General features: G+C 55.5%; 52 protein-coding genes (2 of these 52 running past the window's edge). 22 read left to right on the forward strand and 30 right to left on the reverse strand.

Annotation, left to right across the window (positions count from 1 at the left end):
• From ileS to ispH, 4 genes are all read left to right on the forward strand, one after another.
• Positions 1-862, forward strand: the 3' end of a protein-coding gene (gene ileS, locus ACERJC_RS17725) for an isoleucine--tRNA ligase (RefSeq protein WP_373672170.1). It extends 1,955 nt beyond the left edge of the window; only the last 862 of its 2,817 coding nucleotides appear in the window; its start codon lies beyond the left edge, outside the window; the stop codon is at positions 860-862.
• Positions 862-1,359 (forward strand): signal peptidase II, encoded by a 498-nt coding sequence (gene lspA, locus ACERJC_RS17730; protein WP_042323985.1) that lies wholly within the window; start codon positions 862-864, stop codon positions 1,357-1,359. Before ileS ends, lspA begins: the two co-directional genes overlap by 1 nt.
• A gap of 123 nt (positions 1,360-1,482) precedes the next feature.
• Positions 1,483-1,932, forward strand: coding sequence for an FKBP-type peptidyl-prolyl cis-trans isomerase (gene fkpB / locus ACERJC_RS17735; RefSeq protein ID WP_042998001.1), 450 nt, complete (start codon positions 1,483-1,485; stop codon positions 1,930-1,932).
• Between the two features lies 1 nt (position 1,933).
• The gene (ispH, locus tag ACERJC_RS17740; RefSeq protein ID WP_178825938.1) at positions 1,934-2,884 is read left to right on the forward strand and encodes a 4-hydroxy-3-methylbut-2-enyl diphosphate reductase; all 951 of its coding nucleotides are present in this window, start codon (positions 1,934-1,936) and stop codon (positions 2,882-2,884) included.
• Positions 2,885-2,913: 29 nt separating this feature from the next.
• Here ispH and ACERJC_RS17745 read toward each other — a convergent pair whose 3' ends face one another.
• The 9 genes from ACERJC_RS17745 to ACERJC_RS17785 all read right to left on the reverse strand — a co-directional run bounded on the left by ACERJC_RS17745 (position 2,914) and on the right by ACERJC_RS17785 (position 12,396).
• Positions 2,914-3,696, reverse strand: coding sequence for an SDR family NAD(P)-dependent oxidoreductase (locus ACERJC_RS17745; protein WP_286631532.1), 783 nt, complete (start codon positions 3,694-3,696; stop codon positions 2,914-2,916).
• Between the two features lie 9 nt (positions 3,697-3,705).
• Complete coding sequence (locus ACERJC_RS17750; RefSeq protein ID WP_371896446.1) at positions 3,706-4,614, reverse strand: dihydrodipicolinate synthase family protein; 909 nt, start codon at positions 4,612-4,614, stop codon at positions 3,706-3,708.
• A complete protein-coding gene (gene ilvD, locus ACERJC_RS17755; protein ID WP_373672171.1) occupies positions 4,611-6,323 on the reverse strand; it encodes a dihydroxy-acid dehydratase in 1,713 nt (570 codons plus the stop codon). Before ilvD ends, ACERJC_RS17750 begins: the two co-directional genes overlap by 4 nt.
• Positions 6,324-6,343: 20 nt before the next feature.
• A complete protein-coding gene (locus ACERJC_RS17760; RefSeq protein WP_373672172.1) occupies positions 6,344-7,699 on the reverse strand; it encodes an MFS transporter in 1,356 nt (451 codons plus the stop codon).
• A gap of 14 nt (positions 7,700-7,713) precedes the next feature.
• On the reverse strand, positions 7,714-9,129 hold the full coding sequence (locus ACERJC_RS17765; protein ID WP_373672173.1) for a sugar porter family MFS transporter: 1,416 nt from the start codon (positions 9,127-9,129) through the stop codon (positions 7,714-7,716).
• 24 nt (positions 9,130-9,153) lie between these two features.
• Positions 9,154-10,020: an SMP-30/gluconolactonase/LRE family protein gene (locus ACERJC_RS17770; RefSeq protein WP_373672174.1), complete on the reverse strand. Its 867-nt coding sequence runs from the start codon at positions 10,018-10,020 to the stop codon at positions 9,154-9,156.
• Between the two features lie 2 nt (positions 10,021-10,022).
• On the reverse strand, positions 10,023-10,667 hold the full coding sequence (locus ACERJC_RS17775) for a 2-dehydro-3-deoxy-6-phosphogalactonate aldolase (protein WP_373672175.1): 645 nt from the start codon (positions 10,665-10,667) through the stop codon (positions 10,023-10,025).
• On the reverse strand, positions 10,664-11,566 hold the full coding sequence (locus tag ACERJC_RS17780) for a 2-dehydro-3-deoxygalactonokinase (protein WP_373672176.1): 903 nt from the start codon (positions 11,564-11,566) through the stop codon (positions 10,664-10,666). Before ACERJC_RS17780 ends, ACERJC_RS17775 begins: the two co-directional genes overlap by 4 nt.
• Positions 11,567-11,664: 98 nt before the next feature.
• Positions 11,665-12,396 (reverse strand): FadR/GntR family transcriptional regulator, encoded by a 732-nt coding sequence (locus tag ACERJC_RS17785; protein WP_286631524.1) that lies wholly within the window; start codon positions 12,394-12,396, stop codon positions 11,665-11,667.
• Positions 12,397-12,490: 94 nt separating this feature from the next.
• On the opposite strand from ACERJC_RS17785, the gene rihC reads away from it, so the two are divergent.
• From rihC to ACERJC_RS17800, 3 genes are all read left to right on the forward strand, one after another.
• Positions 12,491-13,408, forward strand: coding sequence for a ribonucleoside hydrolase RihC (gene rihC, locus ACERJC_RS17790; RefSeq protein WP_373672177.1), 918 nt, complete (start codon positions 12,491-12,493; stop codon positions 13,406-13,408).
• A gap of 98 nt (positions 13,409-13,506) precedes the next feature.
• The gene (locus ACERJC_RS17795; RefSeq protein WP_371896454.1) at positions 13,507-14,070 is read left to right on the forward strand and encodes a glucose-6-phosphate isomerase family protein; all 564 of its coding nucleotides are present in this window, start codon (positions 13,507-13,509) and stop codon (positions 14,068-14,070) included.
• Positions 14,063-14,845, forward strand: coding sequence for a glucose-6-phosphate isomerase family protein (locus tag ACERJC_RS17800; protein ID WP_373672178.1), 783 nt, complete (start codon positions 14,063-14,065; stop codon positions 14,843-14,845). Before ACERJC_RS17795 ends, ACERJC_RS17800 begins: the two co-directional genes overlap by 8 nt.
• 39 nt (positions 14,846-14,884) lie before the next feature.
• On the opposite strand, the gene ACERJC_RS17805 is transcribed toward ACERJC_RS17800, so the two are convergent.
• Genes ACERJC_RS17805 through ACERJC_RS17825 form a run of 5 tightly spaced genes read right to left on the reverse strand, consistent with a single transcriptional unit; the run spans position 14,885 to position 19,198 of the window.
• Entirely contained in the window at positions 14,885-15,703 is an 819-nt protein-coding gene (locus ACERJC_RS17805) for a PTS system mannose/fructose/sorbose family transporter subunit IID (protein ID WP_042997996.1), read from the reverse strand.
• A complete protein-coding gene (locus tag ACERJC_RS17810; RefSeq protein WP_152405925.1) occupies positions 15,703-16,503 on the reverse strand; it encodes a PTS mannose/fructose/sorbose/N-acetylgalactosamine transporter subunit IIC in 801 nt (266 codons plus the stop codon). The genes ACERJC_RS17805 and ACERJC_RS17810 overlap by 1 nt, the downstream gene beginning before the upstream one ends.
• Before the next feature lie 10 nt (positions 16,504-16,513).
• On the reverse strand, positions 16,514-17,008 hold the full coding sequence (locus tag ACERJC_RS17815; protein WP_373672179.1) for a PTS sugar transporter subunit IIB: 495 nt from the start codon (positions 17,006-17,008) through the stop codon (positions 16,514-16,516).
• Positions 17,009-17,019: 11 nt separating this feature from the next.
• Positions 17,020-17,448 carry a PTS sugar transporter subunit IIA gene (locus ACERJC_RS17820; protein ID WP_152405924.1) on the reverse strand — a complete coding sequence of 143 codons (429 nt, stop codon included), beginning with the start codon at positions 17,446-17,448 and terminating at the stop codon, positions 17,020-17,022.
• A 4-nt stretch (positions 17,449-17,452) separates the two neighbouring features.
• Positions 17,453-19,198 carry a class I mannose-6-phosphate isomerase gene (locus ACERJC_RS17825; protein ID WP_373672180.1) on the reverse strand — a complete coding sequence of 582 codons (1,746 nt, stop codon included), beginning with the start codon at positions 19,196-19,198 and terminating at the stop codon, positions 17,453-17,455.
• A gap of 187 nt (positions 19,199-19,385) precedes the next feature.
• Between ACERJC_RS17825 and ACERJC_RS17830 the strand changes: the two genes are divergently transcribed.
• The 5 genes from ACERJC_RS17830 to caiF all read left to right on the forward strand — a co-directional run bounded on the left by ACERJC_RS17830 (position 19,386) and on the right by caiF (position 26,836).
• Entirely contained in the window at positions 19,386-20,393 is a 1,008-nt protein-coding gene (locus ACERJC_RS17830; RefSeq protein WP_152405922.1) for a LacI family DNA-binding transcriptional regulator, read from the forward strand.
• A gap of 133 nt (positions 20,394-20,526) precedes the next feature.
• Positions 20,527-21,348 carry a 4-hydroxy-tetrahydrodipicolinate reductase gene (gene dapB / locus ACERJC_RS17835; RefSeq protein WP_152405921.1) on the forward strand — a complete coding sequence of 274 codons (822 nt, stop codon included), beginning with the start codon at positions 20,527-20,529 and terminating at the stop codon, positions 21,346-21,348.
• Between the two features lie 457 nt (positions 21,349-21,805).
• Positions 21,806-22,954: a glutamine-hydrolyzing carbamoyl-phosphate synthase small subunit gene (gene carA, locus ACERJC_RS17840; RefSeq protein WP_152405920.1), complete on the forward strand. Its 1,149-nt coding sequence runs from the start codon at positions 21,806-21,808 to the stop codon at positions 22,952-22,954.
• An 18-nt stretch (positions 22,955-22,972) separates the two neighbouring features.
• Positions 22,973-26,197 (forward strand): carbamoyl-phosphate synthase large subunit, encoded by a 3,225-nt coding sequence (carB, locus tag ACERJC_RS17845; protein WP_152405919.1) that lies wholly within the window; start codon positions 22,973-22,975, stop codon positions 26,195-26,197.
• 249 nt (positions 26,198-26,446) lie between these two features.
• Positions 26,447-26,836, forward strand: coding sequence for a carnitine metabolism transcriptional regulator CaiF (gene caiF, locus ACERJC_RS17850; protein WP_152405918.1), 390 nt, complete (start codon positions 26,447-26,449; stop codon positions 26,834-26,836).
• A gap of 39 nt (positions 26,837-26,875) precedes the next feature.
• Here caiF and caiE read toward each other — a convergent pair whose 3' ends face one another.
• From caiE to caiT, 6 genes are all read right to left on the reverse strand, one after another.
• Positions 26,876-27,472: a carnitine operon protein CaiE gene (gene caiE / locus ACERJC_RS17855; protein WP_373672181.1), complete on the reverse strand. Its 597-nt coding sequence runs from the start codon at positions 27,470-27,472 to the stop codon at positions 26,876-26,878.
• A 239-nt stretch (positions 27,473-27,711) separates the two neighbouring features.
• A complete protein-coding gene (gene caiD / locus ACERJC_RS17860) occupies positions 27,712-28,497 on the reverse strand; it encodes a crotonobetainyl-CoA hydratase (RefSeq protein ID WP_286631515.1) in 786 nt (261 codons plus the stop codon).
• 51 nt (positions 28,498-28,548) lie between these two features.
• Positions 28,549-30,102, reverse strand: coding sequence for a crotonobetaine/carnitine-CoA ligase (gene caiC, locus ACERJC_RS17865; RefSeq protein WP_373672182.1), 1,554 nt, complete (start codon positions 30,100-30,102; stop codon positions 28,549-28,551).
• 62 nt (positions 30,103-30,164) lie between these two features.
• Positions 30,165-31,382 carry an L-carnitine CoA-transferase gene (caiB, locus tag ACERJC_RS17870; RefSeq protein ID WP_373672183.1) on the reverse strand — a complete coding sequence of 406 codons (1,218 nt, stop codon included), beginning with the start codon at positions 31,380-31,382 and terminating at the stop codon, positions 30,165-30,167.
• 143 nt (positions 31,383-31,525) lie between these two features.
• Positions 31,526-32,668 (reverse strand): crotonobetainyl-CoA dehydrogenase, encoded by a 1,143-nt coding sequence (caiA, locus tag ACERJC_RS17875; protein ID WP_152405913.1) that lies wholly within the window; start codon positions 32,666-32,668, stop codon positions 31,526-31,528.
• Positions 32,669-32,700: 32 nt separating this feature from the next.
• Entirely contained in the window at positions 32,701-34,218 is a 1,518-nt protein-coding gene (gene caiT / locus ACERJC_RS17880) for an L-carnitine/gamma-butyrobetaine antiporter (RefSeq protein ID WP_152405912.1), read from the reverse strand.
• 478 nt (positions 34,219-34,696) lie between these two features.
• Between caiT and ACERJC_RS17885 the strand changes: the two genes are divergently transcribed.
• From ACERJC_RS17885 to folA, 9 genes are all read left to right on the forward strand, one after another.
• The gene (locus tag ACERJC_RS17885; protein ID WP_286631512.1) at positions 34,697-35,470 is read left to right on the forward strand and encodes an electron transfer flavoprotein FixA; all 774 of its coding nucleotides are present in this window, start codon (positions 34,697-34,699) and stop codon (positions 35,468-35,470) included.
• A gap of 12 nt (positions 35,471-35,482) precedes the next feature.
• A complete protein-coding gene (locus ACERJC_RS17890; RefSeq protein WP_371896463.1) occupies positions 35,483-36,424 on the forward strand; it encodes an electron transfer flavoprotein subunit alpha/FixB family protein in 942 nt (313 codons plus the stop codon).
• A 22-nt stretch (positions 36,425-36,446) separates the two neighbouring features.
• Positions 36,447-37,733: an FAD-dependent oxidoreductase gene (locus ACERJC_RS17895; RefSeq protein WP_373672184.1), complete on the forward strand. Its 1,287-nt coding sequence runs from the start codon at positions 36,447-36,449 to the stop codon at positions 37,731-37,733.
• The gene (gene fixX / locus ACERJC_RS17900) at positions 37,730-38,017 is read left to right on the forward strand and encodes a ferredoxin-like protein FixX (RefSeq protein WP_373672185.1); all 288 of its coding nucleotides are present in this window, start codon (positions 37,730-37,732) and stop codon (positions 38,015-38,017) included. Before ACERJC_RS17895 ends, fixX begins: the two co-directional genes overlap by 4 nt.
• A gap of 121 nt (positions 38,018-38,138) precedes the next feature.
• Positions 38,139-39,470, forward strand: coding sequence for an MFS transporter (locus tag ACERJC_RS17905; protein WP_373672186.1), 1,332 nt, complete (start codon positions 38,139-38,141; stop codon positions 39,468-39,470).
• A gap of 102 nt (positions 39,471-39,572) precedes the next feature.
• Positions 39,573-39,806 carry a YgdI/YgdR family lipoprotein gene (locus tag ACERJC_RS17910; RefSeq protein WP_042323934.1) on the forward strand — a complete coding sequence of 78 codons (234 nt, stop codon included), beginning with the start codon at positions 39,573-39,575 and terminating at the stop codon, positions 39,804-39,806.
• Positions 39,807-39,909: 103 nt separating this feature from the next.
• Positions 39,910-40,440: a glutathione-regulated potassium-efflux system oxidoreductase KefF gene (gene kefF, locus ACERJC_RS17915; protein ID WP_046475363.1), complete on the forward strand. Its 531-nt coding sequence runs from the start codon at positions 39,910-39,912 to the stop codon at positions 40,438-40,440.
• Positions 40,433-42,295, forward strand: coding sequence for a glutathione-regulated potassium-efflux system protein KefC (gene kefC, locus ACERJC_RS17920; protein ID WP_152405905.1), 1,863 nt, complete (start codon positions 40,433-40,435; stop codon positions 42,293-42,295). The genes kefF and kefC overlap by 8 nt, the downstream gene beginning before the upstream one ends.
• 198 nt (positions 42,296-42,493) lie before the next feature.
• Positions 42,494-42,973 (forward strand): type 3 dihydrofolate reductase, encoded by a 480-nt coding sequence (gene folA, locus ACERJC_RS17925; protein WP_042323929.1) that lies wholly within the window; start codon positions 42,494-42,496, stop codon positions 42,971-42,973.
• 93 nt (positions 42,974-43,066) lie between these two features.
• Here folA and apaH read toward each other — a convergent pair whose 3' ends face one another.
• From apaH to lptD, 6 genes are read right to left on the reverse strand one after another with little or no spacing between them, the layout of a single operon-like run.
• Complete coding sequence (gene apaH / locus ACERJC_RS17930) at positions 43,067-43,915, reverse strand: bis(5'-nucleosyl)-tetraphosphatase (symmetrical) ApaH (RefSeq protein ID WP_152405904.1); 849 nt, start codon at positions 43,913-43,915, stop codon at positions 43,067-43,069.
• A 10-nt stretch (positions 43,916-43,925) separates the two neighbouring features.
• Positions 43,926-44,303 (reverse strand): Co2+/Mg2+ efflux facilitator ApaG/CorD, encoded by a 378-nt coding sequence (gene apaG, locus ACERJC_RS17935; RefSeq protein ID WP_046475370.1) that lies wholly within the window; start codon positions 44,301-44,303, stop codon positions 43,926-43,928.
• A gap of 2 nt (positions 44,304-44,305) precedes the next feature.
• Positions 44,306-45,127, reverse strand: a complete 822-nt coding sequence (gene rsmA / locus ACERJC_RS17940) for a 16S rRNA (adenine(1518)-N(6)/adenine(1519)-N(6))-dimethyltransferase RsmA (RefSeq protein ID WP_371896467.1) — start codon at positions 45,125-45,127, stop codon at positions 44,306-44,308.
• Positions 45,124-46,113 carry a 4-hydroxythreonine-4-phosphate dehydrogenase PdxA gene (gene pdxA, locus ACERJC_RS17945; RefSeq protein WP_371896468.1) on the reverse strand — a complete coding sequence of 330 codons (990 nt, stop codon included), beginning with the start codon at positions 46,111-46,113 and terminating at the stop codon, positions 45,124-45,126. The genes rsmA and pdxA overlap by 4 nt, the downstream gene beginning before the upstream one ends.
• Complete coding sequence (surA, locus tag ACERJC_RS17950) at positions 46,113-47,399, reverse strand: peptidylprolyl isomerase SurA (protein WP_152405901.1); 1,287 nt, start codon at positions 47,397-47,399, stop codon at positions 46,113-46,115. Before surA ends, pdxA begins: the two co-directional genes overlap by 1 nt.
• 53 nt (positions 47,400-47,452) lie before the next feature.
• Positions 47,453-49,822 (reverse strand): LPS assembly protein LptD, encoded by a 2,370-nt coding sequence (lptD, locus tag ACERJC_RS17955; RefSeq protein ID WP_373672187.1) that lies wholly within the window; start codon positions 49,820-49,822, stop codon positions 47,453-47,455.
• A 255-nt stretch (positions 49,823-50,077) separates the two neighbouring features.
• Here lptD and djlA point away from each other — a divergent pair, with 255 nt between their 5' ends.
• Positions 50,078-50,893, forward strand: a complete 816-nt coding sequence (gene djlA / locus ACERJC_RS17960; protein ID WP_046475383.1) for a co-chaperone DjlA — start codon at positions 50,078-50,080, stop codon at positions 50,891-50,893.
• A 91-nt stretch (positions 50,894-50,984) separates the two neighbouring features.
• On the opposite strand, the gene rluA is transcribed toward djlA, so the two are convergent.
• The 4 genes from rluA to ACERJC_RS17980 all read right to left on the reverse strand — a co-directional run.
• Positions 50,985-51,644, reverse strand: a complete 660-nt coding sequence (gene rluA / locus ACERJC_RS17965) for a bifunctional tRNA pseudouridine(32) synthase/23S rRNA pseudouridine(746) synthase RluA (RefSeq protein ID WP_178824968.1) — start codon at positions 51,642-51,644, stop codon at positions 50,985-50,987.
• Positions 51,645-51,655: 11 nt separating this feature from the next.
• Entirely contained in the window at positions 51,656-54,562 is a 2,907-nt protein-coding gene (gene rapA / locus ACERJC_RS17970) for an RNA polymerase-associated protein RapA (protein ID WP_178824966.1), read from the reverse strand.
• A 134-nt stretch (positions 54,563-54,696) separates the two neighbouring features.
• Complete coding sequence (polB, locus tag ACERJC_RS17975) at positions 54,697-57,048, reverse strand: DNA polymerase II (protein ID WP_373672188.1); 2,352 nt, start codon at positions 57,046-57,048, stop codon at positions 54,697-54,699.
• Between the two features lie 43 nt (positions 57,049-57,091).
• Positions 57,092-57,671 carry the 3' portion of a YdcF family protein gene (locus ACERJC_RS17980; protein WP_373672238.1) on the reverse strand. 35 nt of this gene lie beyond the right edge of the window, so only the last 580 of its 615 coding nucleotides appear in the window; the start codon falls outside the window, past its right edge; its stop codon occupies positions 57,092-57,094.

Genomic DNA, 57,671 nt, shown 5'->3' on the forward strand with positions numbered 1-57,671 from the left:
TCGTCGTATCCGTAACACCGCGCGCTTCCTGCTGGCGAACCTGAACGGGTTTGATCCGGTTAAAGACATGGTGAAACCGGAAGAGATGGTGGTACTGGACAGATGGGCGGTCGGCTGCGCGAAAGCGGCACAGGAAGATATCCTGAAAGCATACGAATCCTATGATTTCCACGAAGTGGTGCAGCGCCTGATGCGCTTCTGCTCGGTGGAAATGGGGTCGTTCTATCTCGACATCATCAAAGACCGCCAGTACACCGCGAAAGCGGAAAGCCGGGCGCGTCGCAGCTGCCAGAGCGCGCTGTATCATATCGCGGAAGCGCTGGTACGCTGGATGGCACCGATCATGTCCTTCACCGCGGATGAAATCTGGGGCTACCTGCCGGGCTCCCGTGAGAAGTATGTCTTCACCGGCGAGTGGTACGAAGGTCTGTTCGGTCTGGCGGACAGCGAAGCGATGAACGATGACTTCTGGGACGAGCTGCTGAAAGTGCGTGGCGAAGTGAACAAAGTTATCGAACAAGCGCGTGCGGATAAGAAAGTGGGCGGTTCTCTGGAAGCGGCAGTGACCCTGTACGCGGAACCTGAACTGGCTGCTAAACTGACCGCGCTGGGCGATGAATTACGATTTGTCCTGTTGACCTCCGGGGCGAAAGTCGCTGACTATGCCGGGGCTTCTGCTGACGCACAGCAGAGCGAAGTGCTCAAAGGGCTGAAGATCGCCCTGAGCAAAGCCGAAGGTGATAAATGCCCGCGTTGCTGGCATTACACGACGGATGTCGGCAAGGTAGCGGAACACGCAGAAATCTGCGGTCGCTGTGTCAGCAACATCGCCGGTGACGGCGAAAAACGTAAGTTTGCCTGATGAGTAAGCCTCTTTGTTCAACAGGGCTACGCTGGCTGTGGCTGGTAGTAGTCGTGCTGATTATCGATTTGGGCAGCAAGTACCTGATCCTCCAGAATTTTGCTCTGGGGGATACGGTGTCGCTGTTCCCGTCGCTTAATCTGCATTATGCGCGTAACTATGGTGCGGCGTTTAGCTTCCTCGCCGATAGCGGCGGCTGGCAGCGCTGGTTCTTTGCCGGTATTGCGATCGGTATCTGTGTCATTCTGGCGGTGATGATGTACCGCTCCAGAGCGACGCAGAAGCTGAATAACATCGCGTATGCGTTAATCATTGGCGGTGCGCTGGGGAACCTGTTCGACCGCCTGTGGCATGGCTTCGTTGTCGACATGATCGATTTCTACGTCGGGGACTGGCATTTTGCCACCTTCAACCTGGCCGATACGGCGATTTGTGTCGGTGCGGCGTTGATTGTGCTGGAAGGTTTTTTGCCCTCCAGAGAGAAAAAAGCCGCATAAAAATTGCCGGCTGGCGGCGCAAGCGCCTTATCCGGCCTACAACATAGCGCGAACCTTGTGTAGGCCCGATAAGCGCAAGCGCCATCGGGCAAACCGGTGAGTCACAACAAGTGAGCAATCTGCATGTCTAAATCAGTACAGAGTAACAGTGCGGTGCTGGTGCACTTCACCTTAAAACTCGACGATGGCTCCACCGCAGAGTCAACCCGTAATAACGGCAAGCCCGCGCTTTTCCGCCTGGGGGATGGTTCTCTGTCTGAAGGACTGGAGCAACATCTTCTCGGACTGAAAGACGGCGATAAAACCACCTTTTCCCTGGAGCCGGATGCCGCGTTTGGCATCACGACGCCAGACCTGATTCAGTACTTCTCGCGTCGCGAATTTATGGACGCAGGCGAACCTGAAATCGGGGCTATTATGCTTTTTACCGCAATGGACGGCAGTGAGATGCCTGGTGTGATCCGTGAAATCAATGGTGACTCCATCACCGTTGATTTCAACCATCCGCTGGCCGGGCATACCGTTCATTTTGATATTGAAGTGCTGGAAGTCGATCCGGCACTGGAGGCGTAAAATGCAGATCCTGTTGGCCAACCCGCGCGGCTTTTGCGCCGGTGTAGACCGCGCTATCAGCATTGTTGAAAACGCGCTGGCCATTTATGGCGCGCCGATTTATGTTCGTCACGAAGTGGTGCATAACCGTTACGTGGTCGACAGCCTGCGCGAGCGCGGGGCGATTTTCATCGAACAGATCAGCGAAGTGCCGGACGGCGCGATCCTGATCTTCTCCGCTCACGGTGTTTCTCAGGCGGTGCGCAACGAAGCAAAAGGCCGCGATCTCACCGTCTTTGACGCCACCTGTCCGCTGGTGACCAAAGTGCATATGGAAGTGGCGCGCGCCAGTCGTCGCGGTGAAGAGTCGATCCTGATTGGTCACGCCGGGCATCCGGAAGTCGAAGGTACGATGGGACAGTACAGCAACCCGGAAGGGGGCATGTACCTGGTTGAGTCGCCGGAAGATGTTTTTTCGCTTAATGTGAAAAACGAAGGCAAGCTCTCCTTTATGACCCAGACTACGCTCTCCGTGGACGATACGTCAGACGTGATTGACGCGCTGCGTCAACGCTTTCCGAAAATCGTCGGACCGCGTAAAGATGACATTTGTTATGCCACCACAAACCGTCAGGAAGCGGTGCGTGCGCTGGCTGAGCAGGCGGATGTCGTGCTGGTGGTGGGGTCAAAGAATTCGTCTAACTCCAACCGTCTGGCCGAACTGGCGCAGCGGATGGGGAAAGCCGCGTTTTTGATTGACGACGCGACCGATATCCAGGAAGCCTGGGTGAAAGAGGCACAATGCGTGGGCGTCACCGCTGGCGCGTCAGCGCCGGATATTCTGGTGCAAAACGTCATCGCGCGTTTGCAGGAGCTGGGCGGCGGCGATGCTATCCCGCTGGAAGGGCGTGAAGAGAACATTGTTTTCGAAGTGCCGAAAGAGCTGCGGCTCGATATCCAACAAGTGGATTAAAAAATGGGGAGCGAAAGCTCCCCATTTGACTATTCGTCGTCTTCATCCTGCATGATAGCGCTGCGCCCACCGTCCATCACGATGGTCGTGCCTGCAATAAATCCGGCCTTTTCACTGCTTAAAAACAGACACAGTTCACCGACTTCTTCCGGCTTGCCGATGCGTCCAACCGGATGCTTTTTCACCGTTTTCTCACGGGCGATCCGCGCATCCGGATGCGCATCAAACCACGCCTGATTTCCTGCCGTATCAATAAAGCCCGGCGCGATGCCGACGGTGCGGATCGCCGGTCCCCATTCGATGGTCAGACTTTGCACCAGCGACAGCAGCGCGCGCTTGGTGATGTTGTACGGTGCACAGCCTGGCATCGTGGAAAACGCGTGATTGGAGGTGATCACCAGAATCACGCCGCGGCTCTTTTGCAGCGCAGGACGGGCGCATTTCGCCAGATACCAGTGCGAGCGCAGATTCAAATCCAGATTATGCGACCAGTCGCTTTCGTCGCAATCGATGCCTTTAAAGACGTTTTTCCCGGCGTTGGATACCACGATATCAATGCGCCCATACTGTTTCTCTGCATCGTCGACGAACCGTTTGATATCAGCGGTTTGCGTAACGTCGACTGAAAAGTAGTGGTAGCGTCCGTCATATTCTTCCAGCATCTGACGGGCGTTGGCGGCTTTCTCCAGTGACGAAAAAGCGCAGCCAATGACGATGTCGCCATTTTTTAAAAAGGTGCGGGCGATGGCTTCACCGATACCCTGGCTGGTGCCCGTTACCAGCACGACCCGGGGCGTATGTTGTGTGGTCATGTTTATCCCTTACGCTAAGTTAAAATCATGGATCAGCTGTGTAATCGCCTGCCGATCGGCGGCGTCCAGCGTCCAGCCCGGTCGGCGACAGTAGTCGCTGGCAATAATCCCGCGCTGCATCAGCAGCGTTTTTTCCGCCTGAATGATGTACTCGCAATGGCTCATCCAGCGCTGAATAAACGGCAGCAGCCGCTGATGGAGCGCGTGGGCCTGCTTTATTTCACCGTTCTGCCAGTGGCGATAAATCTGCACATACACTTCGGTAAACGAACAGCCCGGCATCACGCCTTTGCCACCGGCTTCCAGCATTTGCAACATATACAATCCCGCGTAGCCGTTCAGAACGCTGGCCTGCGGCGCATGGCGCAGGAATTCTCGGGTGTACTCTACGGGCGGGTTGCACTCGATTTTAAACACCGCATGTGGGTAACGTTCCGCAATGGCGGCGAGTTGTTCCGGCGTAATGGGCAGCCCGGTTTCGCCTGGCGCGTATTGCACCATCACCGGAATATCAACGGCTTCCAGCACCGCAAAAATATGTTCCTGAACGGCCTGTGGGCTGGGTGATAAAAAGAACGGTGGTAGCAGCATCAGCGCATCGGCGCCCAGCGCCTGATAGCGCTTCGCCCGCTTAATGGCGATTTCCGTGCTGTGGTCGGTGACGGAAAACGCGCGATACAGCGGGCTGCCCGCCAGCGTGCTGACCATGAGCTGCGCCAGACGGTCCCGCTCGCCATCATCAAGCTTAGGAAATTCGCTGGCGATACCAAACAGCGTAGCGCCGTTTGCACCACTGGTGGCGAGGTGTTCGAGCAGGCGCACGAAACTGCATTCGTCGATGTCACCCTGTGGCGAAAATGGCATTGCCACGATGGGATTTATGCCGACAATCCCGGCGGCGGTAAAATGCTTCTTCATTCCATGTCCTCCCTGTCCGCAAGCACTGCGCCCTGTGCAGCGGGCAGCGCCCAGCGGCGATAAAGGCGCAAAAAGCCGCGCGGCACTTCTTTATACACCGGCTTCCAGTTCTCACGTCGCTGTGCGAGCGTGGCGTCATCCACGTGCAGAGTGAGCTGTCGTGTCGGAATATCGATGGAGATGCCATCGCCGTCCTCCACCAGACCCAGCGCACCGCCTTCAGTGGCTTCCGGAGAAATATGGCCGACAAATAATCCCCGATTAGAACCGGAAAAGCGGCCATCGGTGATCAGCGCGCAGCTGTCGGAAAGCCCCATGCCTTCGAGGCACTTCATCGGTTTGTACATTTCCGGCATGCCCGGTCCGCCTTTAGGCCCTTCGTAGCGTAATACCAGTACGCTACCTGGCTGAATAGCACCTGACATAATGGCCTCGACCGATTCCTGTTCGCTGTTGAACACCACTGCCGGACCGCGGAAGGTCATCAGATTTTCAGGGACGGCGGCGGGTTTCACTACGCAACCCAGTGGTGAAAGGTTGCCATGCAAAACGGCTACGCCCGCTTCACTGCGCACCGGGATTGCCAGCGAACGAATCACTTCCGGGCGGGAGGTTTTGTGTCCTTCAGCCAACAGTTCAGCTTTGGTTTTTCCAGTGACGGTCAGCGCATCACGATTCATCAGCGTCGCAATTTCATGCTCCACGGCGCGAACGCCACCGGCTTCCCAGAAGTCGATCATGTCGTGTTCAGACGCCGGGTAGAGCGACGCGACCAGCGGCACCTGATGGCTAAGCTTGTCAAAAGCGGAGAGAGGCAGGTGCCCCAATTCCGCTTCGTAGTGAATGGCCTGAAGATGGAGAATGGCGTTGGTGGAGCCGCCGGTCGCCAGCAGATAGACCATCGCGTTATGAATGGATTCTGGCGTAATAATCTGGCGAGCATTAATGCCTTCGCGCACCAGCGTCACGGCCTGCTTCCCGGTTTCAACGGCGCAAATTCGACGCTCCTGTGAAACGGCAGGCAGCGTGCTGCTGCCCGGCAGACTCATGCCCAGCACTTCGGCGATACAGCACATGGTGTTGGCGGTGCCGTACATGGTGCAGGAACCCGGGCCTGGTTCAGCGATATTTTCGATGTGGGCGAATTCCGCTTCGGTTATTTCACCTCGCGTTTTCCAGCCAATGGCTTCAGTGACAATATTGCCGTCCCAGTGTTTACCTTTGTACTCTGCCGGGTACATCGGACCGCCGTTGACCATGATGGCCGGAATATCCAGGCGTGCTGCCGCCATCAGCATGGCCGGAACGATTTTGTCACAGGAGCCAAGCAGCACCATGCCGTCAAAGCGGTGAGCGCGCATCATGCTCTCAATCGACATGGCGATCACTTCACGGGCCGCGAGAATATAGCGCATCCCCAGATGCCCTTCAGCAATGCCATCACAGGGGGCAATGGTGCCGAAAACCATCCCTATGCCGCCCGCTTCATCAATGCCTTTCAGGACGTTTGCCGTCAGTTCGTTGAGGTTGGCGTGTCCGGCGGTCGCATTGGTGTAGCTATTGACCACCGCAATGACCGGGCGGCGCAGCTGCTCGTCCGTGTGGCCCATGGATTTATACAGGGCGCGTTTTAACGCGCCGTCATCACCCTCGAGGATGGGGCTGAAATGCGTGCCGCAGTGGGCACATCCTCCACAATCACTCTTCATAGCACTCTCTTTCATCATGATTAATTGGTGTGTTGGGAAGCGTCGAGTGGCTCGTGGGGAGAAACAGGACGCGGTTGACGGGTTGGGTTAGCCAGCCGTGCAGGCAGCAATAGAATTAGCGGTACGACTAACAGCAGGAACCCGGCGAGAATGTACAACCCGCCATCGGTGCTGCCGGTCGTGTCTTTCAGCCAGCCGAGGACGGTAGGACCGAAGAATCCGGCAAGGTTGCCGACGGAGTTCACCAACGCAATACCCGCGGCGGCGGCCGTGCCCGAAAGCATCGAGCCCGGCAGACTGATATAGGTTGGTATAAGCGCCAGCGTTCCGGACATCGCAAGACAGATCCACGCCATCATCCAGAAGGTCGAGCCGCTGCAATAAGCGCTGAGCGCCAGGCCCACACAGCCGATCAATGCCGGAATCGCGATATGCCAGCGGCGCTCCTGCCTGAGATCGGAGTGGCGGCTGTTCCAGACCATGAACGCCGCGCCAAACACGTACGGCAGAGCCGCGAGCAAACCAATTTGCAGGTCGTCGCTGATGCCAGAGCTTTTGATGATCGACGGCAGCCAGAAGTTGATGCCGTAGTAGCCGATGTTAAAGCTGAAGAAAATCAGCGCCAGCAGCCACACATAGCCGTTGCGGAACATGGCGCTAAGCGTACTGCTGGGCTGGCCAGCATGGGCCTGTTCGCGGTTGTGATTGTCGCGGGCCAAATCGCTGAGAATGATCTGTTTTTCAGCGTCGCTCAGCCATTTGGCGGACTTCACGTCGTTGTCGAGATAGCGCAACACCACGAAGGCCAGCACGAAGGAGGGAATGGCTTCCACCAGGAACAACCATTGCCAGTTGTGAAGGCCGTCTACGCCTTCAAACAGTTTTAAAATAAGGCCGGAAAGCGGGCTGCCAATGATAGTCGACAGCGGCGTGACCAGGATAAACAGCCCCAGCGTGCGGGCCGATCGCCATGACGGGAACCACAGCGTCAAATAGAACACGATCCCCGGGAAGAACCCCGCTTCTGCTACACCGAGCAGAAAACGCAGCACGTAGAATTGCGTGGGCGTGCTGACGAAGATCATGCCGGCTGACAGCACCGCCCAGGTGACCATAATGCGGGCTATCCAGAAGCGCGGGCCAAAGCGCTGCATCAGCAGGTTGCTCGGCAACTCAAACAGAAAGTAGCCGATAAAGAAGATGCCTGCGCCAAGTCCATAAACCGTATCGCTAAAGTTCAGGGCATCCTGCATGTGCAGTTTGGCGAACCCGACGTTGACGCGATCCAGGTAGGCAAAGAAGTAGCAGAGGATCAAGAACGGGATCAGTCTGCGGGTCACTTTGCGGTAAACGCTATCTTCGGAAGTCGTTCTCATTTTTGTGGTCTCGCTTAGTTAACTGCCGGGCGGTTTTCAGGTTGAGAGGCATCGCGCTGCCCGATGTCGCGTAACGCCGCGCCGCTCATCAGGTTGCGTTCGATGTGTTCCAGAGAAATATTTTTGGTTTCAGGGACAAACAGAATCGTAAGGCCGATACAGATAACGTTAAGCACACCGTACAGCCAGAAGGTGTTTGGGCTACCGATGCTGTCGATAAGCGTCAGGAACGTGGCACCGATGATCATGTTGGCGATCCAGTTCGCCATGGTGGAGCAGGTGACGCCGAAGTCGCGTCCGGCAAGCGGTTGGATCTCCGAGCACAGCACCCAGATCAGCGGGCCAGCGCTCATCGCAAAACCGGTGATAAAGATCAGCAGTACGGCAACGGCAGCGTATTGCTCAGTCAGGCCGCCAATCCCGCTGTAGAACATATAACCGAGGATCCCCATGCATACCGCCATCACGGCGTAGCCCAGTTTCAGGATTGGCTTGCGGCCCCAGCGATCCACCAGGCCAATGGCAATAAAAGTGGCGAGCACGTTAGTCAGCCCGGCGATCACCGTGCCCCACATCTGCTCGCGCACGGTGGCGAAACCGGCGATCTCAAATATCTTCGGGGCGTAGTACATGATGACGGTCATGCCGGTAAACTGTTGCATGAACTGCAGCAGAACCCCCAGACCGGTTGAGCGACGGAAATGACGGTTGTTACGAAACAGCTGCCAGCCGCGCTGTTTCATCTTCACGCTTTCGCGGATCTGCTCCAGTTCTTCACGTGCCTCGCGTTGACTGTTACGCAGCAGGCACAGCACTTTTTCTGCCAGCGCGTGCTTGTCTTTCATCGCCAGCCAGCGCGGACTTTCCGGCAGCGTCAGCACGCCAATAAACAAAACGATCGCCGGGAAGGTAATCACGCCGAGCATCCAGCGCCAGTGCCCGCCGCTGCTCAAGACCGTGTCAGAAATGAACGCGGCCAGAATACCGATGGTGATCATCAGTTGGTAAAGTGAAATCATGCTGCCGCGGATGTTTTCTGCCGCGATTTCAGACAGGTACAGCGGCGCAGTGAAAGAGGCGACGCCAACCGCCAGACCGAGAATAAAACGGGAAACGGCAAGCACTTCCATACTGGCGGAAAACGCACAGCCGACGGAGCCGATGATAAACAGCAGGGCGCCCAGCAACAGGCTTTTACGACGCCCGAGCGCGGAAGACATCGGGCCGCTGCCCAGCGCGCCCAATGCCGCGCCGAACATCATAATGCTGACCACGATTTCCTGCTGGTGGCTGTTGAGCTGGAATTCTTGAGCGAGAAACGGCAGTGCGCCTGCGATAACGCCCATATCCAGACCGAACAACAAGCCTGCCAGGGCGGCCAGGAAGCAGACGATTAGCGCCTGCCGGTTGAGGGAAGACGATGTAGTCATAACGATACCTTTCTTATTACCCGGTCAGAGCCTGAAGCGATTTGCAGGCGTGCCTGTGTAGCGGGTTTTTATGCTGATAAGGGCACCGTCGAAACGGCCTGGATTGAGCAGGCCGTCGCGTGCGGAAGTGATAAAAAGATCGGAAAGTTCAGGGCCGCCAAAAGTACAGCTGCTGGGCTGACAAACTGGCAGTGACAGGTCATACAACGGCATCAGGGTGGTTTTGCTAAGTGCCGTAACAGCCAGCAGGGATGAGCCCCAGCGAGCGTTGATAAGCTTGCCGTCAGTGGTCAGCGCGGAGCCATCGGGAATGCCGCTGACGGTGTACGTCTGCTGAATGTTCAGGGCATCAACAGTTTCTGTGGCACAGTGAATCTGACTGCGAAGGGAATCGGCAAACCAGATGTAACCGTCATGCCATTGCAACGTGTTGGGTACGTGTTGCGCACCAAGCATCTTTTTCGCTACTCCGCCCATGGCATCCAGCCGATACCAGGCGCCAGAGATCGCTATTGCTTTGGGATCCATCACGCTGAACCACAGCGCGCCGTCCGGAGCGATCGCCGCTTCGTTGGGACGCATCTCGTTTTCGGCTTCCGGCCACGGGCAAAGTAGCGTTTTCGTCTCGGTGTCGTAGTCGTAGCGCCAGATCCCGCTTTGGCTAACCGCTACAAATATGTCGGGTTTGTCTGTCAACAGCACGGCGCTGGTAAAAACCGGCATTTCGCGTATTTCCGTGCGTTGTGCCTGCGGCCAGTAGCGCAGTAGTTTTCCCGCCAGAATATCGACCCACAGCAGAGAAGCGCTGCGTTCGCACCAGACAGGTGTTTCGCCAAGCTGCGCTCGATAGTCGCCAATGCAGGACAGGCTGTTGATCAGCAAACGGTTCATTGTTATTGCACCTGGTTCCAGGACTGACGATAAGCGTTGGCGCGGTTTTCCAGTTCATCCAGCGGCATTCCTGCCTGATACAGCGCGCCGCCAAGCCCGAAACCGTTGGCCCCGGCCTGCATGTAGCGCTGCATTTGGTTTGCATCCGGACGAATACCACCCACAGGCAAACAGGCCACATTGCGGGGAAGGACCGCGCGGAAGGCTTTTAATAATTCCGGGGAAAGCTGTTCCGCCGGGAACAGCTTCAGGGCGCTGGCACCCGCATGCAGCGCGGCGAATGCTTCTGTTGGCGTCATCACGCCAGGGAGACTCACCAGATTGCGCTGGCAGGCGCGCTGAATAACGGCGGTATTGGCATTGGGTGAGACAATCAACTGACCGCCAGCCGCCGCCACATCATCCACCTGCCCGACGGTCAGCACGGTACCAGCACCAATCTTTGCGTTATCACCTGCAAATTCACGCATCAGGCGGATGGATTCCAGAGCCGATGGGCTGTTCAGCGGCACTTCAAGCCAGCGAAATCCGGCCTCAATCAGAATCTCCGCTGCGGCCGTTGCTTCCTGCGGCGTGATGCCGCGCAGAATGGCGATCAGCGGTAGCGGTTCCTTGCGCCAGTGTTCAAGAAAAAGATCCGGGGTCATGCATATGTCTCCTGTAGCTGTGAATAAAGGGCGGCCATGCCTTGCAGAAAGCAGGTGTCGCCGTCGGCAATTTGTAATGGGATTTGCAACGCTTTTGCGGCGTACAGATAGCGTTCGCAAAGCGCAGGTGAGCCAACGAGCCAGCACTCTTTTTCTGCGGACACGCCGGAGAGCTCATTGCCAATCAGCAGTCCGGAGAGGTAGCTGTGGATCGAAGAGGGCTCCAGTTCGCCGTTCAGACGGCGGGTGCGTACAGAGAAAATCAGGTGGCTGAAGGGGACGCCCGCCTGGGCGGTCAACACCCCTTTCACAAAAGCGGCGCTGTCGTCCTGTTGTTCCGGCAATGCCCGGCCCAATAACGAGTGCTGACTGAGCAGTGAAAAGAGTTCGCCCGTCATTAGCGTGGAGAAATGGGTGATTTCACCGCGGTTCAGTTGGGCGTGTTTGCTGTGGGTCCCGGGTAAAATGGCGCAGTGTTCAAGAGCCGGATGAAGGGCATACAGCCCCATGAGCTGGACCTCTTCACCGCGCATGACGTCGGGCAAACCGAACGCGCTGGCGGAACTTACGCCGGGAATAATCCACGCCTGGCTACCCCAGGGGGTGGCAATGGGAAGGGCGCTTTCCCACAGCGTGTGAGCCGTGGCAGGGGCTGAAACGTACGGTACTTCCTGCCAGCCCTGCTGTGAACCGACCATGCCTGCCATCACGACTGGCAGCGCACCGTATTCTTCGAGCCACGGCTCCAGATGCTGATGCAGTGTGTCGGCAAACGCTCCTTTAGCGATAGCCAGTAGCCCGCAAGATTTTGATACTGAAGCAATAACCTGCTGGTCATTGAGTAAAAATGCACGAAAGTTGGTCGTGCCCCAGTCGATGGCGATCCAGTGTTTAGTCATTTCATGTAATACAACAATGTTAATCTTGTAATACAAGAATGCTAGAGCAAAAAAGCATCGCGATCTGTGAGAAAGATCGAAATTATGTCAGTGAGGGATCAAAGAAGGTGTTCAACGCAGGCAGGACGATCCTGCCAGATACTTTTTCCGGCGGCATGCAGCAGAATGCTGCGCATAAGCGCTCTGGCGTCATCTGGCTGGCGCAGACGAATGGCTTCAAACAATTGAAAATGTTCGTCCACCGCCGTTTTGGTTTCATGCAGATCCTCTTCCAGCGTCTGGCGGAAAGAGAGCACCATCGCAGCGCTCAGCGCATTACCCAGCGCCACCAGGAAGGGGTTGTGTGTGGCTCGCAGCAGCGCCTGGTGAAAGGCCACATCTCCGGCTTCAAATTTGGCTTTTTCAGCGTCAAGCTGACCGCTTCGCATCAGCGTGAGCGCATCTTCCATCGCCGCCAGATCGTGGCCATTGGCATTCAGCGCGGCAAGCATAGCGACGTTTGGCTCAAACATCAGACGCGTGACCATCAGTTGTTCTACCAGTTCGGCATCGACTTTACCTGTCGCCAGCCAGTTCAGAACATCGATATCCAGCAAACTCCACTGTTCGCGAGCATTGACGGTACTGCGCTTTTTCGCCTGAATAGAGATAAGCCCTTTGGCGGCCAGCGTCGCCAATGCATTGCGTAGCGAGGTGCGCGAGACGTTGTACTCGGTTGCCAGTTCGTTTTCGCCAGGCAGCGCGCTGCCTGCTGCCAGTTCGCCACGCAGAATGCGCCCGGCAAGATGCTGAGTAACGGATTCGGAGAGACTGGCCTGCACGACTTTCATTGCATTTCCTGGCTAAATACCTTCACTGTGATGGGCTATATAGTAAGCTAATTGTCAGCAAAATGGCTAATAAACACATAAGGGAGAATCACTTATGGAACGTCTGCCCATTATTCTCGACACCGACCCGGGCATTGATGATGCTGCGGCGATTGCCGCCGCGCTGTTTGCCCCGCAGCTCGACCTGCAACTGATGACCACGGTCGCCGGTAACGTCTCCGTGGAGAAAACCACCCGTAACGCTCTGCAACTGCTGCATTTCTGGAATGCTGATGTCCCTCTCGCACAGGGGGCCGCGACGCCGCTGCTGCGTTCGCTACGCGACGCGGCTTATGTCCATGGCGAATCGGGCATGGAAGGCTACGATTTTGTCGAGCATGACCGACAGCCGCTGGCGAAACCGGCGTTTATTGCCCTTCGCGACGCGCTGATGAGCGCCCCGAAGCCGATTACGCTGGTTGCGATCGGTCCGCTGACGAATATTGCGCTGCTGCTGATGCACTATCCGGAATGTACCTTCAATATCCGTCGTCTGGTGATCATGGGCGGTTCTGCCGGACGAGGGAATTTTACCCCTAACGCCGAATTTAACATCGCGGTCGATCCAGAAGCGGCCGCCCGCGTATTTCGCAGCGGCATTGAGATTGTGATGTGCGGACTGGACGTCACGAACCAGGCGATGCTGACGCCGGACTATCTGGCAGCGCTTCCCGCCCTCAATCGCAGCGGGAAGATGTTGCATGCTCTGTTCAGCCACTATCGCAGCGGGACAATGCGCACCGGCGTGCGGATGCACGATCTCTGCGCCATCGCCTGGCTGGTGCGACCGGATCTGTTTACCGTGAAGCCGTGCTTCGTCGCGGTTGAAACGCTGGGGGAATATACCGCCGGGACGACCGTGGTGGATATTGAGGGACGGATGAACAAACCGGCGAACGTGCAGGTCGCTCTGGATATTAATGTTTCCGGTTTCCAGCAGTGGGTGGCGGAGGTTCTGGCGCTGGCACCCTAAGGAGTGTGATACGCACCGCACTCTGTTGACAGAACAGGCAGGTTAATCGATTAATCTGCTATTCTGATTCTGTTGTTCTCCTCGGGCCGGAGACACATATGAATCATCCATTTATCCAGCCACCGCAGGTGGAATGGGCGAGCGGCGCGTTGGCAAAAGGGCCGCTGTTGCGTAAATCAACCCGTATTCGGGATCTTATTGGTATTTTTGCCGACGATCCCGCCAGACAACGACTGGCGGGTGAGCATGTGGTGTATGACGTTGAGATCCTGGCGACCTCCCCGGCGGAAGGCGAACTCTATACGGGCGTTACTCATCTTTATCCCGGACGCGTCGGCGATGAATATTTCATGACTCGCGGGCACTTTCATGCGCGCCGTGAACAGGGCGAAGTCTATTTTGGCCTGCGCGGGAATGGGCTTTTGCTGCTGCAAAATGAGCAGGGGCAAGCACGACTGGAAAGCGTTTGTGCCGGGTCAATTCATATCATTCCAGGTTTCACCGCACACCGGTTGATCAACACCGGAAGTGAGGTGCTTTCTGCGCTTGCCGTCTGGCCAGGTGTGGCCGGGCATGATTATGCGGCGCTGGCGAAGGGGTTCACTCTCAGGGTCTTTGAGGAAAATCAGCAGATTCAGGTGAGGGAGGCGCAGAATGAGTGACTCAGCGCGTCTTTATGGTCTGGATATGACCGTGCATCGTCATCCGCTTGGTTTCAGCTATGGGGATGATGTGACCGGGCCGATGCCGGAAATTCGCCGACTCGATCAGATTCGTCCTTCCCTGCGCGATCCGCAGTGTGAGGGGCCGGAAGAGGTGTACGCTATCGCGATGGATGTGGCGCGAATGCAGGATCGCGAAGAGTTGAAAAAACGCATGCTGCTGTTTGGCGTGGTGACCTATGCCGCGGGTCGGTTGGGCGAAGAACCGATTCGCAGTCAGGGACATGTGCATCGCGTGAGTCAGCACAGCGGCTGGTCTCCGCCGGAGTTGTATGAGATCTGGCAGGGGAAAGCGATCGTCTACATGCAGGAATATGTGGGTGACGATCCCGGTCGCTGCTTTGCGGTGATTGCCGGTCCTGGAGAAAAAGTGCTGGTGCCGCCCGGTTGGGCACATGCGACGATATCCGCGGATCCGAATGCGCCATTAACCTTTGGCGCGTGGTGCGATCGGGAATATGGCTTTGAGTATGAGGCCGTGCGGGCGCATAAAGGACTGGCATGGTATCCGTTACTGCAGGGTAACCACGTTATCTGGCAGCATAATCCGCGCTATATTCCCGGAAGACTGCAGGCCGTTACGCCCCGTCACTATACGGAATTTTCACTCACTTCCGCGCCAATCTATCAGCAATTTATTACCGACCCGGGACGCTTTCAGTTTATCTCTCGTCCGGATAAGTATGCGGGGCTGTGGCAGAACTTCCATCCCTGAAAACCGGGGCATGGCCCCGGTTGTTCCGTTTCATCGGCACTAGCCTGCAAACAGGCCTGTTGCGACGCCTAGTGCAGCCAGGATCAGCAACAGGACCATTGCTTTCACCGGCGAGACGCCGCGTTTCGCCATCAGATACCAGGTGCCGAGAACGACCACCAGCGGGAGCAGTTGCGGAAAGATACCATCCAGCATCTGCTGAACATGAATATTTACGCCATCTTTGGTAATAAATTCCATCCCGGTTCCAAGCTTCACGTAGCTTGCCGCGACGCCGCCCATGACGAAAACGCCCAGCAGTGATAGGGCTTCGCGCAGACGAGTCGATTTGCTGCTCACCAGTATTTCCACCGAGCCGGAGCCCATCTTGTAGCCTTTCAGAAACAAGAACCATGAGCCGGGAATGATGATGGCGAGCCAGGCGACGGTATAAAACAGCGGACCCAGGATATTGCCGCCAGCCGCCAGCGCCATACCGATACTGAGCAGAATGGGGATCAACATACCGGGGATCATCGAGTCGCCGATCCCGGCAATCGGGCCCATCAGACCCACCTTCAGGGTGTTGATCGTCTCCCCGTCGATCGGTTCGCCGTTCGCTTTTTTCTCTTCCAGTCCCAGCGCCATCCCGTTCACGATGGCGCCAATCTGGGGTTCGGTATTGTAGAACGATGCGTGTCGACGCAACATTTCGGTCCGCTGTGCGGCATCGGGGTAGAGCTTTTTCGCAACGGGCAACATGCTCAGACAAAAGCCAAAAGACTCCAGACGTTCAAAACTCATTGACGATAAGTTATGCATCATCCAGGCTCGCCAGCAGCGGCGAAGATCTTTACGGGTAAGCGTACGTTCTTCCATCAGAATTCATCCTCATCATCGCGGGTAACCGACGTCGCGTTTGTCGCCTGCGGCGGTTCCGGCTTGTAGTTATAGTGAATCAACGCCAGCAGTGAACCGACGATCACCAGCGCGACCATGTTGAGTTTTAAAAAGACGATGCAGACGAAACCGACGAGGAAGTAGATCAGCATGGTGTAATTTTTGATGATCTGCTTGAGCAAAATCGCAATCCCGACGGCGGGCAAAATGCCGCCCAGCACGTTCATCGTCGACAGAACGATCTTCGGCAGGCTGTCCATAAAGCCGCTGATGTACTGGGCGCCGAAGTACACCGCAATAAAAGTGGGCACAAAACGCAGCACAAAGTTCGTTACCTGCGGCCAGATGGCACTGTTCAGATAAATGCCCCGCTCATCGCCCCGTTCCAGCGCCGTGTCGGCGCGATGGTTCCAGAAAGAGTTTAGTACCATCATTGCATTAAACAGTATGGTCCCGGCAATCCCGATGGTGGCGGCCAGCGCGACCGCCACTTCCGGGCCTTTACCTGAGAGGATCCCCAGCGCAATAGCCGGGTAAGCCACAAAGTTGAGATCGGCGGGCATTGAACCGCCGGGCGTCACCATGGCGATATATACTGCCTGAACCGCAACGCCAATCATGATCCCGGTTTTCATGTCACCAAGAATAATCCCGACCAACGTGCCGGAAATCAGCGGTCGGGTGATCAGATACCAGCCGCCCGTCAGCCCCAGAAGCCAGGGACTGCTGAGGGCGCCGAGATAACACAGAATGCCAATCAACATCGCTTCGATAATCATCGTCCGCTCCTTATTTCAGCTTCTGGCGCGCATCCTGCCAGCTGTAGCAACTGGCATCCGGCACCAGCCGGAATTCAACCTGGTGCCCGTGCTGCGTCAACCAGTCAAAGGCGGCGATCTCATGCGCATTGACTGACTGATTGGGGCCAATTGTCGTGGTATCGGCGCGCGCGCTCATCGGGCCAACGTTGATTTTGCCGTTGGCATTGCGCAGGCTGATACCCGCTTCTTCGATGCGCATCAGCGTGACCGGCGATTTGCCAATCACGAAATAACGTTTCTCACTGGCGATGACTTTGGGCAGTTTCTCAATCGCGGTGACGGTATCAAATAACCAGACTTTAGTGTCCTGCACCGCGCCTTTCATCACCGAGGAGAGCAGCGGATCGGCCGCGACGGCATCGTCAATGGCGACAATGCCGTCGCAGGGCAGCTCTTTGGCCCAACGTGTGACGAGCTGCCCATGAATAACGCGGTCATCGATACGGACAAAAGAAATACTCATAATGGTTTCCTTTAAAAATCATCTGACTGCACGGAAAAAACCGGGGCGGCCTTCGTCAGCGTGGGGGCGGTTAACGCCAGCAGCGTTTCGGCTGCGGCATGAACATCTGTGAGCGGGACTATCTCCTCGCTTAACAGCAGCATCGGGAGATTCATCCCCGCCACGACGGCGACGGGTGGAACCGTTTGTGGCGAAAAGGCGTGCTGGCAGGCGACATTCCACGGCGTGCCGCTTTGCATGTCGCAGAGCACCAGTACACCGTCAGCGCGTTGCCCCGCATCCGCCAGTACCTCGCAAAAGCGCGCTTTAAACCCTTCGATACCGTCCTGTTCGCTGAGCGTCACGGCGTAAACGTGCGGTAATTCGCCGTAAACCATTCGTCCGCTAGCGAGAAGCGCTTGTGCCAGAGGGCCGTGGCTGGCGACAATAATGTGGATCATCGGCTTATCCTCTTACCCAGGCTTTGATGGTCGCCAGTTGCTGACCGACGCTGTCGCCTGAAGGTGAAATTCGGTATTCCCCAACGGCGGCGGGGATGATAAAGGTCTCTGCATAGTGAACGGCAAACGGGGCAAACGCGCCGCTCGGGCTGTCAACTACCGCTTGTGCGCCTTCGACCAGATTCAGAACGTTAACACCGCCGTGAGTATGGTGTGTCACCGGCGTCGTAAACCAGTGGCGGCGGGTTTCGATAAACTCACGTTCATGCATCCCGGTTCTTTCTTCCCGCCAGCCGTCCCCTTCAGCGATGAGCTCAATGCGGTTGATCAGATTGTCGTGAACCCATTGCGTATCGCGCTGCCAGTCAATGACCTGTTGACCATGATCCAGATGGACGGGACGCGGCAATCCGTCCAGGCCCAGACGCCCCCAGTCCCACAGTTTGAAGGTAAAAATATAGGGCGTGGCGCTGATCTCCAGAACCATCGTCCCGGCCCCCGAGCAGTGCACGGTTCCGGCGGGGATGAGAAAGTGATCGTGCTTACGCGCGGGGATCTGATTGACAAAGCGTTCGTCATCAAAGGCTTTCTCGCCTCGTCCCGCCGCCCGCAAATCGTCCAGCATCGCTTCAGGCGCGATCCCGGTTTTCGTACCCAGATAGACCACCGCATCGGGTTCTGCTTCGAGGATGTAATAACTCTCATCCTGGGTATAGTGCATACCAAATTGCTGCTGGATGTATTCGGTAACCGGGTGAACCTGAAAGCTCAAATTCTGACCGCCAATAGTGTCGAGGAAGTCAAAGCGAATTGGGAATTCCGCGCCAAAGCGAGCATGAACTTTCTCGCCAAGCAGGGCGCGGGGGTAGGTTAGCACCAGGTCCTGAGAGGGGATCTCGATCCGCACATGACCAAAACGCAGTAACAGGCTGTTTTCCTCGGGCACGCAATCAAAACACCACGCGTAATTGGGCGCTGAGGGATCGAGATCGAATTGTTGTTTCATCCACTGTCCGCCCCAGACGCCCGGATCAAAGAAGGGGGCGACGCGAAACGGTTGTGTGGTGGTTTGCTGCAACCCGGCACGTAGCGCGTCGCCGCTGACCATCACCGGCGCGTCTGCAACCGTGGTATCAAGCAAATAATCAGCGCGTTTAAGCAGCGGCGTTTTGTGTCGGTCAAAGACTCGCCATTCAATAAAAAAGGCGCGCTTATAGCGACGAAGAATATCTTCATCCTCGTTATCCGCTCCCCAGTTCCCCAGACCGTCATGACGCATTCGCTGTTGAATCTCCCAGCGTGGGAGATCGGCATACACCAGCACATCGCCGGGATGCGCCAGGGCCGCGCCTGACCCATAGACGATCACGAGACCGCTGGGGATAGCATCAATCTGTTGGCGCAACAGGTTGAGCCTGTGGGTATCAAAAAACTCGTCAAGATGGTGGCAGGAGAGAACGCCAAATACGCGGTCATCGGTCAGATTACGCGCCAGCAAATCATGCAGTGCCTGTTCATCACGGCGTGCGGATTCGATATTGACCACTAAGGCGGCGTTAAACGTCGTGACGAGCCGTTGTTCCAGTTCATCCAGTCGTACGCCCGGATAGCAATCGACAATCAGTATGGTTTTAGATGACTCGCAAACCCGGGCGTTAAGCACCGAATGGATCGCCGCCCAGCCTTCCCAGGCCTCGTCGTCATAACCCTGAACATCAACCTCAGGGAATTTATTGTAGGTTGTACGCATTTTCCGTCTCCGTATTGGCTAATTAAAGATTAATCGATTAACCTTATTTTCATAGGGTGGTTAACGCGATTAACCCGCCATAATCAGAAACCAGGGTGGTGAAAAGCACACCAGCGTGATGAGAATCACACGTATCGGGACCACATTGAGGTTATTCGATTAACCTTCAGGGAAAACAGGAGAGGTCATGACAACCATTACCCTGGCGCAGGTTGCGGAACGCGCAGGCGTCTCCACGGCGACCGTGTCGATGGTGCTGCGCAATCGGGGGCGAATTTCACAGGCAACGCGCGAACGCGTGCTAAAAGCGCTGGATGACTCTGGCTATGTCTATAACCAGACCGCAGCGAATTTGCGTAATCGCAGCAGTAATCAGGTTGGGCTCTTGTTGCATGATATTACCAACCCGTTTTATGGCGAGATGACGGCGGGACTCAGTCATGAGATGGAACGGCACGACCTGCTGCTGTTTCTGGCGAACAGCGAAGAGTCAGGTGAGCGTCAGCAAAAGTTTGTTGACTCGCTGATGCGTAATAACGCCTGTGGCATGGTGCTCTGCGCGGCGCGGGAAACGCCGGGCTCATTTTTTGAAGCGCTAAAACGGCGCAATATCCCCGCCATCATGGTCGTTCGCCCGCTCAGCGATCCGGATTTTGATTTTGTCGGCACCGATAACTTTCTCGGGACGCAGATGGCAACGACCCATTTAGTCAACATGGGGCATAAAAATATCGCCTTCATTGGCGGCAGTCCAAATTCAGGAAGTCGGGCGCAGCGTATTGGTGGATTTACCAGCACGCTACTGGAACATGGCATCTCGCCGAATCCGCAGTGGATCGTTGCCGCAGAGGCCAGCCAGATTGATGGCGCGAAAGTCGCAGAGGCTCTGCTGGTGCATCATCCGCACATTACCGCCGCCGTGTGTTATCAGGACATTGTGGCGCTGGGGGTGATGCAGGCGCTACGTAAAATGGGGCGTGAACCCGGGCGTGACTTTGCATTAGTCGGGTTCGATGATATTACCGAAGCGGCGTTGGTTCAGCCTGCGCTCACGACCGTATCGGTGGCGGCAAAAGAGATCGGTCGTAAGGCGGGAGAGTTACTTTACAGTCGTATTCAGGGAAACGATGAGCCGGCGAAACGCATTATTCTGCCGCCGGCGCTGGTGGTCAGAGAATCATGTGGTTTTCGCTGACCGTCATGCTTTTTACTGATATCTCTCTGTGTTTATCATTAAATTCTAATTATCGACGTTTTTGGCTAGCGGCATGACGATGTGCTGGGTAATCTGAAAACGATTTACATCATTTTAACGTAAGAGAATAACTATGCATGATGCACAGGTCCGTGTCGCAATAGCGGGCGCGGGTGGCCGTATGGGCCGCCAGTTAATTCAGGCAGCGCTACAGATGGAAGGCGTTGCACTTGGTGCGGCGCTTGAGCGCGAGGGATCGTCACTGCTGGGCAGCGATGCCGGAGAACTGGCGGGCGTCGGGAAGACCGGCGTTACCGTGCAAAGTAGCCTTGAGGCGGTAAAAGGGGATTTCGATGTGTTTATCGATTTTACCCGTCCGGAAGGTACGCTGAATCATCTGGCATTTTGTCGTCAGCATGGTAAAGGGATGGTCATTGGCACCACCGGTTTTGACGATGCGGGAAAACAGGCGATTCGCGATGCCGCCCAGGAGATGGGTATTGTCTTCGCGGCGAACTTTAGCGTTGGCGTCAACGTGATGCTCAAGCTGCTGGAAAAGGCGGCGAAGGTGATGGGTGACTACACCGACATCGAAATCATTGAAGCGCACCACCGCCATAAGGTTGATGCGCCGTCAGGCACCGCGCTGGCGATGGGCGAGGCGATTGCCCATGCGCTGGATAAAGATCTGAAAGCATGCGCCGTCTACAGTCGCGAAGGCTATACCGGCGAACGTGTACCGGGAACGATTGGTTTTGCCACCGTGCGCGCCGGAGACATTGTGGGCGAACATACCGCCATGTTTGCAGATATCGGTGAGCGCATCGAAATCACCCACAAAGCGTCCAGTCGTATGACTTTTGCCAACGGTGCCGTCAGATCGGCACTTTGGGTGAGTACAAAGCAAAACGGTCTTTTTGATATGCGAGATGTGCTTGATCTCAACAATTTATAGTCAATTATTACCTTTCGTGATGTGGTTATTGTAATCTCAATGCATTGATTACATAGGGCAATATTTTTATTGCCCTTTTATTTTGCACGTTTACGGCTGTTATCTTAATTAATGGCAAGAAAACTCATCTTTTCTCGCTGTTTTACGTTATCTGATTGTAAATTTTGACCATATGGTCCACTTTTTCAAAGCGTAAGACTGTTTTTCACGCATAATTGTTCACGCAAGCGTTTTCCTGCCAGGGTTAGGTGATCTTTTTGCCTGTTAAATTCGATGAATTCATCCTGAGTCGTAAAAGAATATAAAAAATACCGCCTTTAAGTTGACTTTTGCCTGCCTTATCTCCAGAATGCCGCCGTTTGCCAGAAATCCACGGGTAAGCAAATTTGCATTGATCTATGCTATGAAAGTGCATTAATATGCAAATAAAGTGAGTGAATATTCTCTGGAGGGTGTTTTGATTAAGTCAGCGCTATTGGTTCTGGAAGACGGAACCCAGTTTCACGGTCGGGCCATAGGGGCAACAGGTTCGGCGGTTGGGGAAGTCGTTTTCAATACTTCAATGACCGGTTATCAAGAAATCCTCACTGATCCTTCCTATTCCCGCCAAATCGTTACTCTTACTTATCCCCATATTGGTAATGTCGGCACCAATGCCGCCGATGAAGAATCCTCCCAGGTCCATGCGCAAGGCCTCGTCATTCGTGACCTGCCGCTGATTGCCAGCAACTTCCGCAATACCGAAGACCTTTCTTCTTACCTGAAACGCCATAACATCGTGGCGATTGCCGATATCGATACCCGTAAGCTGACGCGTCTGCTGCGTGAGAAAGGGGCGCAAAACGGTTGCATCATCGCGGGCGATAACCTGGATGCCGCGCTGGCGCTGGAAAAAGCAAAAGCGTTCCCGGGCCTGAACGGAATGGATTTGGCGAAAGAAGTGACCACCACGGAATCATACAGCTGGACGCAGGGGAGCTGGACGCTGGCCGATGACCTGCCGGAAGCGAAGACAGAAAGCGAGCTGCCCTTCCACGTTGTTGCCTACGATTTTGGCGCCAAGCGCAACATCCTGCGCATGCTGGTAGACAGAGGCTGTCGCCTGACGGTCGTTCCGGCAAAAACGTCGGCGGAAGAAGTGCTGAAGATGAATCCGGACGGGATCTTCCTGTCGAACGGTCCTGGTGACCCGGCGCCGTGCGATTACGCTATCGACGCGATTCAGAAATTCCTCGAGACCGATATTCCGGTATTTGGCATCTGCTTAGGCCATCAGTTGCTGGCACTGGCAAGCGGGGCGAAAACCGTGAAGATGAAATTCGGTCACCACGGCGGTAACCATCCGGTCAAAGATATCGACAACAATACGGTGATGATTACGGCCCAGAACCACGGCTTTGCGGTGGATGAAGCGTCCATGCCGGCAAATCTACGCGTCACCCACAAGTCGCTGTTCGATGGCACCTTGCAGGGGATTCATCGCACCGACAAACCGGCATTCAGCTTCCAGGGCCACCCGGAAGCGAGCCCGGGACCTCACGATGCCGCGCCGTTGTTCGACCACTTTATCGAGTTAATTGAGCTTTACCGTCAGTCCGCGAAATAATCAGGAGTTAAGAGAGCCATGCCAAAACGTACAGACATAAAAAGTATCCTGATTCTGGGCGCGGGTCCGATTGTTATCGGTCAGGCGTGTGAGTTTGACTACTCCGGTGCGCAGGCGTGTAAAGCGCTGCGTGAAGAGGGTTACCGCGTCATCCTCGTGAACTCCAACCCGGCAACCATCATGACCGACCCGGAAATGGCCGATGCGACCTACATCGAGCCGATTCACTGGGAAGTGGTCCGCAAAATCATTGAAAAAGAGCGCCCGGACGCGGTGCTGCCGACCATGGGCGGTCAGACGGCGCTGAACTGCGCGCTGGAACTGGAGCGTCAGGGGGTGCTTGCCGAGTTCGGTGTGACCATGATTGGTGCTACGGCTGACGCGATTGATAAAGCAGAAGACCGTCGCCGTTTCGACATCGCGATGAAAAAAATCGGTCTCGACACAGCACGCTCCGGTATTGCCCATACGCTGGAAGAAGCGTTGGCGGTAGCGGCCGACGTCGGTTATCCGTGTATCATCCGTCCGTCCTTTACGATGGGCGGCACCGGCGGCGGCATCGCTTACAACCGCGAAGAGTTTGAAGAGATTTGTACCCGCGGTCTGGATCTCTCCCCAACCAACGAGCTGCTGATTGATGAATCGCTGATTGGCTGGAAAGAGTACGAGATGGAAGTGGTGCGTGATAAAAACGACAACTGCATCATCGTCTGCTCCATCGAGAACTTCGATGCGATGGGTATTCACACCGGTGACTCCATCACCGTTGCGCCTGCCCAGACGCTGACCGACAAAGAATATCAAATCATGCGTAACGCTTCGATGGCGGTACTGCGTGAAATCGGCGTTGAAACCGGCGGTTCGAACGTTCAGTTTGCGGTGAACCCGAAAAACGGTCGTCTGATTGTGATCGAGATGAACCCGCGCGTATCCCGCTCCTCGGCGCTGGCGTCGAAAGCGACTGGGTTCCCGATTGCCAAAGTGGCGGCGAAACTGGCGGTGGGTTACACCCTTGATGAACTGATGAATGACATCACCGGCGGTCGTACCCCGGCGTCGTTTGAGCCGTCCATCGACTATGTGGTCACTAAAATCCCTCGCTTCAACTTCGAAAAATTCGTCGGCGCTAATGACCGTCTGACCACCCAGATGAAATCTGTCGGTGAAGTGATGGCGATTGGCCGCACCCAGCAGGAATCTCTGCAAAAAGCGCTGCGCGGTCTGGAAGTGGGTGCCACCGGCTTCGACCCGAAAGTAAGCCTGGATGACCCGGAAGCGCTGACCAAAATCCGCCGCGAGCTGAAAGATGCTGGCGCCGAGCGTATCTGGTATATCGCCGATGCGTTCCGTGCGGGCCTGTCCGTTGACGGCGTGTTCAACCTGACCAACATCGATCGCTGGTTCCTGGTACAGATTGAAGAGCTGGTACGTCTGGAAGAAAAAGTCGTGGAGTTGGGCATCAACGGCCTGACCCCTGACTTCCTGCGCGCCCTGAAACGCAAAGGCTTTGCCGATGCGCGTCTGGCTAAACTGGCCGGTGTGCGTGAAGCGGAAGTACGCAAACTGCGTGACCAGTACAACCTGCACCCGGTCTACAAGCGTGTGGACACCTGTGCGGCAGAATTCGCCACCGATACCGCCTACATGTACTCCACTTATGAAGATGAGTGCGAGGCGAACCCGTCCGTTGACCGCGACAAAATCATGGTGCTCGGCGGTGGTCCAAACCGTATCGGCCAGGGGATCGAGTTTGATTACTGCTGCGTACACGCCTCTCTGGCGCTGCGTGAAGACGGTTACGAAACCATCATGGTCAACTGTAACCCGGAAACGGTCTCCACCGACTATGACACCTCCGACCGCCTCTACTTTGAGCCGGTAACGCTGGAAGACGTGCTGGAAATTGTGCGCATCGAGAAGCCAAAGGGCGTGATCGTACAGTACGGCGGTCAGACCCCGCTGAAACTGGCGCGTGCGCTGGAAGCGGCAGGCGTACCGGTTATCGGCACCAGCCCGGATGCGATTGACCGTGCGGAAGACCGTGAGCGTTTCCAGCAGGCCGTTGACCGTCTGAAGCTGAAACAACCGGCGAACGCTACCGTGACCGCGATTGAAATGGCGGTTGAAAAGGCGAAAGAAATTGGCTACCCGCTGGTGGTGCGCCCGTCCTACGTGCTGGGTGGCCGCGCGATGGAAATCGTCTACGACGAAGCTGACCTGCGCCGCTACTTCCAGACCGCAGTCAGCGTTTCCAACGACGCGCCGGTTCTGCTCGACCGCTTCCTTGATGACGCGATTGAAGTGGATGTGGATGCAATCTGCGACGGCGAAATGGTGCTGATTGGCGGCATCATGGAGCACATTGAACAAGCGGGCGTCCACTCCGGCGACTCCGCCTGTTCTCTGCCCGCTTACACCCTGAGTCAGGAAATTCAGGATGTGATGCGCCAGCAGGTGCAGAAACTGGCCTTCGAACTGCAGGTGCGCGGTTTGATGAACGTTCAGTTTGCGGTGAAAGATAACGAAGTCTACCTGATTGAAGTTAACCCGCGTGCGGCGCGTACCGTACCGTTTGTCTCCAAAGCGACCGGCGTACCGCTGGCGAAAGTGGCGGCGCGCGTGATGGCGGGCAAATCGCTGACCGAGCAGGGCGTGACCAAAGAAATTATCCCGCCGTACTACTCGGTGAAAGAAGTGGTGCTGCCGTTCAACAAGTTCCCGGGCGTCGACCCGCTGTTAGGGCCAGAAATGCGCTCCACCGGGGAAGTGATGGGCGTAGGCCGTACCTTTGCGGAAGCGTTCGCCAAGGCGCAACTGGGCAGCAACTCCACGATGAAGAAACAGGGCCGAGCGCTGCTCTCCGTACGCGAAGGTGATAAAGAGCGCGTGGTGGATCTGGCCGCGAAACTGCTGAAGCAGGGATTTGAACTGGATGCTACCCACGGTACTGCGATAGTGCTGGGTGAAGCCGGAATCAACCCGCGTCTGGTGAACAAGGTGCACGAAGGTCGTCCGCACATTCAGGACCGTATCAAGAATGGCGAATATACCTACATCATCAACACCACCGCAGGCCGTCGTGCAATCGAAGACTCCAGGGTGATTCGCCGTAGCGCGCTGCAATACAAAGTGCATTACGACACCACGCTGAACGGGGGTTTTGCCACGGCGATGGCGCTGAATGCTGATGCGACGGAGAAAGTGACCTCCGTTCAGGAAATGCACGCGCAAATTAAAAAATAAGCGGCGGCAGCATTAGCCATTGTTTTAAAAACGGTTCCGGAAACGGAGCCGTTTTTTTATGCACTCAGTTCATTCCTGGGGGTATATTGCACGCCAGGGCGACTTTCAATGTAACAAGCAAGATTTGGCTCACACTAATGCGCCGCTAAGTTGCTTACTATTATTTAATTCCACAATTTCAATATGGTCTTGTTTTGTATTTGATGGACAGGGCATAGCAAGATTTTTAATTTGTGAAATGGTGTGCTTATGTGTGAAGAATATGTTGAAAAACCGCTTTACCTGTTGATCGCTGATTGGGTGATGGCAGAAAAGCGTTGGGTGAGTGCGAAAGAGATTGCGAAGCACTTTAATATGGATCACTGCAAAGCGATCAATACCGTCTCTTATATTCTCGCTGAGGTCGGGGAAATTAATTGCGAGACTAAGACTATCCCTAATCAACTGGAAGGTCGTGGATGTCAGTGCCAGCGACTGGTCAGAGTGACACACATTGATCCGCAACTGTATGCTCGTCTGGGGCATAGCGCGCAGGAGAAGATGGTCAACAAATCGCCGCGGATGTCGGCGGTGCCGCCGTCAGAACTGAACCGCGAGCAGAAATGGCAGATGATGCTGTCGAAAAGTATGCGTCGGTAATCTTTTGTTTGCCGGATGGCGCAGTGCCATCCGGCATGATTACATTGCCGATTTGGGCTTCACCTCGGTCGTGCCCTTCAGGCGCGGTCGGTTTGCTTCCACCGCCGTTAACGGCGACGTTTCCCGTAGCGATGCCCGACAGCGCACGGCGAGATCCTGATATTCCTGCGTATTCAGCCGTTTCCAGTACAGTTCCTGTTCGCTGACGTCACGAACGACGCGGGCCGGCGTGCCGACCAGCAACTGCCGCGAGGCACCGGTAAATCCGGCTTTGACGAAGCTCATGGCGGCGACAATGCTTTCGTCGCCGATCGTCGCACCGTCCATGATTACGCTGTTCATTCCGACCAGCGCGTCCCGGCCAATCACACAGCCGTGCAGGATGGCGCCGTGTCCGATGTGTCCGTTCTCACGTACCACCGTGTCCGTATCGCAGTAGCCATGCATGATGCAACCGTCCTGGAGGTTGGAACCCGCTTCGAGGATCAGGCGGCCATAGTCACCGCGCAGCGAGGCGAGCGGGCCGACGTAAACGCCAGCCCCCACGATCACATCGCCAATCAGTACCGCGCTGGGATGCACATACGCCTCGGGATGGACCACGGGAATTAAGCCTTCAAAGGCGTAGCAACTCATCGACATACCTCAATTGTTTTTTGCCGGATGGCGGCGTAAACGCCTTATCCGGCCTACAGGGCCGCGTATGTTTTGCCGGATGGCGGCGTAAACGCCTTATCCGGCCTACAGGACAGCGTATATTTTGCCGGATGGCGGCGTGAACGCCTTATCCGGCCTACAGGACAGCGTGTATTTTGCCGGATGGCGGTGTGAACATATGGGCGGCGTAGGCCTGATAAGCGCAGCGCCATCAGGCATTAGCGTCCCTTCCAGACCGGATCGCGTTTTTCAGCAAACGCCAGCGGCCCTTCGAACGCATCTTCAGAATGCAGCACGGAAGGATAGTGCTTCAGCACGCCGCTGCGGATGAAGCGATAAGCCTCTTCCACCGGCATTTCACTGGTTGCGCGGTAAATTTCTTTCAGTGCGGCGATCGCCAGCGGGGCGCTGTTCACCAGTTGTTGTGCCAGTTCACGTGCGCTGGCCATCAGCTCTTGCTGGCTGACCACGCGGTTGACTATCCCCCAGCGCTGAGCTTCTTGCGCATTCATGCGTCTGCCGGTCATGACCATTTCGTTGACGATTGCCGGGGGCAATATTTTCGGCAGGCGCAGAACGCCGCCGCTGTCCGGTACGATGCCAAGTTTGGCTTCAGGGAGCGCAAAACTGGCGTTATCGGCACAAACAATAAAGTCTGCCGCCAGCGCCAGTTCAAAGCCACCGCCGAAGGCATAGCCATTGACGGCGGCGATCACCGGTTTGTCGAGATTGAATATTTCGGTCAGACCCGCGAATCCACCAGGACCAAAATCTGCGTCCGGCGCTTCACCTTCCGCGGCGGCTTTTAAATCCCAGCCGGCGGAAAAGAATTTTTCACCCGCGCCAGTGACGATCGCCACGCGCAGTTCGGGATCGTCACGGAAATTAAGAAAAACCTCGCCCATTTGAAAACTGGTTTTTGCATCAATGGCATTCGCTTTTGGCCTGTCCAGCATAATTTCCAGAATCGGCCCATTGCGGGTTAAATGTAAAGATTCACTCATGGTTCATCTCCAAAAATAGGATGTCTGGCAGGGCTATTCCTGCCTGTAGGGTTATTTCAGATTTTTTTTGATTATTTTTCCTGAACAATTTCGCGGCAGGTCGGTTCTAATCTCCATAATTGAAGGGACTTTAAATTTCGCCATATTTTTTTCACAGAAGCTGAAAAATTCCTCTTCACTGAGCGTTTCACCTTCGTTGAGTACCACAAAAGCTTTTATTGCCTCATCGCGAATTGAATCTTTAATTCCGATAACGACAATGTCCTGAATTTTAGGATGTGCTGAAATAATATTTTCCAGCTCTACGCAGGAGACGTTTTCCCCTCCGCGCTTAATCATGTTGCAGCGGCGGTCGACGAAATAGAAAAAACCATCCTCATCGCGATAGCCGGAATCACCGGTATGCAGCCAGCCGGTTGGTTCAAGCGCTTTGGCCGTCGCGTCTGGTCTGCCGTAGTACTCTTTGAAAATCGTTTTACCCGGCACGCCCTTGATGCAGATTTCCCCAATTTCACCTGCGGGCAGCGCGCGGTTCTGCTCATCGCGAATTTCCGCTTCGTAACAAAAACCGGGGCGTCCGATGGAGGGCCAGCGTCGCTTATCGCCGGGGCGATCGCCGATGATGCCGACGATGGTTTCCGTCATGCCGTACGAGGTCAACAGACGCACCCCGAAGCGCTCAAGAAACGCGTCTTTTTCCTGCACCGACAGATTGAGGTAGTACATCACTTCCCGTAAGCGGTGCTCTTTGTCCAGCGGCGAGGCGGGTTGAACCATCAGCGTTCTGATCATCATCGGAATACATTCCGTGACGGTCGCACGGTATTTACGTATCTGTCCCCAAAAGGCGCGGGCGCTGTACTTCTCAATCAGCACAAAGGTTGCGCCTGCCGAAAAGGCGGCCATGGCGGCAGTGCACTGGCAGTCGATGTGAAACGCAGGCATCACCGTCAGGTAAACGTCGTCATCTCGCAGGGCGCATTGCCATGACGAGTAGTAGCCGGCAAAACGCAGGTTGTAGTGGGTGATCACCACCCCCTTAGGCCGGGAGGTGGTGCCGGAGGTAAACAGGATTTCGGCCATGTCGTCTGTGGACAACGCTGGGGTATCGCGCAATGTCGTCGGCTGCTGGTCCTTCAACGGCGTAAAATGGCTTACGCCGTCAGCCACCGGTAACGCCTCGCCAATCAGGCAGATATGGTTAAGCAGCGTTGCGTTTTCCTGTTGAATCTGGCGATACATCGGATAAAAAGCCGCGCTGGTCACCAGCAGCTGAACCTCGCTGTTTTGCAGGATCCACGTGCTTTCGTCGCGCAGCAGGCGGGCATTAATTGGCACCATGACCGCGCCAATTTTTGCCAGCCCGAACCAGCAAAAGAAAAACTCCGGGCAGTTATCCAGATGCAGGGCAACCTTATCGCCTTTGCGAATGCCCAACGCGTGGAAAAGGTTTGCCGTCCGATTGATTTCCTCGTTAAGCGAGGCGTAGCTGTACTGGCGCACGACCCCTTCACTGGATTCGCAAATCAGCGCCGTTTTACTGCCATATACCCCGGCCAGGTCGTCCCACATCTGACGTAGGTGTTGTCCGCCAACGATATCCATTGCACTCCTGTCCATCTTCACTGGCGAGGCGCTAACCAGACTGCCCGGTCAGCGCGTCGCGTTTAGTTCTCAACCTTGGCCAGACCTTTACTGACCAGTTCCTTAATGTCTGCGTCGGTGTAACCGATATTTTTCAGAATGGCGGCCGTATCCATGCCATGCGACGGCATGCCACGCCAGATTTTCCCTGGGTTGTTTTTGAATTTCGGCATGATGTTTGGCCCTTTGCAGGTGCGGCCATCCATCGTTTGCCACTGGGTGATGGATTCGCGGGCAACGTACTGCGGATTGCCTTCCAGTTCAGGAATGGTCAGCACTTTGGCGCAGGCGATGTTCAGCTCAGCGAAACGCGCCTGGACTTCCGCGATGGTGTGTGCGCCCAGCCACGCATCCAGTTTCTCTTCGACCAGCGGTCCGTACGGGCACTCGACGCGATGAATCAGCTGTGTTCCTTCCGGTACTTCCGGCGTACCGAGAATGTGGGCCAGGCCGATGTCTTTAAAGCATTCGGTGACCTGCGTAATCCCGACCAGCTCCATCACGATGTAGCCGTCGGCGCATTTATACAGCCCACAGCCGGCGTAGTAGGGGTCTTTACCTTTGGTCATACGTGGGCAAATTTCGCCGCCGTTGAAGTAATCCATCATGAAGTACTGGCCCATGCGCAGCATCACTTCGTACATTGCGACATCGATACTTTCGCCTTTGCCGGTTTCCCGCACCTTATGCAATGCCGCCAGCGCGGCAGTGGTGGCCGTCATGCCAGAGAAGTAGTCGGCGGTGTAGGGGAATGCGGGCATGGGCTGGTCGACGTCGCCGTTTTGGATCAGATAGCCGCTGAAGGCCTGAGCAATGGTGTTATAGGCCGGAAGGTTGGTGTACTCCTCAGTACCGTACTGGCCGAAGCCGGACAGGTGAGCGATAACCAGTTTCGGGTTATGTTGCCACAGGACGTCATCGGTAATTCCCCGACGGGCAAATGCCGGCCCTTTACTGGCCTCAATGAAGATATCGGTGGTTTCCATCAGCTTCAGAAACGCTTCCCGACCTTCATCTTTAAAAATATTCAGCGAGAGCGCGTGCAGATTACGCCGCGACAATTGCGGATAGTTTGGCTGAACGCGGATGGTATCGGCCCAGGCGACGTTTTCGATCCAGATAACTTCAGCGCCCCATTCGGCAAACATCTGTCCGGCGAACGGCCCGGCGATTTCGATCCCGGAGAAAACCACCCGTAGCCCGGCAAGCGGCCCAAAAGCCGGCATTGGTAGACGATCCATAAAATACTCCTGAATAATTTGTAGGCCTGATAAGACGCAAGGGTCGCCATCAGGCAATCGACGCCGGATGGCGGCGTAAACGCCTTATCCGGCCTACAAAACATGGGCCCGGTAAGCGCAGCGTCACCGGGCATGTCGCTGTCTTAACGGTATTGCTTCAGTACGGCACGGCCGAGTGTCAGGATCTGCATTTCGTCAGAGCCACCGGATACGCGGTCAACGCGCAGGTCACGCCAGAAGCGGGTGATACGGTGGTTGCCCGCAATCCCCACGCCGCCAAGGACCTGCATGGCGGTGTCCACCACGTCAAACGCGGCATTGGCGCAGAAGTATTTGCACATCGCCGCATCACCCGAGGTGATGGTGCCGTTGTCTGCTTTCCACGCCGCTTCCAGCAGCATGTTTTTCATGGAGTTTAATTTGATCGCCATATGGGCGAATTTCTCCTGGATCAACTGGAAACGACCGATGGTTTCACCAAACTGCACGCGCTGGTTGGCGTAGCGCGCGGCATCTTCAAAGGCGCACATTGCCGTACCGTAGTTGGTGAGGGCGACGAGGAAACGTTCGTGGTCGAACTCTTCTTTTACGCGGTTAAAGCCGTTACCTTCCCGACCGAACATGTCTTTTTCGTCCAGCTCGACATCGTCAAAGTTGATTTCACAGCAGCTGTCCATGCGCAGACCCAACTTCTCAAGTTTGTTGACCTTGATGCCGGGTTTACTCATGTCGACAAACCATTCGGTATAGATGGGTTTATCCGGGGAAGCGCCGTCTCTTGCCATGACCACGATATAAGGGGTGTAGGCGCTACTGGTGATAAAACACTTACTACCATTAAGATAAACCTTACCATTTTTACGGGTATAAGTGGTTTTCAAACTCCCAACATCCGATCCCGCTCCCGGTTCGGTGATGGCGGAGTTCCACATTTGTTTCCCCGTTCCCTGGAACGCCATGATTTTATCGATCTGCTCCTGGGTACCTTCGCGCAGGAAGGTATTAAAACCGCCCGGCAACTGGTACAGCACGTACGTAGGCGCGCCGAGGCGTCCCAACTCCATCCAGACGGCAGCCACGGTGACGAATCCGGCTTCCAGGCCGCCATGTTCTTCCGGGATCAGCAGGCTATCGATGCCCATATCCGCCAGCGCTTTCACGAAACGCTCCGGATACACGCTGTCGCGATCGCACTCGGCAAAATAGGCTTCCCAGTTCTCACTGGCCATCAGTTCACGAATACCGGCGACAAACAGTTCCTGCTCATCATTGAAATTGAAATCCATCTTCTAACCTCTATGTCATGGGGTAATTAGGTTTATTTATCTTTCCAGTGCACTTTGGCGTCTTTGATAAAGGAGAGCGTCACCATAATGTTGACGAAGAACAGCGGGCAGCCCCCGGCGATAATCGCGGTTTGTATCGGCTTCAGGCCGCCGAGCGCCAGCAGCACGATGCCAATCACGCCGACCAGCACGGACCAGCCGATACGCACCAGCAGCGGTGGCTCTTCGCCATCGCGAACTTCACGACAGGTCGACATCGCCAGGGTGTAAGAACAGGCGTTGATCAATGTGACGGTGGCAATAAAGCAGAGGATAAAGAATCCCCACATCGTGGCGGTGCTGAGCGGTAGGGCGGCCCAGGTTTCGATAATTGCGCGCGGCACGCCGTGATCGGCAATCAGTTGCGGAATGTTGATGATGTTTTTATCCATCAGCAGCAGGGTGTTACTGCCCAGCACTGTCCACAGGATCCAGGTCGATGCCGTCAGGCCCAACACCATGCCGAAGCACAGTTCGCGCACGGTACGACCGCGAGAGATACGCGCCAGGAAGATACTCATCTGGATGGCGTAAATCACCCACCATGCCCAGTAGAAGACCGTCCAGCCCTGCGGGAAACCGCCTTTGCCGATGGCATCGGTATAGAACAGCATGCGTGGCAGGTACATCAGCAGCATCCCGACGGAGTCGGTGAAGTAGTTCATGATGAAGCTGGCACCGCTGACGATGAATACCCAGCCGAGCATCAGGAAGCTCAAATAGCTGCGCACGTCGCTGGCGATTTTGACCCCTTTTTGCAGGCCGCAGGCCACGCAAATGGCGTTCAAAATTATCCAGCAGGTGATGATGATAGCGTCAAGTTCCAGGGTGTGCGGAATACCAAACAGCCACTGCATGCACTCGGTCACCAGCGGCGTCGCCAGCCCAAGGCTGGTTCCCATCGCGAAGATCAGCGCCACCAGGTAGAAGTTATCAACGATAGTGCCGAATAGCCCTTTCGCATGTTTTTCGCCAACCAGTGGAACCAATGTTGAACTTGGGCGAATAACGTCCATTTTGCGTACAAAGAAGAAGTAGGCGAAGGCCACGGAAAGGAAGCTGTACGTTGCCCACGGCAGCGGCCCCCAGTGGAACAGGCTGTAGGCCAGACCTATCTCTTTCGCCGGCGTTGAGCCCGGCGTCAGCGCGAACGGCGGCGTGGAGATGTAGTAGTAAATCTCTATCGATCCCCAGAACAGCACGGCGGCTGAGGTACAGGAGGCGAACATCATGAAAATCCAGCTGGCGGTGCTGAACTCCGGTTTCTCGTCACCTAATTTCTTTTTCGCGTAGGGGCCAAACACCAGCCAGAACCAGCCGATGAGCATAATGACCATATACCACTCAAATGCCCATCCCCAGACATTGGTGACATAACTGAAGACGGCATTAATAACGACGTTTGCGGCATCGAGATCGCGTACCGTTAGCCAGCAAAGTATCCCGACTATTATTAGTGGCGGGAAAAAAACCTTTGGCTCAATTCCAGACTTTCTTTTTTCATTTTTCATGAGTGAATTCCAGGTTGAAAACGAAATTTATTTAGCGTTCCCGTTTGTTTTATTTTTGTTTATTTTTATTAAATATTTGTTGATACCCGTTTAACCTCAGGACGCGTTGGCAAGTAACTCATAATGGGTATTCATTTTGCGGCATTCTGTAACGTTCGTCACACTTCTGGGTTGGGGCGTTTTGGCGTCAAAATTACAATAAAATAAATATAAATCATTGGGTTAATGATGTGATTGTTCGGTTTTACATCGTTTGTCGTTCAATATTGGTGATCTGCCAGGCAATATTGAAAATCTTTCTTTTTGGCGCTGGGTTTCAATATTGGTGAGGCGCTTAACAATATTGAAAGTTGCGAATATCAGTGTGTGACATTTTCAATATTGGTGATTATGGTTTTATTTCCGAATTAAAGAGCGTGATATCTGTATTTAACACCGCCGATATAAATACGTTTCCTTCATGATATCTGGAGATGCAATGAAGATAATTACTTGCTACAAGTGTGTACCTGATGAACAGGATATTGTCGTCAATCACGCAGATGGTTCATTAGATTTCAGCAAAGCAGATGGCAAAATCAGCCAGTACGATCTGAACGCGATTGAAGCGGCCTGTCAGTTGAAACAGCAGGCCAGCGATGCGCAGGTGATTGCCCTGAGCGTGGGAGGCAAAGCGTTAACCAACGCAAAAGGGCGTAAGGATGTTCTCTCCCGCGGTCCGGACGAACTGGTGGTGGTCATTGACGACCAGTTCGAGCAGGCGCTGCCACAGCAGACCGCTGCGGCGCTGGCCGCTGCCGCACAAAAGTCGGGATTTGACCTGATGATTTGCGGCGATGGCTCTTCCGATCTCTACGCGCAGCAGGTCAGCCTGCTGGTGGGTGAAACACTGAACATTCCCGCCATCAACGGCGTGAGCAAAATCCTCTCCCTGACAGAAAGCACGCTGACCGTTGAACGTGAACTGGAGGATGAAATCGAAACGCTGAGCATCCCTCTTCCGGCGGTCGTGGCCGTCTCCACCGACATTAACTCCCCACAAATTCCGTCCATGAAAGCCATTCTGGGGGCGGCGAAAAAACCGGTTCAGGTCTGGTCAGCGGCCGATATTGGCTTCAGCGGCGGGGACGCGTGGTCCACACAAACGGTGGCCGCGCCAAAACAACGTGAGCGCCAGCGCATTGTGATTGAAGGCGATGGTGAAGATCAGATTGCTGCGTTTGCCGATAGCCTGCGCAAAATCATTAATTAAGAAGGGGATGTTATGAGCAAGTTTTCCAGCGTCTGGGTATTCAGCGATACCGCGTCTCGTCTGCCGGAACTGATGAGCGGCGCGCAGGTTTTAGGTGAACAGGTTAACGCATTTGTGCAAAACGCCGACGAGGCGACCACCGCCATTCAGTTGGGCGCGCATCACGTCTGGCAACTGAGCGGCAAACCGGACGATCGCATGGTGGAAGACTATGCGCACGTGATGGCACAGACCGTTCGTCAGCAGAGCGATTCTGGCCTCGTGCTGCTGCCTAACACGCGTCGTGGCAAACTGCTGGCGGCAAAACTGGGCTATCGCCTTGCGGCAGCGGTCTCTAATGACGCCAGCGCGGTAACACAGCAGGATGGCCGGGCGACGGTCAAACATATGGTGTATGGCGGTCTGGCGATGGGTGAAGAGACGCTCTCTACGCCGTTTGCGGTACTGACGCTCAGCAGCGGCACCTTTGAGGCGCAGCAACTGGATGCCGCACGCAGCGGCGAGACGCACAGCGTGGCATGGCAGGCGCCGGAGATTACCGTCACGCGCACCGCCACCCAACCACGTCAGAGTAACAGCGTCGATCTCGATAAAGCCCGACTGGTGGTCAGCGTCGGACGCGGCATAGGCAGCAAAGAGAATATCTCACTGGCGCAAGCGCTGTGCCAGGCCATTGGCGCAGAACTGGCTTGTTCGCGCCCGGTCGCCGAAAACGAGAAGTGGATGGAGCATGAGCGCTACGTCGGGATCTCGAACCTGATGCTCAAACCGGAACTGTACCTGGCGGTGGGGATCTCCGGGCAGATCCAGCACATGGTGGGGGCGAACGGCGCGCAGACCATTTTTGCCATCAACAAAGACAAAAATGCGCCGATCTTTCAGTATGCGGATTACGGCATTGTCGGCGACGCGCTGAAGATCCTGCCCGCGCTGACGACCGCACTGGCACGCTAATCCATTCAGGCAGGGAGTACGTATGTCCGAAGATATCTTTGATGCCATCATCGTGGGCGCCGGGCTTGCCGGTTCCGTCGCGGCCCTGGTGCTCGCCCGTGAAGGGGCCCAGGTGTTGGTTATCGAGCGCGGAAATTCCGCTGGCGCGAAGAATGTTACCGGTGGGCGCATTTACGCCCACAGCCTGGAGCGCATTATTCCAGGCTTTGCTGAGCAGGCCCCTGTTGAGCGGGTCATCACCCATGAAAAGCTTGCTTTTATGACCGATAACGGGGCGATGACCGTGGACTATCTCAACGGTGAAAAGGCGGGCCCGTCGCAGGTCTCTTATTCGGTGTTGCGCAGTAAATTTGACGCCTGGCTGATGGCGCAGGCGGAAGAAGCTGGCGCGCAGTTGATCACCGGGATCCGCGTGGATAACGTCGTGCAGCGTGACGGTAAAGTGGTTGGCGTGGAAGCGGACGGCGACATCATTGAATCCAGGGTGGTCATCCTCGCCGATGGCGTCAACTCCCTGCTGGCAGAAAAATTGGGGATGGCGAAACGCGTTGAGGCGGCGCACGTGGCGGTCGGCGTGAAAGAGCTGATCGAACTGCCGAAGTCGGTGATTGAAGATCGCTTCCAGTTGCAGGGTAACGAAGGGGCGGCCTGTCTGTTCGCCGGATCGCCCACGGATGGCCTGATGGGCGGTGGCTTCCTCTATACCAACGAAAACACCCTGTCACTGGGGCTGGTGTGCGGTCTTCATCACTTGAAAGAGGCGAAAAAATCAGTCCCGCAAATGCTGGAAGATTTCAAGCAGCATCCGGCGGTTGCGCCGCTGATCGCGGGTGGCAAGTTGGTGGAGTACGCCGCGCACGTGGTGCCGGAAGCAGGAATGAACATGCAGCCTGAACTGGTGGGCGACGGCGTGCTGATTGCCGGCGACGCGGCGGGCATGTGTATGAACCTCGGCTTTACGATTCGCGGGATGGATCTCGCGGTGGCGGCTGGCGAAGCGGCGGCGAAAACGGTGCTCTCCGCCATGCAAAGCAACGACTTTAGCCGTCAGGGGCTGGCGAAGTATCGCCAGCATCTCGACAACGGTCCGATGCGCGATATGCGCATGTACCAGCGGCTGCCCGCGTTCCTCGATAACCCGCGCATGTTTACCCGTTATCCGGAAATGGTCGTCGGTATCGCACGCGACCTCTTTACCGTCGACGGCAGTGCGCCGGTGCCGATGCGTAAGAAGATCCTGCGCCATGCGAAGAAGGTGGGCTTCATCAACCTGATGAAGGATGGCATTAAAGGAGTGACCGTATTATGACTTCTCCCGTCAACGTGGACGTCAAACTGGGCGTCAACAAATTCAATGTCGATGAAGCGCATCCGCACATCATCATGAAGGCGGTACCGGACAAACAGGTGCTGGAGGTGTTGATCAAGGCCTGTCCGGCAGGGTTATACAAAAAGCAGGATGATGGCAGCGTGCGCTTTGATTACGCCGGATGTCTGGAGTGCGGCACCTGTCGGATCCTGGGACTCGATACGGCGCTGGAGAAGTGGGAATACCCGCGCGGCACCTTCGGCGTGGAGTTCCGTTACGGTTAAACCGGGTGCCGGATGGCGGCTTCGCCTTATCCGGCCTACAGGGGGTTATGTAGGCCTGATAAGCGCAGCGCCATCAGGCAGTTAAGCACTAATGCCGAATGTCGGCAAACAGGACATCGCCATGCAACAGCCCAGGAACTTTGATGATATTCAGTTCTCCTCTATTCACCGCAGGATCATGCTGTGGGGAAGCGGTGGCCCGTTTCTGGACGGTTATGTGCTGGTGATGATTGGCGTTGCGCTGGAACAGCTCACGCCAGCGCTGAAGCTGGATGCCGACTGGATTGGTTTGCTGGGTGCGGGAACGCTGGCCGGGCTGTTTATCGGCACTTCTCTGTTTGGTTATATCTCGGATAAAGTAGGGCGGCGCAAAATGTTTCTCATCGATATCATCGCCATCGGGGTGATATCGGTAGCCACCATGTTTGTCTCGTCCCCGGCTGAGCTACTGGTGATGCGGGTGCTGATTGGCGTCGTGATTGGCGCAGATTATCCTATCGCCACCTCGATGATTACCGAGTTTTCCAGCACGCGGCAACGCGCCTTCTCGATCAGTTTTATTGCGGCGATGTGGTACGTCGGCGCGACCTGTGCCGATCTGGTGGGTTACTGGCTGTATGACGTCGAAGGCGGCTGGCGCTGGATGCTCGGGAGCGCGGCGATCCCCTGTCTTTTGATCCTGATCGGTCGCTTTGATTTGCCCGAATCCCCGCGCTGGCTGCTGCGCAAAGGGCGGGTCAAAGAGTGCGAAGCGATGATGATTAAGCTGTTCGGCGAGCCGGTGGCGTTTGATGAAGACACGACGCAGGAGACGCGCTTTTTGCAGCTGTTCAATCGTCGCCACTTTCCGTTTGTGCTGTTTGTCGCGGCGATCTGGACCTGTCAGGTGATCCCCATGTTTGCCATTTACACCTTTGGTCCGCAGATTGTCGGTCTGTTGGGGCTGGGTGCCGGGAAGAGCGCGGCGCTGGGTAACGTAGTGATCAGCCTGTTCTTTATGCTGGGCTGTATCCCGCCGATGTTCTGGCTGAACAGTGCGGGGCGGCGACCGCTGCTGATTGGCAGCTTCGTGATGATGACGCTGGCGCTGGCGGTGCTGGGGCTGATCCCGGAAATGGGTATCTGGCTGGTGGTGACGGCATTCGCGGTATACGCCTTTTTCTCCGGCGGTCCGGGTAATCTACAGTGGCTCTATCCCAATGAACTGTTCCCGACCGATATTCGCGCCTCCGCCGTGGGGGTGATCATGTCGTTGAGCCGCATTGGCACCATTCTCTCCACCTGGGCATTGCCGATCTTCATTACTAAATACGGTATCAGCCAGGTGATGCTGATGGGGGCGGGGATCTCGTTGGTCGGGCTGCTGGTCTCCATTGCCTTTGCGCCAGAAACGCGCGGCCTGACGCTTGCTCAGACCAGTACGATGACGATTCGCAGGAAACCGTTGTCTTAAGGTGAACCTTCAGAGTGTTCTGTATTTGCCCTCAGCGTCAGTCAGTGCGTCTACAGTTAATGGGTATATCACTGAAAATGACTGAAAAGCAGGGAGAACACCATGCAAAAGAAACTGTTGATCGCTTCCATTTTTGCCGCAGCAACCGTCTTCACCGTCGCCGGCTGCTCTTCGAACCAGGCTGTACGGACGACCGATGGCCGAACCATTGTCACCGATGGTAAACCGCAGGTGGATGACGACACGGGCCTGGTCTCCTACAAAAACGCGGAAACTGGCCAGACGGAGCAAATTAACCGCGATCAGGTGAAAAATATGAGCGAGCTGGATAACTAGTTCAGTTTTGTCCATTTGTCTGCTCAATAATATTCACTATTAGCCTGTTGGATTACTGACTACACTCTCTTATAAAACAGAGTGGTAAAATAACAGGCTTATCATGATTCTCATTATTTATGCGCATCCTTATCCGCAGCATTCGCATGCGAATAAACGGATGCTTGAGCAGGCAAGGACGCTGGAAGGCGTCGAGGTTCGTTCGCTCTATCAACTCTATCCTGACTTCAATATCGATATCGCTGCGGAACAAGAGGCGCTCTCTCGCGCTGATCTGATCGTCTGGCAGCACCCCATGCAATGGTACAGCGTTCCCCCCTTACTCAAACTGTGGATGGATAAAGTGCTTTCCCACGGCTGGGCCTATGGTCACGGCGGGACAGCGCTGCGCGGTAAACCGGTGATGTGGGCGGTGACCACCGGCGGCGGCGATAATCACTTCGATATCGGTTCGCACCCAGGCTTTGATGTGCTCTCACAGCCGCTCCAGGCGACGGCGATTTACTGTGGGCTCAACTGGCTTCCACCGTTTGCGATGCACTGTACGTTTATCTGTGATGACGAAACGCTGCAGGCGCAGGCGCGTCATTACAAGCAACGACTGATGGAATGGCAGGAGGCGCACAATGGATAGCCATACGCTCATACAGGCGCTGATTTATCTTGGGTCGGCGGCGCTGATCGTGCCGATTGCCGTCCGGCTGGGCTTAGGCTCGGTGCTGGGTTACCTCATCGCGGGCTGCATCATCGGCCCCTGGGGTTTACGTCTGGTAACGGATGCCGAATCTATTCTGCACTTTGCCGAAATCGGCGTGGTGCTGATGCTGTTCGTCATTGGCCTGGAACTCGATCCCCAGCGGCTATGGAAACTGCGCGCCTCGGTGTTTGGCGGCGGCGCGCTACAGATGGTGGTCTGCGGCGGCCTGATTGGTCTGTTCTGTATGTTCCTCGGCCTGCGCTGGCAGGTGGCGGAACTGATTGGTATGACGCTGGCGCTCTCCTCCACGGCGATTGCCATGCAGGCGATGAATGAGCGCAACCTGACTGTTTCGCAGATGGGGCGCAGCGCCTTTGCCGTGCTGCTGTTCCAGGATATCGCGGCGATTCCACTGGTGGCGATGATCCCGCTACTGGCAACAAGTGGCGCGTCGACCACGCTCGGGGCGTTCGCGCTGTCGGCACTGAAAGTCGCTGGCGCGCTGGTGCTGGTGGTGCTGTTGGGGCGCTATGTGACCCGTCCGGCGCTGCGTTTCGTTGCGCGTTCTGGCCTGCGCGAAGTGTTCAGCGCCGTGGCGCTGTTTCTGGTTTTTGGCTTCGGGCTGTTGCTTGAAGAAGTGGGACTGTCGATGGCGATGGGGGCGTTCCTGGCTGGCGTATTGCTGGCAAGTTCAGAGTATCGCCACGCGCTGGAAAGCGATATCGAGCCGTTTAAGGGGCTGCTGCTGGGGCTGTTTTTCATCGGCGTCGGCATGTCTATCGATTTCGGGACGTTTATCGATAATCCGCTACGTATCATTATTCTGCTGGTCGGCTTCCTGGTGATTAAAACCGGGGTGCTGTGGCTGATTGCTCGTCCTTTACAGGTGCCGAATAAACAGCGTCGCTGGTTTGCGGTACTGCTCGGGCAGGGCAGTGAGTTCGCGTTTGTGGTCTTTGGTGCGGCGCAGATGGCGAACGTGCTCGATCCGCAATGGGCGAAAGCACTGACGCTGGCGGTCGCGCTGTCGATGGCAGCGACGCCGATTTTCTTGGTCATCCTCACGCGAATGGAGAAATCGGCCGCGGGTGAAGAACGGGAAGCTGATGAAATTGATGAAGAGCAGCCGCGCGTGATTATTGCCGGGTTTGGGCGCTTCGGGCAAATCACCGGCCGTTTGCTGCTCTCCAGCGGCGTGAAGATGGTGGTTCTCGATCACGATCCGGACCACATCGAGACGCTGCGTAAATTCGGCATGAAGGTGTTCTACGGCGATGCAACCCGGATGGATCTGCTGGAGTCCGCCGGGGCATCGAAAGCGGAAGTGCTGATTAACGCCATTGACGATCCGCAAACCAGCCTGGAGTTGACGGAGATGGTAAAAATCCATTTCCCGAACCTGCAAATTATTGCGCGGGCGCGCGATGTCGATCATTACATTCGCCTGCGCCAGGCGGGTGTGGATCAACCGGAACGTGAAACGTTTGAAGGCGCACTTAAAACCGGACGTCTGGCGCTGGAAAGCCTCGGGCTTGGCCGTTATGAAGCGCGTGAACGCGCTGACCTGTTCCGCCGCTTTAATACGCAAATGGTGGAAGAAATGGCGAAAGGTGAGGACGACGCCATCTCCCGGGCGGCGGTCTATAAACGAACCAGCGCGATGTTGAGCGAAATCATCACCGAGGATCGCGAACATCTGTCGCTCATTCAGCGCCATGGCTGGCAGGGAACCGACGAAGGTAAGCATACTGGAGACGTTGCCGATGAACCGGAAGTTAAACCGTCAACCTGAGTCAAAAATGTGATGTACTGCAAACTTTACTGTTAATTGATTGTTTTTGAACTACTGTAATGCCGGGAGTCCACTGCGAAGTCGTGGACTCGCCAGCAGATCGGAAAATTTTCGTGCTCTTCTTCTGTTCGTTAGTCGACGAAAGATTGCTCTTTCCGTATAGTGGCGACAATTTTTTTTGCTTCCGGGAAATATTCAATGATCAGTCTGATTGCTGCGTTAGCGGTAGATCGCGTTATTGGCATGGAAAACGCCATGCCGTGGAATCTACCTGCTGATCTCGCCTGGTTTAAACGTAATACGTTAAATAAACCTGTCGTTATGGGGCGCCATACCTGGGAATCCATCGGCCGACCGTTGCCGGGACGTAAGAACATCGTCATCAGCAGCCAGCCGGGTACTGACGATCGCGTGCAGTGGGTTAAATCGGTTGATGAAGCGATTGCGGCCTGCGGTGATGCGCCAGAAATTATGGTGATTGGTGGGGGTCGTGTGTACGAGCAGTTCCTGCCAAAAGCGCAGAAACTGTATCTGACGCACATCGACGCGGAAGTGGAAGGGGATACGCATTTCCCGGACTACGAGCCGGACGACTGGGAATCGGTGTTCAGTGAGTTTCACGACGCTGACGGGCAGAACTCACACAGCTATTGTTTCGAAATTCTGGAACGCCGCTAAGTGATGAGTGCCGGATGGCGACGCTTAGCGTCTTATCCGGCCTACAAACCATCTCGTAGGCCTGATAAGCGCAGCGCCACCAGGCAAAACAGATCAGGCGTTAACGGCTTCGCCTTCATCCAGATCCATCTGTCGGTTTGACGGCTGAACAAAGTACTGCTTATCTTCCCAGCGCAGGCAGGTTAAATTTCCTCCCCAGCAGCATCCGGTATCCAGCGCATAGATCCCCTCCGGCGTCCCTTTTCCTTCCAGAGAAGCCCAGTGACCAAACGCGATGCTGTAAGCCTCGCTGACGGGCCCAGGAATGGCAAACCACGGTTTCAACGGTGCGGGGGCATCCTCCGGGGACTCTTTGCTGTACATATCCAGTTGCCCGTTCGGGAAGCAGTAACGCATCCGGGTAAAAGCATTGGTGATAAAGCGCAGGCGTGCCAGTCCGGTCAGCTCCGGCGTCCAGTTATTCGGCATGTCGCCATACATGGCATCGAGGAAGAAGGGGTAAGAGTCGCTCGACAGCACCGCTTCGACATCACGCGCGCACTCTTTGGCGGTCTGCAAATCCCACTGCGGCGTGATACCCGCATGCGCCATTACCAGCTTCTTCTCTTCATCTATCTGCAACAGCGGCTGACGGCGCAGCCAGTTGAGCAGTTCGTCCGCGTCCGGTGCTTCCAGCAGCGGGCTCAGACGGTCTTTCGGTTTGTTGCGACTGATACCCGCAAAAACCGCCAGCAGATGCAGATCGTGGTTGCCAAGCACCAGACGAACACAGTCGCCGAGTGATTTCACATAACGCAGCACGTCCAGTGAGCCGGGGCCACGGGCGACCAGATCGCCGGTTAACCACAAGGTATCGTTTTCGGGCGTAAAATTGACTTGTTGCAGCAATGCGATCAGCTCATCGTAGCAACCGTGAACGTCGCCAATAAGGTATGTTGCCATAGTTATTGTTTTAATGAATAAGAGTGGAAACGGCGAGTCGGAAAACCGGAATATCGATGGTAAAGGCGACGCCGTTCTCATCAATCATTTCGTAATGACCCTGCATGGTGCCCAGCGGCGTTTCAATAACGGCACCGCTGGTGTACTGGTACTCTTCGCCAGGTTCAATGTGCGGCTGAACGCCGACCACACCTTCTCCCTGGACTTCGGTTTCTCGGCCATGACCGTTGGTTATCAACCAATAGCGTCCCAGTAGCTGCACGGGCGCTCGCCCCAAATTGCGGATGGTTACGGTGTAGGCAAAAACGTAACGTTCATCATCAGGTGAGGATTGCGCCTCAATATAGACGCTCTGGACCTGAATACACACTCGGGGCGAATTGATCATGCTTAACTCTCCTTCGATGGCGCGTTTTCTGACAGATAGTTCGCCATCTGGCAGTACTGCGCGACAGAGATATTTTCCGCTCGCATTGCCGGGTCAATACCCAGTTCCGTTAAGACCTCAACGCTGAACACATTGCCGAGGCTATTACGAATCGTTTTACGGCGCTGGTTGAACGCTTCTGTGGTGATGCGGCTCAACAGGCGAATATCTTTTACCGGATAGGGCATCGTGGTGTGCGGTACCAGTCGCACCACGGCGGAATCCACTTTTGGCGGCGGTGTGAAAGCGGATGGCGGCACTTCAAGCACCGGGATCACGTTGCAATAATATTGCGCCATCACGCTTAAGCGACCATACGCCTTACGGTTTGGTCCTGCAACCAGACGATTCACCACTTCTTTCTGCAACATAAAGTGCATATCGGCTATGGCATCAGTATAGCTAAACAGGTGGAACATCAGCGGCGTAGAGATGTTATAGGGCAGGTTGCCGAACACGCGCAGCGGTTGTCCCATCTTTTCAGACAATTCGCCAAAATTCATGGTCATGGCGTCCTGCTGATAGATAGTCAGCTTGGGTCCCAGGAAAGGATGTGTTTGCAGACGAGCGGCCAGATCGCGGTCAAGTTCAATGACCGTCAGCGCATCCAGACGTTCGCCAACCGGCTCCGTCAGCGCAGCCAGACCGGGGCCGATTTCGACCATCGCCTGACCTTTTTGCGGGTTAATGGCGGAGACAATACTGTCGATCACAAACCGATCGTTGAGGAAGTTTTGCCCGAAGCGTTTACGGGCTAAGTGGCCCTGATGGACTCGATTATTCATTGGGTATTAACAATCATTTTGATGGCGAGATTAAGCGCCGTAATAAAACTGCCGACATCAGCTTCACCCCGACCCGCCAGTTCAAGCGCGGTGCCGTGATCAACCGAGGTACGAATAAAGGGCAGGCCCAACGTGATATTCACGCCGCGACCAAATCCCTGGTATTTTAGCACGGGGAGGCCCTGATCGTGGTACATTGCCAGCACAGCATCGGCATGTTGCAGATATTTAGCCTGAAACAGTGTGTCAGCGGGTAGCGGACCCATCAATTTCATCCCCTGGGCGCGTAGCGCGTCAAGCACCGGAATGATTGTGTCATTCTCCTCGCTGCCCATATGCCCCCCTTCACCGGCATGTGGGTTCAGACCACAGACCAGCACGCGCGGATCGTCCACACCAAATTTGGTGCGCAGATCGTGATGCAAAATGCCAATCACTTCGTGCAGCAACGCGGGGGTAATGGCGTCAGCGACGTCGCGCAGCGGCAGATGGGTGGTCGCCAGCGCCACGCGTAACTCTTCGGTCGCCAGCATCATCACGACTTTTTTCGCCTGCGAACGCTCTTCAAAAAACTCGGTGTGACCGGTGAAAGGCACGCCCGCGTCGTTGATAACGCCTTTATGCACGGGACCCGTAATCAGCGCGGCAAATTCACCTTGCAAACAGCCGTCACAGGCGCGGGCCAACGTCTGCACCACATACTCGCCATTTTCCACGGCTAACTGCCCGGGAACGACAGGCGCACGAAGTGCGACGGGTAACAGCATAAGCGTGCCGGCAGCCTGCGGTTTGGCAGGGCTTTGTGGGGAGTAGGGGTGTAGCGTGAGGGGAAGACCGAGCATTGCCGCCCGGTCGGCCAGTACCGTGGCATCGGCGCAAACCACCAGTTCAACGGGCCAGTCGCGCTGGGCAAGTTGAACGACAAGATCCGGACCAATCCCGGCGGGCTCGCCGGGAGTGATCACAACACGTTGAGCAACCGTCATTAATTGCTCAGGATTTTAACGTAAGCGCTGGCGCGCTGTTCCTGCATCCAGGTTGCGGCTTCTTCCGAGAACTTCCTGTTCATCAGCATACGGTAAGCACGATCTTTCTGCGCGGCGTCGGTTTTATCAACGTTACGCGTATCCAGCAGTTCGATCAGGTGCCAACCGAAAGAGGAGTGCACCGGTGCGCTCATCTGGCCTTTGTTCATGCGGGTTAACGCATCGCGGAATGCCGGATCGAAAATGTCCGCAGCAGCCCAGCCCAGATCGCCGCCCTGGTTAGCCGAGCCCGGATCCTGAGAGAACTCTTTCGCTGCGGCAGCAAAGGTGGTTTTACCACTCTTGATATCCGCTGCGATCTGCTCAAGCTTCAGACGCGCCTGCTGGTCGGTCATGATAGGCGACGGCTTCAGCAGAATATGACGAGCGTGAACTTCGGTCACGGAGATGCTCTGGCTCTGGCCGCGCATATCGTTCACTTTCAGGATATGGAAACCGACACCGGAACGAATCGGGCCAATAATATCACCTTTCTTCGCGGTGCTCAGCGCCTGGGCAAAAATGCCCGGCAGTTCCTGAATACGACCCCAACCCATCTGGCCGCCTTTCAGCGCCTGCTGGTCAGCAGAATAGGTGATCGCCAGTTTGCCGAAGTCGCTGCCGTTACGGGCTTGCTCAACAATGGAACGCGCCTGGGATTCTGCGTCGTTCACCTGGTCAGACGTTGGGTTTTCCGGCAGCGGGATCAGGATGTGGCTCAGATTCAGCTCCGTGCTGGCATCATTTTGATTGCCAACCTGTTGCGCCAGCGCATCGACTTCCTGCGGCAGGATCGTCACGCGGCGGCGCACTTCGTTGTTACGCACTTCAGAGATGAGCATCTCTTTACGGATCTGATTACGATAGGTTGAGTAGCTCAGGCCATCATAAGCCAGACGGCTGCGCATCTGATCCAGCGTCATGTTGTTCTGTTTAGCGATATTGGCAATCGCCTGATCAAGCTGTTCGTCAGAGATTTTTACGCCCATCTTCTGACCCATCTGCAGGACAATCTGATCCATGATCAGACGTTCCAGGATCTGATGACGCAGCGTAGCGTCGTCCGGAAGTTGTTGACCTGCCTGGTTGGCGTTCAGTTTGACAGACTGCATCAGGCCATCAACATCGCTTTCCAGTACGACACCGTTATTTACGACGGCTGCGACTTTATCGACTACCTGCGGGGCAGCGAAACTGGTATTCGCGATCATGGCGATACCGAGAAGCAGCGTTTTCCAGTTCTTCATACTTTTTCCATTTCAATTAACCGCACTGCGGATTACGTGGTAAATCAATCAGATCACAAAGAGTTTTGATATGGCAAAATGTTGGAACGCAACATCTCGCTCGTGCCGAGACCGTAGTTGGAACTCAGGCCGCGAAGTTCGATGTTAAAGCCAATCACGTTGTCATATACCGCGTGTTCTTTATCGCTATCCCAACCGTTCAGCTTACGCTCGTAACCGACGCGAATTGCATAACAGCAGGAGTTGTACTGCACACCTAACATTTGGTCGGCAGGTTTATTCACATTCGTATCAAAATAATAAGCGCCGACAATGGACCAGCGGTCAGCAATCGGCCAACTGGCAACGGTACCGATCTGGCTGATCCCGTTTTTGTACTGTTCAGCTTTCCAGCGATTATCCTCACTGTTCCTTGGCAATGTCGCCTGAATATACTCCGGGCTGGCGTAACGGTAATTCAACTGTATGAGGCGGTCTTCATCGCGACGGTATTCAAGACTGGAGCTGCTGGTGGCGACGCTGTCCAGACGAGTGTCGTACTGAATGCCGCCGCGCAGACCCCAGCGATCCGAAATACGCCAGTAGGTGTCACCTGCCCATACTAACGAACCTGTCTGATCATCGTTCTCCCATTGGATATTGTCATCGCCGGTGCGAGACTCCGTGAAATAGTAGATTTGACCAACGGAAACGTTAAAACGTTCAACGGCAGCGTCATCATAAACGCGAGATGTGACGCCGGTCGTGACCTGGTTAGCGGAAGCAATACGGTCCAGACCGCCATAGCTGCGGTCACGGAACAGGCCGGTATAGTCAGATTGCAGCAGGGAAGAGTCGTAGTTGTAAATGCCGCTCTGGTCACGATACGGCACGTACAGGTACTGCGCGCGCGGCTCCAGCGTCTGGGTGTAACCCGGCGCGAGCATATTCATATCCCGTTCAAAGACCATCTTACCGTCGACTTTAAACTGCGGCATCACGCGGTTGGCGTTATCATCCAACTGAGTATTTTTAGGGTTATTATTATACCAGTCCAGATTGGTCTGCTGATAGTGGGTCGCCAGCAGCTTCGCTTCGGTGTTGATGCTGCCCCACTGGTTTGACAGCGGCAGGTTGATGGTCGGCTCCAGGTGCAGACGCGTCGCTTCCGGCATGTTGTCATTGGTATTCACAAAATGCACGGCCTGACCGTAAATGCGGGTATCAAACGGACCCAGATCGTTCTGGTAGAAGTTGACGTCTAACTGCGGCTGCGCGGAATAGCTTTTGCTGTTTGCCGTATCGAACACCTGGAACTGCTTGGTAGAGACCGTCGCGTCAAAGTTCTGCACCGCGTAGCCCACGCTGAATTTCTGCGTGGCGTAACCGTCGGTACTGGAACCGTACTTGTTATCGAAATCGTTAAAGTAGCTGGAGTCACTGACCTTGGTGTAGTTGACGTTGAAACGCCACACCTGATCCATGACACCCGAGTGTTGCCAGTAGAATAACCAGCGGCGCGAGTTGTCATCCTTCGGGTGCTCATCGCTGTAGACGCGGTCGGAATTGAGATAGTCGAACTCCATCAGGCCAGCGCCCGCCTGACTCAGGTAACGGAATTCGTTCTCCCACATCACCCCGCCACGACGGTGCATATAGTGCGGCGTCAGGGTCGCATCCATGTTTGGCGCGATGTTCCAGTAATACGGCAGATAGAACTCAAAATAGTTCTTCGACGAATACTTGGCGTTGGGGATCAGGAAACCGGAGCGGCGTTTATCCCCCACCGGCAACTGCAAATACGGACTGTAAAAAACAGGAACCGGACCCAGCTTAAAGCGGGCGTTCCAGATTTCCGCGACCTGCTCTTCGCGGTCGTGAATCACTTCGCTACCGACGACGCTCCAGGTATCAGAACCCGGCAGACAGGAGGTGAAGGTCCCGTTCTCAAGAATGGTATAGCGGTTCTCGCCGCGCTGTTTCATCAGGTCGGCTTTACCACGCCCCTGACGGCCCACCATCTGGTAGTCACCTTCCCAGACGTTGGTATCTTTGGTGTTCAGGTTCGCCCAACCCTTCGGTCCTTTCAGGATAACCTGGTTGTCATCGTAATGGACGTTGCCGAGCGCATCGACGGTACGCACGGGCTCAGGCTGACCCTGAGCCTCTTTCTGATGAAGCTGTACCTCATCGGCCTGCAGTCGACTGTTGCCCTGCATGATGTCCACATTGCCGGTAAACACCGCGTCATCGGGATAATTCCCTTTCGCGTGATCGGCATTAATTGTGACGGGGAGTTCATTTGTCTCGCCCTGCACCAGAGGACGGTCATAGCTTGGCACGCCTAACATACACTGTGAGGCGAGACTGGCTGCCAGACCCTGTTGACTGTAAAGGGCTGTGGCAATCATGGTGGCCAGGAGGGTGGGAATACGTTTTTTCATACGTTGTATTTTATTGTTCCATCATCAGTAGCGTCGCGCGTGACAAACCGCCACAGCCTAACTTACTCATGTTCGTAGCGCTAGTGTTAATCCTGCCGCTATAGCGTCTGTGGTGTTAGTCACGGCTGTGAATGACAGGTATGATAATGCAAATTATAGGCGATGTCCCACAATTGACCGTAGCCGGAAGATCGTAAAAAGCCGCTTGTTTTGTGGGACCTGGCCTCACCGGGAGTGAGACAAATTGGGGAGTCTATGCAGTACTGGGGAAAAATAATTGGCGTGGCCATGGCTCTGCTCATGGGCGGCGGCTTTTGGGGCGTGGTTCTGGGGCTGTTGATCGGCCACATGTTCGATAAGGCCCGCAGCCGAAAAATGGCGTGGTTTGCCAACCAGCGTGAGCGTCAGGCGCTGTTTTTTGCCACCACCTTTGAGGTGATGGGGCACTTAACCAAATCGAAAGGGCGCGTCACCGAAGCAGATATTCATGTCGCTAATGTACTGATGGATCGGATGAATTTGCACGGTGAATCGCGATCGGCTGCGCAAAATGCGTTCCGCATCGGAAAATCAGATAATTACCCGTTACGTGAAAAAATGCGCCAGTTTCGTAGCGTCTGTTTTGGCCGTTTCGATCTGATTCGCATGTTTCTCGAAATTCAGATTCAGGCGGCGTTTGCCGACGGATCGCTGCATCCCAACGAGCGTGAAGTGCTGTATGTGATTGCCGAAGAGCTGGGCATTTCCCGTACTCAGTTCGATCAGTTCCTGCGTATGATGCAGGGTGGCGCGCAGTTTGGCGGCGGCTATCAGCAGCAGTCCGGCGGCGGTGGCTGGCAGCAGGCGCAGCGTGGCCCGACGCTGGAGGATGCCTGCAACGTACTGGGGGTTAAACCCACTGACGATGCGACCACCATCAAACGCGCTTACCGTAAGCAGATGAGCGAGCACCATCCGGATAAGCTGGTGGCGAAAGGTCTACCGCCCGAAATGATGGAGATGGCGAAGCAAAAAGCGCAGGAAATTCAGAAGGCTTACGAGCTGATCAAAGAACAGAAAGGCTTTAAATAATGGTTTTGCCGGATGGCGACGCAACGCGTCTTATCCGGCCTACAACGCCCGAACGTAGGCCTGATAAGCGTAGCGCCATCAGGCATTATTGTTAAAAATCCGCCGGCGCTTTAAACGTCATGCTATTGCCGTACGCGGGGTGGGTGATGGTCAGCATCTCGGCATGCAGTTGCAGTCGGGGGGCCATCGCCAGCGCGTCGGGTGGCGCATAAAAGCGGTCACCGAGAATCGGATGACCTAGCGCCAGCATATGGACGCGCAGTTGATGCGAACGTCCGGTGATGGGCTTCAACACGACTCGCGCAGTGTTATCTGCCGCAAACTCCACCACTTCATATTCGGTCTGCGCCGCTTTGCCGGTTTCATAACACACTTTCTGCTTCGGGCGATTCGGCCAGTCGCAGATCAGCGGTAAATCCACCAGTCCCTCTGCGGGCGCGGGATGTCCCCATACCCGCGCCACATACTGTTTTTTCGGCTCACGCTCGCGAAACTGACGCTTCAACTCCCGCTCTGCCGCTTTGGTGAGGGCGACTACAATCACGCCGCTGGTCGCCATATCCAGACGATGCACAGATTCTGCCTGCGGATAGTCGCGTTGAATACGCGTCATCACGCTGTCTTTATGTTCCTCAAGACGCCCCGGCACAGATAACAGGCCGCTCGGCTTGTTGACTACTATTATGTGCTCATCCTGATACAGGATCACCAGCCAGGGATCCTGTGGCGGATTGTAGTTTTCCATCCCCATTTTCGGCTCCGTTACTGATGCGTGACGACGATGAGACGCAGTGAATCCAGACGCCATCCCGCCTGATCGAGGCTTTCCAGCACCTGCTGGCGGTTGCTTTCAATTGCCGCAAGTTCGTCATCACGTATGTTCGGGTTGACGGCGCGTAGCGCTTCCAGGCGCGACAGTTCGCCAGACAGTTTTTCATCCGCTTCATTACGCGCGGCGTCAATCAGGGCGCGGGCAGACTTCTCAACCTGCGCCTCACCCAGTTGCAGAATCGCATGTACATCCTGCTGCACCGCGTTGACCAGCTTGCTGCCGGTGTGGCGGTTAACGGCGCTCAGCTGGCGGTTGAAGGTTTCAAACTCTACCTGTGCGGCGAGGTTATTGCCGTTTTTATCCAGCAGCATGCGTACCGGCGTTGGCGGCAGGAAGCGGTTAAGCTGAAGCTGTTTCGGCGCCTGCGCCTCAACGACATAGACCAGTTCCAGCAGCAGCGTTCCAACCGGCAAGGCTTTGTTCTTCAGCAACGAAATGGTGCTGCTGCCGGTATCGCCGGAGAGGATGAGGTCCAGACCGTTACGAATCAGCGGGTGTTCCCAGGTAATAAACTGGGCATCTTCACGCGACAGCGCCACGTCACGCTCAAAGGTAATGGTGCAGCCGTCTTCCGGCAGGCCTGGAAAATCCGGGACCAGCATGTGATCGGACGGGGTCAGCACAATCAGGTTTTCACCGCGATCGTCCTGATTAATCCCCACGATATCAAACAGGTTCATGGCAAAGGCGATAAGGTTAGTGTCATCATCCTGCTCTTCGATGCTTTCAGCCAGTTGTTGCGCCTTTTCGCCGCCGTTGGAATGGATCTCCAGCAGGCGGTCACGGCCCTGCTCCAGTTGTAGCTTCAGCGCTTCATGCTGTTCGCGACAGGTTTTGATCAATTCATCAAAGCCGTCGGTCTCTTCGGGGGCCGCCAGATAGTTGATCAGGTTGCTGTAGACCATGTCATAGATGGCGCGACCGGTCGGGCAGGTGTGTTCGAACGCGTCCAGACCTTCGTGATACCAGCGAACCAGCACCGACTGGGCGGTTTTCTCTAAGTATGGGACATGGATTTGGATATCGTGCGCCTGGCCGATACGGTCGAGGCGGCCAATACGCTGCTCCAGCAGGTCCGGGTTAAACGGCAGGTCGAACATCACCAGGTTGCTGGCAAACTGGAAGTTACGTCCTTCTGAGCCAATTTCTGAACACAACAGCACCTGCGCGCCGCTGTCCTCTTCGCCAAACCAGGCGGCGGCGCGGTCGCGTTCGATAATTGACATGCCTTCGTGGAAGACGGCGGCGCGGATACCTTCACGTTCGCGCAGCACTTGCTCCAGCTGCAGGGCGGTTGTCGCCTTCGCGCAGATCACCAGCACTTTCTGCGAGCGATGGCTGGTCAGGTAGCCCATCAGCCACTCAACGCGCGGGTCGAAGTTCCACCAGGTGCCGGTATCGCCTTCAAATTCCTGATAAATCTGTTCCGGATAGAGCATATCGCGCGCTCTGTCCTCGGCGTTTTTGCGGGCCCCCATGATGCCGGACACTTTAATAGCAGTCTGATACTGCGTCGGCAGCGGCAGCTTAATGGTGTGCAGTTCGCGTTTCGGGAAGCCTTTCACGCCGTTACGGGTGTTACGGAACAGCACGCGGCTGGTGCCGTGGCGGTCCATCAGCATGGAGACCAGTTCCTGACGCGCGTTCTGCGCACCGTCACGGTCGCTATTGGCGGTTTGCAGCAGCGGCTCTATATCCTGCTCGCCGATCAGTTCACCCAGCATGTTGAGCTCTTCATTGCTGAGTTTGTTACCGGCCAGCAGCATAGCGACGGCGTCGGCCACCGGACGATAGTTTTTCTGCTCTTCAACAAATTGTTCGAAATCGTGGAAGCGGTTGGGATCCAGCAGGCGCAGACGCGCAAAGTGACTTTCCATACCCAGTTGTTCCGGGGTGGCGGTCAGCAAGAGTACGCCTGGCACACGTTCCGCCAGTTGTTCTATCGCCAGATACTCGCGGCTCGGTGCCTCTTCGCTCCAGACAAGGTGGTGGGCTTCATCGACAACCAGCAGATCCCACTCGGCATCACACAGATGTTCCAGCCGCTGTTTGTTGCGGCGGGCGAAATCCAGTGAACAGATAACCAGCTGTTCGGTTTCAAACGGGTTCAGCGCATCGTGCTGTGCTTCGGCGTAGCGTTCGTCGTCAAACAGGGCAAAACGCAGGTTAAAACGGCGCAGCATTTCGACCAGCCACTGATGTTGTAACGTTTCCGGCACAATGACCAGCACGCGTTCTGCCGCGCCGGACAGCAGTTGTTGGTGCAGGATCATCCCGGCTTCAATGGTTTTCCCCAGACCCACTTCATCCGCCAACAGCACGCGCGGCGCATGACGACGCCCCACGTCGTGGGCGATGTTTAACTGGTGAGGGATCAGACTGGTGCGCTGTCCGCGCAGACCGCTCCACGGCATACGGTACTGTTCGCTCTGAAATTTACGCGCGCGATAGCGCAGCGCAAACCGGTCCATGCGGTCAATCTGACCGGCAAACAGACGATCCTGCGGTTTACTGAACGCCAGTTTACTGTCGAGCAGAACTTCACGCAGCGTCACGCCGGTTTCTTCGGTATCAAGACGGGTACCAATGTAGGCAAGCAAACCGCTTTCTTCTTTTACTTCATCGATTTGCAGTTGCCAGCCTTCATGGCTGGTAATGGTATCGCCAGGGTTGAACATCACGCGGGTCACGGGGGAGTCGCTACGCGCATACAGACGGTTTTCACCAGTGGAGGGGAAAAGTAAAGTGACGGTGCGCGCATCCATTGCGACGACGGTTCCAAGTCCCAGTTCGCTTTCTGTATCGCTGATCCAGCGTTGACCAAGTGTAAAAGGCATATTTGTTCGGCTCTATTTCTTTAATTGCAGGCAATAATCACCCTCTGCCAGGGAGATGCTATGGCAGAACGGTAAATTGGGTCCAGGAATGGAAAGGGCGCTATGGTAATGGATGGCGATGGATTCGTCACGCGTCAAAATAACCCTAATTGGCCTGTCAGTAGTGTAGCAAAGTTATCATCAATGAAGGGAAGAATTCCTTCCGCGACGGGCTGAAGCTGGCGCGTCAGATAGTGTTCATAATCCAGCGGCGAGTGTTGATAATCCTTCGGCTCCGGGCCGTTCAGGGTCCAGACATACTGGATAGTGCCGCGGTTCTGGTACTGCGCCGGACGTCCCCGCTTCAGGTTTTCTTCGTCAGCCAGTCTGGCGGCGCGCACGTGCGGCGGGACGTTGCGCTGGTACTCGCTCAACGGTCGACGCAGGCGCTTGCGATAGACCAGGCGATCGTCCAGTTCACCTGCCATCAGTCGATCAATGGTGTCGCGAACGTAATCCTGATACGGTTCATTACGAAAAATACGCAGATACAACTCCTGCTGGAACTGTTGCGCCAGCGGCGTCCAGTCGGTGCGCACGGTTTCCAGACCTTTAAACACCATTCGCTGGCGCTCTCCTTCCTGAATCAGGCCCGCATAGCGTTTTTTGCTGCCGGTATCCGCCCCGCGGATGGTGGGCATCAGAAAGCGGCAGAAATGCGTTTCATATTCCAGTTCCAGCGCGCTGGTGAGATTTTTCTCTTGTAGCGACTGCGTCCACCAGGCGTTGACGTGTTCCACCAGCGCACGGCCAATTTTCGCCGCTTCCTCTTCCGTGTGGGCGCGTTTCAGCCAGACGAAGGTGGAGTCGGTATCACCATAAATCACGTCATACCCCTGGGCTTCAATGAGCGCTTTGGTCTGGCGCATGATCGCGTGACCGCGCATGGTGATCGACGAGGCCAGGCGGGGATCGAAGAAGCGGCAGGCCGTCGTGCCGAGCACACCGTAAAAGGCATTCATGATGATCTTCAGCGCCTGAGAAAGCGGTTTGTTGCCGTGCCGCTTGGCGTCGTCGCGACCGTGCCAGATATTCGTCACGATCTCCGGCAAGCAGTGTTTTTCCCGCGAGAACCAGGCGTCGAGGAACCCTTCGGTGCTGTGTTCGGGATCCGGGTGCGCCATCCCTTCCACCAGACCGACGGGGTCTATCAAAAAGGTGCGAATGATCGAGGGGTACAGGCTTTTGTAATCCAGCACCAGCACGGAATCATACAAACCGGGACGTGAATCCATCACGTAACCGCCGGGGCTGGCGTGAGGCGGAATTTCACCGAGGTTCGGCGCGACATACCCGGCGCGGTGCATACGCGGAAAATAGAGATGGCCGAAGGCGGCGACCGAACCGCCGTGGCGATCGACAGGTAATCCGTTGACCGTGGAGCGCTCTAACAGGAACGGCACGATCTCGGTTTTATGAAAGACTCGCGTTACCAGCTCACAATCTTTCAGGTTATACGTGGCGAGCGCGGGTTTATCCTCGGCAAAACGCCTGTCGATTTCATCCATGCGATCCCACGGATTATCGATCGATTTGCCTTCCCCAAGCAGTTCCTGCGAAACGGTCTCCAGCGAAAATGACGAGAAATTCCAGAAGGCAGACTTCAGCGCCTCAATGCCGTCAATAATCAGCCGACCTTTGGCCTGGGCGAAAAAAACGCCATTTTTAAAGCCGTGTTCACGCCACTCGAGTTCGCTGTTATCGCGGCCAAAACGCAGCGGGATACGGTAGCGCTCAGCATGTTTTTGCAACACGCGCAGGTCGAACTGCACCAGATTCCAGCCAATGATGAGGTCAGGATCGTGGCGGGCAATCCACTCGTTCAGCTTTTCCAGCAGTTGCGGGCGACTGTTGACGTACTCAAGCTGGAAGTCGAGCGTCGACGCCTCGCCATTTTCGGGGCCGAGCATATAGACAACGCGCTGTCCGCAGCCTTCCAGTCCAATGCAGTACAACTCGCCGTGGCGGGTGGTCTCAATATCCAGAGAAAGCCACTTGAGCGGCGGGCGATAATCGGGATGGGGTTTTAATCGCGCATTAATGATGGCACCGTTGCGTGTCTCACCTTCAACCCACACCGGCGAAGTGATAAAGCGTTCCATCAGATAGCGTTCCGGCGGGCGGACATCGCCTTCATAAACCGTCACGCCGTTCTCACGCAACAGCTTTTCCAGACGCATCAACTGGCGATGCGAGCGACAGTAAAGACCCGAAACCGGCTGACGATGAAAATCTTTAAGGTTAAGCGGCGTCAGGCGGTAGCCATTTTCAGCACTCAATAACGACGTGACGCGGGCGGTATGTGCGGTGGGGATAAACGCAACGGATTCCTGTGGCGCAAGCGTGACCTGCAAAGGCCCGCTGTCTGTTGCCAGCCAGAAGGTGACTTCTGTTCCCTGCGACGTATCCCGCCAGTGCCGGGTTAAGATAAAACCTGACTGCGCCACGCTGTGTATCCATCAAAAAAACCAGGCATGATTATAGCTTGGTTTACTCAGGGATACTGTTATTTTGTACAGGCGTGTGCCGCAGGATGAGGTATCCACTGTAGTAAAAGGATTCACGAAGTAAAAAACGCGCTTTCGCCAGCCAGGTTTGGTAACGGGTTGATGAGGTGGGGGATGACCAACTCTCAATGCCATCATCTTCGGCGAGCGTTTTCAGGCGCCGCATATGCAGTGGATCGCTCACCAATAGCGCGGTATGCCACCGCTGGCGCAGCAGGATTTGCTTCGCATAGCGGATATTTTCGCGGGTGATCGTAGAGTGCTCTTCAATAAAAATCGCCCTGGCAGGAACGCCTTTTCCCAGCACATATTGTCGGGCAATCGCCGCATCGGAAGCGGATGCCCCGGCGCTGTAACCTCCGGTTAGCACCAGCGCGCGTACCAGACCCTGTTGATAAAGCCAAATGGCGTGATCCAGTCTGGCTTCAAAGACCGGTGACGGTCGCCCTCCATCGACGCCAGCGCCTGCAACAATTGCGCAGTCCGCAGGTCGCGTCTCATCTTCCAGACTGAACTGATAAATAGCGACCGCGTTCCAGGTAAACACGGCAGCGATAACGACG

The sequence above is a fragment of the Citrobacter telavivensis genome, assembly GCF_041807075.1.
In the GTDB taxonomy this organism is placed as follows: Bacteria; Pseudomonadota; Gammaproteobacteria; order Enterobacterales; family Enterobacteriaceae; genus Citrobacter_A; species Citrobacter_A telavivensis.

What these genes read in the sequence shown, in the direction of transcription:
- lspA (WP_042323985.1), top strand. Translation starts at nt 862, where the DNA reads ATGAGTAAGCCTCTTTGTTCAACAGGGCTACGCTGGCTGTGGCTGGTA.
- fkpB (WP_042998001.1), top strand. Translation starts at nt 1,483, where the DNA reads ATGTCTAAATCAGTACAGAGTAACAGTGCGGTGCTGGTGCACTTCACC.
- ispH (WP_178825938.1), top strand. Translation starts at nt 1,934, where the DNA reads ATGCAGATCCTGTTGGCCAACCCGCGCGGCTTTTGCGCCGGTGTAGAC.
- ACERJC_RS17745 (WP_286631532.1), bottom strand. Translation starts at nt 3,696, where the DNA reads ATGACCACACAACATACGCCCCGGGTCGTGCTGGTAACGGGCACCAGC.
- ACERJC_RS17750 (WP_371896446.1), bottom strand. Translation starts at nt 4,614, where the DNA reads ATGAAGAAGCATTTTACCGCCGCCGGGATTGTCGGCATAAATCCCATC.
- ilvD (WP_373672171.1), bottom strand. Translation starts at nt 6,323, where the DNA reads ATGAAGAGTGATTGTGGAGGATGTGCCCACTGCGGCACGCATTTCAGC.
- ACERJC_RS17760 (WP_373672172.1), bottom strand. Translation starts at nt 7,699, where the DNA reads ATGAGAACGACTTCCGAAGATAGCGTTTACCGCAAAGTGACCCGCAGA.
- ACERJC_RS17765 (WP_373672173.1), bottom strand. Translation starts at nt 9,129, where the DNA reads ATGACTACATCGTCTTCCCTCAACCGGCAGGCGCTAATCGTCTGCTTC.
- ACERJC_RS17770 (WP_373672174.1), bottom strand. Translation starts at nt 10,020, where the DNA reads ATGAACCGTTTGCTGATCAACAGCCTGTCCTGCATTGGCGACTATCGA.
- ACERJC_RS17775 (WP_373672175.1), bottom strand. Translation starts at nt 10,667, where the DNA reads ATGACCCCGGATCTTTTTCTTGAACACTGGCGCAAGGAACCGCTACCG.
- ACERJC_RS17780 (WP_373672176.1), bottom strand. Translation starts at nt 11,566, where the DNA reads ATGACTAAACACTGGATCGCCATCGACTGGGGCACGACCAACTTTCGT.
- ACERJC_RS17785 (WP_286631524.1), bottom strand. Translation starts at nt 12,396, where the DNA reads ATGAAAGTCGTGCAGGCCAGTCTCTCCGAATCCGTTACTCAGCATCTT.
- rihC (WP_373672177.1), top strand. Translation starts at nt 12,491, where the DNA reads ATGGAACGTCTGCCCATTATTCTCGACACCGACCCGGGCATTGATGAT.
- ACERJC_RS17795 (WP_371896454.1), top strand. Translation starts at nt 13,507, where the DNA reads ATGAATCATCCATTTATCCAGCCACCGCAGGTGGAATGGGCGAGCGGC.
- ACERJC_RS17800 (WP_373672178.1), top strand. Translation starts at nt 14,063, where the DNA reads ATGAGTGACTCAGCGCGTCTTTATGGTCTGGATATGACCGTGCATCGT.
- ACERJC_RS17805 (WP_042997996.1), bottom strand. Translation starts at nt 15,703, where the DNA reads ATGGAAGAACGTACGCTTACCCGTAAAGATCTTCGCCGCTGCTGGCGA.
- ACERJC_RS17810 (WP_152405925.1), bottom strand. Translation starts at nt 16,503, where the DNA reads ATGATTATCGAAGCGATGTTGATTGGCATTCTGTGTTATCTCGGCGCC.
- ACERJC_RS17815 (WP_373672179.1), bottom strand. Translation starts at nt 17,008, where the DNA reads ATGAGTATTTCTTTTGTCCGTATCGATGACCGCGTTATTCATGGGCAG.
- ACERJC_RS17820 (WP_152405924.1), bottom strand. Translation starts at nt 17,448, where the DNA reads ATGATCCACATTATTGTCGCCAGCCACGGCCCTCTGGCACAAGCGCTT.
- ACERJC_RS17825 (WP_373672180.1), bottom strand. Translation starts at nt 19,198, where the DNA reads ATGCGTACAACCTACAATAAATTCCCTGAGGTTGATGTTCAGGGTTAT.
- ACERJC_RS17830 (WP_152405922.1), top strand. Translation starts at nt 19,386, where the DNA reads ATGACAACCATTACCCTGGCGCAGGTTGCGGAACGCGCAGGCGTCTCC.
- dapB (WP_152405921.1), top strand. Translation starts at nt 20,527, where the DNA reads ATGCATGATGCACAGGTCCGTGTCGCAATAGCGGGCGCGGGTGGCCGT.
- carB (WP_152405919.1), top strand. Translation starts at nt 22,973, where the DNA reads ATGCCAAAACGTACAGACATAAAAAGTATCCTGATTCTGGGCGCGGGT.
- caiF (WP_152405918.1), top strand. Translation starts at nt 26,447, where the DNA reads ATGTGTGAAGAATATGTTGAAAAACCGCTTTACCTGTTGATCGCTGAT.
- caiE (WP_373672181.1), bottom strand. Translation starts at nt 27,472, where the DNA reads ATGAGTTGCTACGCCTTTGAAGGCTTAATTCCCGTGGTCCATCCCGAG.
- caiD (WP_286631515.1), bottom strand. Translation starts at nt 28,497, where the DNA reads ATGAGTGAATCTTTACATTTAACCCGCAATGGGCCGATTCTGGAAATT.
- caiC (WP_373672182.1), bottom strand. Translation starts at nt 30,102, where the DNA reads ATGGATATCGTTGGCGGACAACACCTACGTCAGATGTGGGACGACCTG.
- caiB (WP_373672183.1), bottom strand. Translation starts at nt 31,382, where the DNA reads ATGGATCGTCTACCAATGCCGGCTTTTGGGCCGCTTGCCGGGCTACGG.
- caiA (WP_152405913.1), bottom strand. Translation starts at nt 32,668, where the DNA reads ATGGATTTCAATTTCAATGATGAGCAGGAACTGTTTGTCGCCGGTATT.
- caiT (WP_152405912.1), bottom strand. Translation starts at nt 34,218, where the DNA reads ATGAAAAATGAAAAAAGAAAGTCTGGAATTGAGCCAAAGGTTTTTTTC.
- ACERJC_RS17885 (WP_286631512.1), top strand. Translation starts at nt 34,697, where the DNA reads ATGAAGATAATTACTTGCTACAAGTGTGTACCTGATGAACAGGATATT.
- ACERJC_RS17890 (WP_371896463.1), top strand. Translation starts at nt 35,483, where the DNA reads ATGAGCAAGTTTTCCAGCGTCTGGGTATTCAGCGATACCGCGTCTCGT.
- ACERJC_RS17895 (WP_373672184.1), top strand. Translation starts at nt 36,447, where the DNA reads ATGTCCGAAGATATCTTTGATGCCATCATCGTGGGCGCCGGGCTTGCC.
- fixX (WP_373672185.1), top strand. Translation starts at nt 37,730, where the DNA reads ATGACTTCTCCCGTCAACGTGGACGTCAAACTGGGCGTCAACAAATTC.
- ACERJC_RS17905 (WP_373672186.1), top strand. Translation starts at nt 38,139, where the DNA reads ATGCAACAGCCCAGGAACTTTGATGATATTCAGTTCTCCTCTATTCAC.
- ACERJC_RS17910 (WP_042323934.1), top strand. Translation starts at nt 39,573, where the DNA reads ATGCAAAAGAAACTGTTGATCGCTTCCATTTTTGCCGCAGCAACCGTC.
- kefF (WP_046475363.1), top strand. Translation starts at nt 39,910, where the DNA reads ATGATTCTCATTATTTATGCGCATCCTTATCCGCAGCATTCGCATGCG.
- kefC (WP_152405905.1), top strand. Translation starts at nt 40,433, where the DNA reads ATGGATAGCCATACGCTCATACAGGCGCTGATTTATCTTGGGTCGGCG.
- folA (WP_042323929.1), top strand. Translation starts at nt 42,494, where the DNA reads ATGATCAGTCTGATTGCTGCGTTAGCGGTAGATCGCGTTATTGGCATG.
- apaH (WP_152405904.1), bottom strand. Translation starts at nt 43,915, where the DNA reads ATGGCAACATACCTTATTGGCGACGTTCACGGTTGCTACGATGAGCTG.
- apaG (WP_046475370.1), bottom strand. Translation starts at nt 44,303, where the DNA reads ATGATCAATTCGCCCCGAGTGTGTATTCAGGTCCAGAGCGTCTATATT.
- rsmA (WP_371896467.1), bottom strand. Translation starts at nt 45,127, where the DNA reads ATGAATAATCGAGTCCATCAGGGCCACTTAGCCCGTAAACGCTTCGGG.
- pdxA (WP_371896468.1), bottom strand. Translation starts at nt 46,113, where the DNA reads ATGACGGTTGCTCAACGTGTTGTGATCACTCCCGGCGAGCCCGCCGGG.
- surA (WP_152405901.1), bottom strand. Translation starts at nt 47,399, where the DNA reads ATGAAGAACTGGAAAACGCTGCTTCTCGGTATCGCCATGATCGCGAAT.
- lptD (WP_373672187.1), bottom strand. Translation starts at nt 49,822, where the DNA reads ATGAAAAAACGTATTCCCACCCTCCTGGCCACCATGATTGCCACAGCC.
- djlA (WP_046475383.1), top strand. Translation starts at nt 50,078, where the DNA reads ATGCAGTACTGGGGAAAAATAATTGGCGTGGCCATGGCTCTGCTCATG.
- rluA (WP_178824968.1), bottom strand. Translation starts at nt 51,644, where the DNA reads ATGGGGATGGAAAACTACAATCCGCCACAGGATCCCTGGCTGGTGATC.
- rapA (WP_178824966.1), bottom strand. Translation starts at nt 54,562, where the DNA reads ATGCCTTTTACACTTGGTCAACGCTGGATCAGCGATACAGAAAGCGAA.